Raw genomic sequence first — 52861 nt, 5'->3', positions numbered from 1 at the left:
GGGATGGCACGACCCAACCCATCCCGGAGACTTGCCCGCCCGGCGAGGGCGCCCTTAAAAAACGCGCGACCACCAAGCCCAACAAGACCACCGCCGCGAGAGCATCCGCCACGAACCCACCCAACGAACCACGTCGAGAACCCACCCCACCCAAAACGCGCGACTCGCCCGCCGAGACGTGGGACTCGCTCGTCGGACCGTGCGACTCGCCGTGCGGGAGGTGTCGACTCGCCGTGTCGGAAGTGTCGACTCGCCGTGCTGGAGGTGTCGACTCACCGTGCTGGAGGTGTCGACTCACCGTGCCGGAAGTGCCGACTCACCCGTCCACCCCGACTCGCTCACGGCGTGGCCCCGACTCACGCCCCGTCCTGCAGCGCTCGCGTGAGGGCCGTGCGGGAGGGGCTGGCCTAGAGTCGGCGTGTGGCGCGTGCACTCCGGCCGGTCATGACCCGTCGTCTGCTGGTCGACCTCGCCTTGGCCGCGGCGTTCGCGGTCGCCGTCGTGCTGCTCTCGATCAGCGCGGCCGGCTTCCAGGAGGGGCGGGCGCGGCCGCTGGACGCCGTGGCGGTGGTGCTCGTCGTGTTGGCGGCGCTGGTGTCGGTCGGCCTGCGGCGGGTGGCGCCGGTGTGGGGGCTCGCCCTCGTGCTGGTCGCGGTGAACGCCTACCTGCTCGCCGGGTACCCGTACGGGCCGGTGCAGCTGTGCATCATGGTCTCGATCTACCAGGTCGCGCGGTTGCGCCCGTCGCGGCTGTCCGTGCCGGTCTGCGCCGCCGCGGCCGTGCTGGCCTCGGGTGTCGTGCTGCTGCGGCTGTCCGGCGAGGACGTCCAGGCGCCCGTGCTCATCGCGTTGGCGTGGGCGAGCTGGGTCGTGGTGCCGTGGACGTTGGGCGCGCTCGCGCGGGTGGTTGCCGCGTCGCGGGAGCGGGCGCGTCGCGTGCTCGTCGACGGTGCGGCGGTGCAGGAGCGGATGCGCCTGGCGGGGGAGGTGCACGACATCGCGGGGCACGGGTTCGCGGTGGTCGCGATGCAGGCGGGGATCGCGCTGCAGGTGCTGGACGACGATCCCGAGCAGGTCCGCGCGTCGCTGGCGGCGATCCGCACCACGAGCACGGGATCGCTGAACCGGCTGCGCAGCATGCTCGAGTCGGTCGCCCCGCCCGGCGCCGACGATCCGGGCCTGGACGGGATCACCGCCCTCGTCGACGAGGTGCGGGCGGCGGGGCTCGACGTCGAGCTCGACCTCGGCCCGGTCGACCTCCCGGTGCGGCAGGTCGGTGTGGTCGCGCACCGGGTCGTGCAGGAGTCGCTCACGAACGTCCTGCTGCACGCCGGACCGACCCGCGCCGACGTCCATATCGACGTCGACGGCCCGGACCTGCGGGTGCAGGTGCGTGATCGGGGGCAGGGCTCGCCGACGCAGCCGCCGACGGACGGGCTGGGGCTCACCGGCATGCGGGAGCGGGTGGAGGCGTTGGGCGGGCGGCTGGCGGCCGGCCCGCGTGACGGAGGCGGGTTCGCGGTGGTCGCGCACCTCCCGCTCGGAGGTGCGCCGTGATCAAGGTTGTGCTGGCGGACGACCACGAGGTGGTCCGGATGGGGCTGCGCGTGCTGATCGACCGCGAGCCGGACATGGAGGTCGCCGGCGAGGCCGCCACCGGGCGTGCGGCGCTGGAGCTCGTCCGGCGGGAACGTCCCGACGTGCTGCTGCTGGACATCAGGATGCCCGGCATGGACGGCCTGGAGACGCTGCGCGCGATCACGGCCGATCCGGAGCTCGCCGGCACCCGCGTGATCATGGTGACGACGTTCGAGGTCGATCGGTACGTCTTCGAGGCGCTGCAGGCCGGCGCCGCCGGGTTCGTGCTGAAGGACGGCGCGCCCGACGAGCTGGCCAGGGCGATCCGCGCCGCGATCGACGGCGAGGCGTTGCTCTCCCCTTCGGTGACGAAACGCGTGATCGCCCTGTTCAGCGGTCCCGGTGCGCTCCCGGCGGCCGCGCTGGACCAGCTCACCGACCGGGAGCGGGAGATCGTGGCCTGGGTCGGCACGGGCCGGTCCAACGAGGAGATCGCGAAGGATCTCGTCGTCAGCCCGGCGACCGTGCGCACCCACGTCGGCCGCGCGATGGTGAAGCTGGACGTCCGGACCCGCGCACAGCTGGCGGTCGTCGCGATGCGGGCCGGGCTGACCGTCGAAACTTGACGGCCACGCTCACACGTCGAGGTGGTGTGACCGGTACGCGGACACTGTCGCCATCACACCGCCGATCGCGGCCGCGACAACCCCGATCACCTGCACGGCCGACCCGAGTGAAACAACCGGGCCGAGCGCCCCGAGCAGGTTCGCCGTGCCGCTGGAGAGCAGGAAGCCGACGATCACGAACAGCCCCAGCGCCGCCCCCACGGCCGGCGCCCACCGCCACGGCGCCAGCGCGACGAACAGCGCGCCGGCGGCCAGGATGAGCATTCCCGGCGGCGGGTAGAACGGGAACGCGACCATCCCGGACGCCCACAGCAACCCGATCCCGACCGCGCCGGCGACCAGGCCCGCGATGGTCGTCCGCCGCCACGCAACCGCACGTTGTGCACCCATTTCCCCGCTCCCGTCTTGAAAGCCGATCCGACGATCGAACTGACACAGAGCGTGGTCGAGCGCGGCGCCGGCCACATCCGAGCGGCGGCGTGGCCCGCGTACGCAGATCGTCGTACGCCCGCTCACGCACCGCCGGCTGAGCTAGGTCGTGTTTAGGAAGTCAGGGTCGATGCTCTTCGTGATCCAGATCGTCGCTGGCAAGGCGCCGCCACGAGCCGTCGTACCTGGCGTACCCGGTCGTGGCGGCAACGCCGCCAGCGGCGATCTGGGCGCGAAGAGCACGATCAGGACTTCCTAAACACGACCTAGCAGCACCAGCGCCGCGTCCAGCGCGTCCTCGGCCGCGGTCGGGCTGCGGTGGTGGTCGGCCAGCACGATCGAGCCTTCGAGGAGGGTGAGGAGCTGCCGGCCGACGCGCGGCGGGTCGGCGACGCCGGCCCCGCGCGCGATCTGCGTGCACAGTTCGAGGTAGTCGTGTGCCCGGGTGGCCATGACGGCGCGCGCGGGACCGTCGTGCTGCTGGGTGGCGGCGTTGACGATCGCGCAGCCGCGGAAGCCCGGCTGGGCGTACCAGCCGGCGAGCTCCCGGAACAGGGCCGTGAGCTGCGCGGCCGGCTGCGGGCCCGCGTCGTCGACCGCGCGGCGCAGCATGCGGGTGTTGCGCTCGATCCGCCGCTGCAGCACGGCGTCGACCAGGCCGTCCTTCGAGCCGAAGTGGCGGTAGAGCGTCTCCTTCGAGCCGCCGACCGCGGCGCACAGCTCGGCCACCCCGACGCCGCTGAGCCCGCGCTCGTAGAAGAGCGCGGCAGCGGCCTTGAGCATGGCCGAGCGCGTGCGTTCGGTATCGATCGGCGTTCCTCGGGGCACCGGCACTCCGGGATCGTAACGGTCGGTTCGATCTGCTGCTACGGTCACCGCCGTGGAGCCCGACTTCCCCGCAGGAACCCTGCCGCCCGCGAGCACGCCCGCCGTCGTGATCCCCAGTGCCGGCGTGCCGCTACCCGGGGTGCTGCACCTCCCGGCCGGATCCGGGCCGCACCCGGCGGTCGTCCTTCTGCACGGCTTTCCGGGCAACGAGCGCAACTTCGACCTCGCGCAACACCTTCGTCGAGCCGGCTTCGCAACCCTCGTGTTCCACTACCGCGGCTCGTGGGGTGCCGACGGCTCGTGGTCGTGGCAGCACGTGCTGGACGACAGCGCGGCGGCCGTCGCGTGGGTGCGCGAGCAGGCCGGCGACCACCGGCTCGACGCCACGCGCCTTGCGGTGGTCGGCCACAGCCTCGGCGGGTTCGCGGCGCTGACGACCGCGGCAGCTGATCCCGCGATCCCCGCCGTCGCCTCGATCACGGCGTTCGACGTCGGGTGGGCAGGTGTGGCGAGCGCGCAGGACGGCGGGCTGCGGGCCGTGTTCGAGGAGGCGTTCGACGGTCAGCTGCTCCCGTTGCGGGGGACGAGCGGGAAGGCGCTGGTGGACGAGATGGTGGCGGCCGGGCCGAAGTGGCGGCTGGCCGATCGCGCGACGGCGCTGGCGGACCGAGCGGTGCTGCTGGTCGGCGCGACCCTCGACGCCGACGCACCCGCCGAGCAGCACCACCACCCGCTGGTCGAGGCGTACGGCGCGATCGACCGGCTGGAGCACTGCGCGTTCCCGACCGACCACGCGCTCTCCGACCACCGCCTCGCCCTCGGTCAGGTGCTCGTCGAGTTCCTCGGCAAGCACCTCTGATCAGAGCTGGGCCTGCAGCCCGTCCAGCAGGTAGGCGAGGCCCAGCGTGAAGCTGCCGTCCCAGTCGTCGTCGTAGAGGTAGCCGTTGGCGGCCAGCGTCGGGTAGCGGTCGCGGTCGGCGCGCAGCTTCTCCTGGCCGACCCGGCGCTCGGCGTCGGAGATCTGCAGCGCGGCCTCCGAGGCGGCCGATCCCATGACGTGGTTGTAGAGCGCCCACGTCGCCGCGGCGTGCCCGGCGCCCGTGAACCCGGCCGCGGCCAGGCGCGCCTGCAGGAACTCCATCCAGGACAGGAAGTTCGGGCCGATCGTCGGTCGGCGACGGGCCGGGACGGCGGTCGCCCAGGGATGGCGCAGCATCGCGGCCCGCCACGCCGTGAGCACGGCCGTCACGTCGTCGCGCCAGGTTCCGGCGGCCGCGGGTGGCTGCCCGGTGAAGATCGCGTCGACGGCGAGGTCGAGCACGTCGTCCTTCGTGTCGACGTGCCAGTACAGCGACGGGGCGACGACGCCGAGCCGCTCGGCGAGCCTGCGCATCGTCAGCCGGTCGATCCCGTCCTCGTCGAGCAGCGCGACGGCGGCCTCGACGATGCGATCGATGGTGAGCGGCGGTTCACCTCGCCCACCGCGCTGCGCGCGCAGCCAGACGCTGCGCACCTGCTGATCGGCGCTGGAGTTCTTCGGCACTTCGCACCACTTCGCTCGTCCGGACCGGCGCCTCGAGTGTAGTACGGTGATCGATGCCTCTGACGCCGTTAGAGAGCATTGAACGACGTTAGGTGAAGCATGATCGAGGAACGACGCCGCTGGTGGGCGGTGCCGGTCGTGAGCGCCGCGCAGCTGCTGGTGGTGCTGGACGGGACGATCGTCAACATCGCGCTGCCCTCCATGCAGGTGGCGCTGGGCATGCCCGACGCCGACCGGCACTGGGTCGTCACCGCGTACGCGCTGGCGTTCGGCGGGCTGCTGCTGATCGGCGGCCGGGTCAGCAGCGCGCTGGGGCACCGGCGGGCTTTCATGATCGGCCTGGTGGGGTTCGCCGTCGCGTCCGCGGCCGCCGGCGCCGCGACGGGGACCGGCACGATGATCGCGACGAGGGCGTTGCAGGGCGTCTTCGCGGCGCTGCTGGCGCCGGCCGGGCTGGCGCTGCTGGCGACGACGTTCACCGAGCCGGGGGAGCGTGGCCGTGCGTTCGGCGTGTTCGCGGCCGTCGGTGCCGCGGGCTCGGCCGTCGGGCTCGTGCTCGGCGGGCTGCTCACGGAGTACGCGAGCTGGCGGTGGTGCCTCTACATCAACGTGCCCATCGCGTTGCTCGCGCTGGCAGCGACGCTGCTCGTGCCGCGATCGGGCGCCGCGCAGCCGACCGGCCGGCTCGACGTGGCCGGTGCACTGCTCAGCACGGGCGCGTTCACGGCGGTGGTTCTGGGGTTCAGCCGGGCGGAGGCCCTCGGCTGGGGTGCGCCGGCGGTGCTCGGGCTGCTCGCGCTCGGTGTCGTGCTGCTCGTCGTGTTCGTGGCGGTGGAGGTGCGCGCCGCGGATCCGGTGCTGCCGATGCGGATCGTGCTGCACCGCGCGAGGGCAGGCGCGTCGCTGGCGGTCGGGCTGATGTTCGTCGCAATGTTCGGCTTCTACCTGTTCGTGAGCTACTACCTGCAGGGTGTGCTGGGGTTCTCGCCGGTGCAGGCCGGGCTCACGCTGATCGTCAACGCGGTGGCCGCGCTGATCGGCGCGACGCTCGTGGCGGGCCGGCTGATGGGGAAGGTGCCACCGGGGGCGCTGATCGTCGCGGGCCTGTCCGTCGCGGCGGCGGGCGTGCTCGCGGTGGTGCGGCTGACCCCGGCGAGCACCGACGTGCTCGCGTTCCACCTGCTGCCCGCGCTGGTGCTGACGGGCATCGGTCTCGGCTGCGTGCTGCCGCCGACCGCCGCGCTGGCCACTTCGGCCGTGGCGCCGTCCGACATCGGGGCGGCATCGGCCACCTACAACGCCGCGCAGCAGCTGGGTGCGGCGCTCGGCACGTCGCTGTTCAACACCGTGGCCACGACCGTCGCCGCACACCATCTCGCAACGGCCGGACAACCGGCCGCCGCCATCCACGGCTACGGCGCCGCGCTGGGGGTTGCGCTCGGGGTCCTGGTCGCCGCCGCATGCCTTGCGGGGGTGCTGACGGGTGCGCGTGCTTCCCGACCGATTTGAGCAGACTCAACTCTGCGCTAGAGCTCGTCGTCGTCCAGCATCCGCAGGTCCGGCGGCACGAGGATGGCCGAGGACACCAGCTCCAGCAGGAGGTTGTGGTTCAGCGCGTTGCCGACCGGGTCGCCGACCTCGTCGCGGGTCAGGCCGGCCACCCCGGCCTGCGAGAGGCGTTTGCGGACGGCGACGCCGACGTGCTCGGCCCGCTTGGTCGTCCAGCCCTGCTCGGGGACGAGCTCGTTCAGCTCGTCGGCGACCTGCCGCCACGACAGCGGCTGCGGGTGGGCGTCCTGGCGCAGGTAACGCTGCCCGAGCACCACCATGATCAGCTTCTCCTCGGTGGAGAGGTGCCAGATCGGTTCGTGGCTGGTGCTGCCGGCGTAGCTGCTCCCGCCGGTGTCGGGCGGGCCGGCCACCCGCACCTCGACGATGTGCTCGCGGCCCGAGCGGCTGCGGATGAACATCGGCGTGTACCCGACGGGCAGCTCGACCGGCTCGTCACCGGCGAAGACCATCCTCGACGACGGGAGCCGGATCGGCAGCCGGCCGATGTTGCGCAGCGCCCAGCGCGGCCCGACCCGTTCCAGCACGCCGTGGCGCCTGCTCACCCGGTCGTCACCCGCGCCGACGCAGACGTCGACGTCCTCGACGACCGCCGGGCCGCCCTCGCGATCGCCGAGCGCGACGCCACCGCCGCGCAGGACGCGGTGAACACCCAGCAGGGGACCGTCGACCGGGCGAACAAGGCTTTCCTCGACGCCGCCGAGGTCAGGAGGCAGGCGGCCGCCGCTACCAACGCCGCTCCGAACGACCCCGTGAAGGAAGCCGAGTACAACATCCGCCACCAGGACTTCCTCAACCGCCTCCGCGACCTCGCCGACGCCGGCCGCCAGCTCGACGCCGTCAAGGCGACCCGCGACGGCGCCAACGGCGTCGTCGCGACCAAGACGGGCGAGGTGCAGCAGGGCGAGGCCGACGTCACCACCGCTCAGGACGCCGCAACGACGGCCGAGAACGCCGCGAAGAAGGCGGAGGACGAGTACGCCGAGCTGTCGAAGGCCTACGAGAACTCGAAGAAGAACCGGCGCTGAACGTGCGCCGCAACCACCGAACCGGGGCCCGATCCGTCGGGCCCCGGTCGGCCGCGTTTCACGCCAGCCGCTCCGCCAGCGTCGCCAGCCCCGGCCCGTCGAGCGCGGCGAGCCCGGCGCGCCGGCCGGCGGTGATCATGAGCAGGTCGATGTCCGGCCCGCGGACCTCCGCGCCCGCCCCGAGCGACCAGCCCGTGTCGGACGAGACGATCCGCAGGCCGGCCAGCCGCTTCGGCCCACCCAGGAACTTCCTGGTCGCCACGTACGCGAGGCAGGCGGCCACCACGTCAGCCGGGGAGTCGTAGCGCCTGCCGAGCGGGCGTGCGATGTCCTGGCCGTGGATGACGATGTCCATCAGCGGGTCCATCGGGGAGCTGCCGGGTGCGCGGCGTGACGAGTCGGCGCTCTCGCGCAGCTGGGCCACCAGCTCCGCGGTCGAGTGGGCGGCGGCCCGCTGTGCGGCGAGGTCGACCTCCACCCGGTCGAGGTCGCCGCGCGCCCGCAGCACTGCCCGCGCCACCTGGAGCACGCCCGTCCGGGTGGTGGTCGTGAGGTGTGCGACGACATCGCGCACCGTCCACGCAGGGCACAGCGACCGGGTCGCCCACTGCTCGTCGGAGAGGTCGGCGACGTGGTCGGCGAGGCTTCGGCGCTCGGCCGCGACCGCCGCGTCGACGGCCTCGCGCGGCAGCTCCGGCGACGATGACGGCGACGGTGACGGTGACGGTGACGGCATCTGCCTGCTCCCGGGTCGGACTCGGCTGGTCATGATCCCAGCACCTCGCGCAGGCGGGCCGCGAACCCGGCCGGGTCGCCGACGAACCCGGTGTGGTCGCCCGGGAACCGGACGGGATCGGTGCCGAGCGCCGTGGCCAGCGCCTGCGCGGTGCGGTCGCAGAGCTGCCCGGTCGAGTCCTCGCCGATCCCGATCACCAGCCGGGCCGGGGTCGAACCCAGTACGGCGAGGTCGGGCTGCCAGAACGTCGACGGGCGCATCTCGTGGGCGAACCAGAAGCGCTCGTCGGCGACCGACTGCGGGTCCCGCTCCCCGCCGAACATCTGCTCCATGACCTCGTCCGGCAGCACGATGTTCGCCTGCTCCAGCATCAGCCGCCAGGCGCCGAGCACGTCGCCGTCGAGGTACGTGGACGCCTGCTTCTCCGTCTCCGCGCGCAGCTGCTCGCGGTCGTCGAGGAGCTCGATCAGCGGCGGCTCGTGCGCGATCACGGTGCGCACCAGCTCGGGGCGGGCCTGCGCGAGCGCCAGCGCCGTGACGGCTCCGCCGCTGCTGCCCAGCACGATCGCCGGACCCTTGTCGAGGCTGCTGATCAGCCGTGCGAGGTCGTCGGCCCGCACCTCGGGGGTGGAGTCGAGGTCCGGCTCGTCGACGCTGCTGCGCTTGATGCCGCGCGGGTCCGTCGTGAGCACCGTGTGGTCGACGGCGAGCAGCTCGGCGAGCGGGGCGAACGCGTCGGCGTCCATCGGTGCCCCGACCAGCACCAGCAGCGGGCCGGAACCCCGGACCTCGTGGTGCAGCCGTGCGCCGGGGACGTCGAGGGTCGAAGTGGTCACGTTCATGGTCAACCTCCGGTTGTGGTGTTGCTCGTGGGACGGGTTGCGCGCAGCACGATCAGCGCCGCCGAATCGATGTGCTGGAGCTAAGACGGGTCTCGTGCCCGAAAATCATCGGCGCAGCTGTTCGCGCACCGGAAGCGGCCGAAAGTAACGGTGCTTACACCGATCGAGCGTCGGTGGCGCAGCGCGTCCGACACGGTGATGAGGGCGTGGTTGGAGATGGTCAACCTCCAGTTGTGGTGTTGCTCGTGGGACGGGTGGCGCGCAGCACGACCGGGGCCGCGATCGCGACCCCCAGTGCCAGCGCGGTGGGGAGCAGCAGCGCCGACGGCAGGCCCGCTGCCGTCGCCACCGAGCCGATGAGGGGCGGGCCGACGAGGCCACCGCCGTAGCTGATCATCGTGACCAGCGAGAGGGTGCGGGCCGAGCCGCTGAGCGCGCCGAGCTCGCTGATCACGATCGGCCAGACGAGCGCGGTGCCGGCGCCGGCCAGCGCCCAGCCGGCGAGGGCGCCGGAAAACCCGATCGGCAGCAGGCCCGCGAGCTGGACCAGCAGGAACCCGGCGGTGGTCACACAACCGGCGAGCCGGACGGTGGCCGCGGCGCCCAGCCGGGAGCGCAGCGCGTCCCCGGCGAACCGGACGGCCGTCATCGCGGCGAAGAAGACCGTGTAGCCGAACGATGCGCTCGCGGGCTCGACGCCGAGCACCCACGAGGCGTGCACCCCGGCCCAGTCGGTCGCGGCTCCTTCGGTGATGAACGCGGCGATGCCGACCACCCCGAGCGCGATCATCAGCCGCGGCCGGAGCGGCGGCCCATCGGCGGACGGGGGAGGTGGATCGGGCAGGGTGGGCAGCGGCGCCCGGCCCAGCGCGAGCGCGGCCATGGTCAGCCCGAGCGCCCCGAACCCCATCACCACCTGCACACCGGCTCCGGCGTGCAGCCCGGCGGCGACACCGGCCCCGCCGGCGACCGCACCCAACGTCCACGTGCCGTGCATCCGTGCCATCAGAGGCGTCCCGGCGGCGCGCTCGACGGCCACGGCCTGCACGCTCAGTGCCACGTTGAACGCCCCGAAGAGCACTCCGAGCACAACCGCGGCGATCGTCAGCAACTCGGCCGTCGGGGCCGTCCCGACAACCGCGAGCCCCAGCGAGGAGGCGGCCGCGGAGATGCACAGCAGGCGCGATGCGCCCCACCGTCCGGCCAGCCGGCCCGCGACCGGCATACCGGCCAGCGCGCCGACGGCCAGCGCGAGCAGCAGGCCGGCCAGCCGTCCGGGACCGAGGTCGAGCCGAGCGTCGGTGGCCGGCAGCGTGGCGCCCCAGAGCGCGTTCGCGACGCCGGCGAGCCCGTAGTACGCCGTGATCACACCACGTGCGCTCGCAGCTGCTCGGTTCATGCCGAGGACTTTCCACCAGCCGGCCGCTCAAGATCCAACACCTGTTGGACCATGATCTACACACCAGGTGTGTAGATCGGGGTACAAAGGCGTCGTGTCCGGTGACCTGGAGATACGCCTGCTGCGCTCCTTCGTGGTGGTGGCGGAGGAGCTGCATTTCAGCCGCGCTGCGCAACGGCTGTTCGTCGCGCAGCAGGCGCTCAGCCGCGACATCCAGCGGTTGGAGGAACGCGCCGGCACGCGCTTGTTCGACCGGACGTCGCGCCAGGTCGCGCTCACCCCGTCCGGCACGATGCTGCTGGCCCGGGCGCGGCAGCTGCTCCTGCTGCACGACACGACGTTGCGGGAGCTGCACGGCGAGCTACCGTCGCTCACCGTCGACGTCGTCGGCCCGGGGCTCACCCCGGCGCTCGTGCTGGCCGAGGCCCGCCGCCGGGCGCCGGAGCTGGAGTTCTTCGCCCGGTTCCACACCGGTGAGGAGCCGGCCACCCCGCTGCTGCTCGCCGAGCGGATCGACGTCACGTTCGGGCGGGACCCCGGCCTCGGCGGGCTGGACGTGCGGCAACGCGCGGTCCGCAACGAGCCGATCGGCGTGCTGCTCCCGGAGGGGCACGAGCTCGCCAGCCTCGAAGCCGTCCCGCTGGAGGCGCTGCGCCACGCCAGGGTGTGCATCCGTGCCGGCAACCACGCGACCTCCGGGTGGGAGCACGCCGTGCTGCAGCTGCTCGCACCGTTCGGTGTCGAGGCCGCGGGTTCGCACCCGCACGTGCCCGGCGTCGACGAGCTCGCCCAGCACCTCAGGGAGCGCAACGCCCCGATCCTCACGATGACCACCCAGCCGGACGTCCCCGGCGCGGTGCTGCGCCCGCTCGTGGAGCCCGTCGCGCTGTTCCCGTGGACGATGATCTGGCGCGCCACCACCCACCATCCCGGCATCGCCGTGCTCAACGCCGCCGTCGACGCGCTGGCCGCGGCCGGCGACTGGCTGCCCGACCCCGGCGACGCGTGGCTGCCGCACCCGGAGTCGTCGGCCCGTTGAGCTGTCCGCGGCGGCTTGTACAGTGCATTCGTGCTGGTGTGCCGGGTGTTGGGCGCCACCGCGATCGAGGTGGACGGCAGCGCGCGTGATCTGGGCGGTCCCGTGCCCCGCAGGCTCGTGACGGCCCTGCTGGTCGACCCGCGCCATCCCGTGCCCGACGACAGGCTCGCCGACGCAGCCTGGGCGGGCCGTCCGCCGGCGCGGGCCGGTGTCGCGGTGCAGGCGTACATGTCGCGGCTGCGCTCGGCGCTCGGCGTGGAGCACCGACACGTCGTGTGCCGGGCGCCCGGCGGCTACCTCCTCGACGTCCGCGACTCCGATGTCGACGCGTCCTCCTTCGCGGCCATGGTGGAGGACGGGCGCCGCGCGATGAGCGCCGGATCGGCGGTCGAGGCGTCGAAGCTCTTCGGCGAGGCCATCGGCCAGTGGCATGGCCGACCGTTCGCCGACCTCGGCGACGCCGAGCTCGTCGCGGCCCCCCGCAGCCGGCTGGTCGAGCTGCACGACGTCGCGGGCGAGGAGCTGGCGGCGGCCCGGCTGGCCTGCGGCGACGCGACGACGGCCGTGGCCGAGCTGGAGGAGCTGGTGCGATCGGCGCCGCTGCGCGAGCGGCGGTGGGTGCTGCTCGCGACCGCGCTCTACCGATCCGGACGCCAGGGCGACGCCCTGGCCGTGCTGCGGCGGGTGCGCGGGCTGCTCGCCGAGGAACTCGGCGCCGACCCGGGACACGAGCTGCAGCAGGTCGAGCGGCAGATCCTGGCCCACGACGCGGCGCTGCACGCGGCGCCGGTCCGTCCGGCGGCGGGCCCTCGACCGGTCCGGCGGCCGCTGACCTCCTTCGTGGGCCGCGAAGCGCAGGTCGCCGCCATCGGGACCGAGCTCGCGTCGGCGCCGCTGGTGACGTTGGTCGGGCCGGCCGGTGTGGGCAAGACCCGCACGCTCGTGGAGTTCCTCTCCAGCCGGTCGGCACTGGGCGCGGTGTGGTTCGCGCGGCTCGCCGACGTCGCCGACGCGCGCGACCTCCCGAGCGTCGTGGCGACTGCCGTCGGGATGGGCGCGACGACAGGCGACCGGACGGAGGCGATGCTGGCCGCGCTGTCCTCCGCGACCGGCGTGCTCGTGCTGGACAACTGCGAGCACGTGGTCGCTGCGACGGCCCGGCTCGTGCTCGACGTGATGGCGCGGTGCCCCGGCGTGCTGGTGTTGACGACCAGCCGGACGCCGTTGGGCGTCGAGGGCGAGGTCGTGGTGCCGATCGAGCCGCTCGCGGTCACCGAGCCCGACGGGACCGCCGGCCCGGCGGTGACGCTCGTCGTCGACCGCATCCGCTCGCGCCGACCCGGCTGGACCCCCGGCGACGGCGACCGGGAAGCCGTGCTGCGGATCTGCGCCGCACTGGACGGGCTGCCGCTGGCGATCGAGCTGGCCGCCGCTCGCACCGGCGTGCTCGGGCTCGAGGAGATAGCGGACCGGCTGGCCGACCGGTTCGCCGTGCTGGGGCGGACGTTGCAGGGCACCGTATCGCCGCACTCCACGCTGGAGGCGTCGATCGCGTGGAGCGTCGATCTGCTCGCACCACGCGACCGGGAGATGCTGGTGCGGTTGTGGCCGTTCGAAGGCGGGTTCACGCTCGACGCCGCGGAGGCCGTCGCGCAGGGAGAGCAGTCGGGTGTCGACGCGCTGGAGTCGATGTCGGCGTTGGTGACGCAGTCGGTGGTCGCGGCCGACACGACCGTCGTCCCGACCCGCTACCGGTTGCTGGAGAGCATCCGCGCGTTCTGCCGTTCGATCGACCCCGACCGGCACCGCTCGCGCGCGGCGCACGCCCGCTGGGTGCGCACGCTCGCGGCAGAGGCGCTCTGGGCGATCCGGCGGCAGGACGCGGGATGGCATCTGACGCGGCTGACGCGTGAGCTGCCGAACCTGCGTGCCGGCATAACCCACGACCTCGAACACGAGCCCGCGCAGGCCGTCCGCACGGTCGCGAACCTGTGGCTGTTCTGGGGTCGGTGCGTCCCCAACGCCGAGGCCGGGGAGATCGTCCGCGCCGCGCTGGGCGTGGCACGTGACGCGTGCGACCGGGCCCGGCTCGGTGCGGTGCTGAGCGTCCTCGAGCTCTCCGCCGGCGACGTCGCGGCGGCGACCGACCGGCACGCCGAAGCCCTGCGCGAGCTGGCTCTCATCGGGGACGACGCGGATACGGCCGCCTACAGCGAGGGGATGACCCACGTCGCGATCGGGGCGCTGCTGCTCGGCCGGGTCGACACTGCGTTGGAGCTGGCCGAGCGGGCGGCCGTCGTCGCCGCGGCGCACGGGCACGACTGGGTGGTCGGGCTGGCCTCGGTCTGGCACAAGGCGGCGTTGCTTGTACAAGCCCACATCGCCGGCGACGAGGACGCCGTCGCCACGGCCATCGCCGGTCCGTGGCCGGAGGTGACCGGCTGCATGGCAGCGACGCGGATGGCAACGATCGCCGTCGCGAGGCTGCGCCATCCGGCACTCTGCGCCGACCCCGCCGACGAGATGGCGTTGTTGCGGGAGGCCGCGGTCCACTACGAGCGCGAGGCCGATCTCCCGAGCGCGCTCGGCGCGCTGCACCTCGGCGCGCTGGCGCTGGCCCGGCTCGGGCAGGGCCGGGACGCACTGCGTTTGCTGTCCGCGACCCGCGAGCACGCCAGACGACGTGGGGTCCGCCCGGTCATCCTGCTCGACGCCGGAAGCACGTGGGTGGCCGACGCCGTCGCCGAGCTCGTCGACCCGCACGAGCGGCTGCGTTCGGACGACACCGTGGAATTGTCGTGGTCGGAGATGCTCGACCTGCTCGCGGAAACCCGTGGCGCCGAGCTCGGAATTGCGGCTTCATAGACATGTGCTGATCAAGTATCCGCGGACCCCGCACCTGGAGGGATCCCGTCGCCAGCCCGGCGACGAGGATCTCGACTCGGTGCCGTTCGCGGAGATCGAAGGTCGGCACCTCGTCGTCGAGGAGAAGCTCGACGGTGCCAACGCCGGCATCAGCTTCGACGAATCCGGTGCCCTGCTGTTGCAGAGCCGAGGCCATTTCCTGAGCGGTGGGCCGCGGGAGCGGCAGTTCGCGCAGCTCAAAGCCTGGGCGGCGGTGCATCAACAGGCGCTGTGGAGCAGTATCGGCACGCGCTTCGTGCTGTACGGCGAGTGGCTCTACGCCAAGCACACCGTCTTCTACGACGCTTTGCCGCACTACTTCTGCGAGTTCGACCTGCTCGACCGCAAGAGCGGCGAGTTCCTTTCGACGCCCGCCCGGCGCGAGATCCTCTCCGGTGTTCCGGTCGTATCGGTCCCTGTTCTGCACGAGGGCACCCTGCCGTCGGTGAAAGCGCTGACGGCGCTGGTCGGGCCATCGACCTGCCGGACGCCGCGTTGGCGTGACGTGCTGGTCGAGACGGCGCGAGAAAGCGGACAGGACCCCGCTGCCGTCGCTGGGGAAACCGACGCCGACAACAACATGGAGGGCCTCTACATCAAGGTCGAGGAGGCCGAGCGGACCGTCGCCCGGTTCAAATGGGTGCGCCCGACATTCCTGACGGCGGTGCTCGATTCCGGTAGCCATTGGCAGGACCGGCCGATCCTCCCGAACCGGCTCGCGGACCCGGCAGCGATGTATGGGGGGATCCATGCGGGTCTTTGACGAGCTGTGCCCGAAGCCTCCGACGTGGACGCTCGACTGGCCGGCCGTGCATGCGGCGTTCGACTGGGTGCGCGCAATGGACGGGGTGCCGCAGGACGCCGTCCACCACGCGGAAGGCGACGTCGCCATCCACACGCGCATGGCGTGCGAGGCGCTCACCCGGATCCGCGGATGGCGGGACCGCCCGGAGAGCGAGCGGACACTGCTGTTCGCCGCGGTGCTGCTGCACGATTCCGCCAAGCCGTTCCGGACGCAGGTCGACGGCGATCGCATCACCGCGCACGGCCATTCCCGCGCCGGCGATCTCATGGCCCGCAAGGTGCTCTGGGAGATGGGCGCGCCGCCGCGCTGGCGGGAGCACGTCGCCGCGCTGGTGCGCCACCACCAGGTGCCGTTCTGGGCGCTGGAGCGACCCGACCTGGAACGCATCGTGATCCGCGTGAGCCTGCTCGCGAGCAACGACGACCTGGCGACGCTCGCGACTGCCGACATCGAGGGCCGGATCTGCGGCGATCGCGGAGAGGTGCTGGAGAACATCGCGCTGTACCGGGAGTACGCCCGCGAGCTCGGCTGCCTCGACCGGCCGCTCGCCTTCGCCTCCGACCACGCCCGGTTCCAGTACTTCCGCACCCCCGGCCGCGACCCGGGCTACGCCGCATACGACGACACGCGTGTCGAGGTGACCGTCATGTCCGGGCTGCCGGGCACGGGGAAGGACCACTTCATCCGCACGCACCGCCCGGGCTGGCCGGTCGTCAGCCTCGACGCCATCCGCGAACAACTCGGCGTCGACCCGGCCGGCGACCAGCGCCGGGTCGCCGCGGCGGCCTTCGACGCGGCCCGCGGCCACCTGCGCCGCCGGGAACGGTTCGTCTGGAACGCCACGAACGTCTCGCGGCAGATGCGCGACCGTTGCATCGGCCTGGCCGCCGACTACCACGCGAAGATCACGCTGATCGGCCTCGAAGCCCCGCCCGCCGCCCTGCACGCGCGCAACAACGCCCGCGACCGGCCCGTTCCGGCCTCGGTGATCGCGCGTCTGGCGGCGAAGTGGGAGGCGCCCGACCCGACCGAGGCGCACACCGTCGAGCTGATCGACACCCGCTGAACCGCAAGCCACGAGCGATGCATGCCGATTGCATGGTGCTCGCGCGACCCTGCCGCAGCAGTCAACAGCGGCATGGACGGAGCGGGGCGGATGAGCACGGACTCGGGCAACACGCGTGTGGCACGGCGGCGCGGCGGGGTGATCGGCTCGTCCTGAGACCGCCCCACCTGCGGCTCGGCGCCGGCAAGGCAGAGTAGGGCCATGCCGCCGATCTTCCGGACGCACGGGCTGGTCCTCACCGAGCACACGTTCGAGGTGCCGCTGGACCACGCCGCCCCCGACGGGCCCACGATCAGCGTCTTCGCGAGAGAGGTGGCCGATCCGGACGGGCGCGACCGGCCGTTCCTCGTCTTCCTCCAGGGCGGGCCGGGGCAGGAGGCGCCCCGCCCGACCCGCAACCCGTCGTCGCCGGGGTGGCTGGAGCGGGCGCTGCGGGAGTTCCGGGTGCTGATGCTCGACCAGCGCGGCACCGGCCTGTCGACGCCGGTGGGCACGCTGCCGGGGATGACCCCGCAGCAGCAGGCCGAGTACCTCACGCACTTCCGGGCCGACTCGATCGTCGCCGACGCCGAGCTCATCCGCGCCGCCCTGGGCGTCGAGCGGTGGAGCCTGCTCGGCCAGTCGTTCGGCGGGTTCACCTCCCTCACGTACTTGAGCAAGGCGCCGCACGGGCTCCGTGAGGCGTTCTTCACCGGCGGGTTGTCCCCGATCAGCCGGCATCCCGACGAGATCTACGCGGCGACGTTCGAGCGTGTGCTCGAACGCAACCGGCGCTACTTCGAGCGCTACCCGGCCGATCTCCGGCGCGTGCGCGACCTCGTCGCCCGGCTCGACGCCGAGGACGTGCGGCTCCCGGGCGGCGACCGGCTGACGTCGCGGCGGTTGCGCCAACTCGGCAGCGTGCTCGGCCAGAGCGAGGGCGCCGAGCACCTGCACTACCTGCTGGAGCGGCCGTTCGACTCGCCCGCGTTCCTGCACGACGTCGAGGCGATGGCGCCCTTCAACGGCCGCAACCCGATCTACGTGGTGCTGCACGAATCGAGCTACGCCGACGGGCACGCCACCCGCTGGTCGGCCGAGCGGGTGTTGCCCGCGGAGTACGAGCAGCGTCCTGAGCTGCTCACCGGCGAGCACGTCTTCCCGTGGTTGCTCGACGATTTCCGCGAGCTCGCACCGCTGCGCGAGGCGGCGCAGCTGCTCGCCGAGCACGAGTGGCCGAGGCTCTACGACGACGACGTCCTCGCCCACAACGGGGTGCCGACCTCCGCCGCGGTCTACCTCGACGACATCTACGTCGAGCACCGGTTCTCGATGGAGACCGCGGCGCAGGTCCGCGGCCTCCGACCGTGGGTGACCAACGAGTACGAGCACAACGGACTGCGGGCCGACGGCGGGCGGATCCTCGACCGGCTCATCTCGATGGCGCGAGGGCGCGCCTGACCGTCCACCTGCGTTCACGCGCGGCACACCGCCCCGGTCGCCACCAGCAGGCGTTCGAGCAGCGCGGCGAGCGCTGCCCGCTGCTGCGGGTCGGCCAGTGTGTTGTCGGGAGCGAAGGCATCGTGCGCCCACCCGACCGCGAGCTCGTCGTCGATGACCTCGGCGCCGGTGGTCCGCAGCACCTTGCGCAGCTCGGCCTGCGCCCAGATGGCGCCGAACATGCCCGTGGACGCCCCGACCACGGCCACCGGTTTGTGGCGCAGCGCGTTCGCCGGGAACGGCCGCGACGCCCAGTCCAGGGCGTTCTTGAGCTGGCCCGGCACCGAGGAGTTGTACTCCGGGGTGGCGATCAGCACGGCGTCGGCCGCAGCGATCGCTGCGCGCATGGCCCGCACCGGCTCGGGAGCCGGCGCGTCCTCGTCGTACGGCGGGATCCGATCGATTCTGAACGACAGGTCGAGCGTCGCCGCGCCGGGCAGCTCGGCAGCCGCGGCCATCAGCAGCCGCCGGTTGAACGACCCGCGCCGGATGCTGCCGCTCACCCCGAGCACCCTCATGGTCATGACTCCCTGACCAGCTCGAGGTGGGCGCTGAGCTGCACGTCGTAGGCGAGGACGTCGCCGCCGCCGGGCATCGGGGCCTGCCAGCCCATGCCCCACTCGCGCCGGTCGACCTCCGCGGTGAGCTCGATCGCCGCGCGCTCGACCCCGTACGGGTCCTCGACCGGCGGCTGGTAGGTGCCGCGCGCGGTGACGGGGCGGGTGACGCCCTTGATGGTCAGCTCGGCCTGCACGGCGACGGAGCCGTCGTCGGCGATCCGCACGTCGCTCGACCGGACGGTCAGCTCGGGGTGGTGCTCGGCATCGAAGAAGTCGCTGCCGTTGACGACGTGCTCGCGGAACTCCTTCGGGCTGCGGATGGACAGCGACTCGACGAGAGCGCCGCCCTCGAGCCGGACCCCTGCGGCGTCGGCCACGACACGGGCGTGCACCTCGCCGAAGAACGCGCGGAAGACCGAGACCTTCATGTGGCGGACGGCGAAGGTGACCGACGAGTGCGCGGGGTCGGCCGTGAACGTGCCGACGAACGCCGGTGCTGTGGCGGTCATGGAAGTGGACTCCTTCGGTCAAGTGGAACTTTCTCCGCTTACATTAAGTGGAGAAAGTTCCACTTGCAAGTCCGGATCCTCGACTCCGGTACGGTCGCGACTCGAGCAGCACGGGAGGCGCGGTGGCAGGCAGCGGCGGGAGGTCGGACGACCGTCCCCTGCTCCCTGTTGCCGGCCAGCCCGTCGTCGAGCGGGCCGACGCGGCACGCAACCGGGTGGCGCTGCTCACGGCCGCGGCCGCGATCCTCGAACGGGACGGCGTCGACGCGCTGTCCATGGACCGCGTCGCCGCGGAGGCCCGGGTCGGGGTCGGCACCGTCTACCGCCGCTTCGGCGATCGCGGTGGGCTCGCGTTCGCACTGCTAGACGACGACGAGCGCCGTTTCCAGGAGGCGTTCCTCTCCGGCCGGCCGCCGCTCGGGCCCGGCGCGCCACCGCAGGCGAGGATCCGCGCGTTCGTCCACTCCTACATCGACCGCCTGGAGAGCCACGGCGAGCTGCACGCCGTCGCCGAGATCCGCACGGCGACGGCGCGGTTCGCCAGCGGCGCCTACCGCACCGCCCGCGCCCACATCGTCGCGCTCCTGCACCAGGTCGACCCGCGCGGCGACTGGGGTGATCACGGGTACCTCGCCGACGCCCTGCTCGCGCTGGTCGACGCGGGCCTCTTCCTCTACCAGCGCCGGGAGCTCGGCTACTCGCTCGAAAGGATCAAGGCGGGCGTCGACGTGGTGGTCGACGGGCTGCTCGGAGAACGCCGCCGGTGATCACATGACGACGTCTTCGAGGAGTCTCCCGTCGGCGTCGTAGGTCCGGGCGGCGATGTACGGCCGGCCGGAGAGCGCGCCGGTCGCACCCTTGGGCAGCAGTGCCGCGAACGTCCCGTCCTGCACCACCACCTCCAGCTGCGGGCCGTCGGGCAGCACACTGAGCTCGAGCCGCCGCCCAGCCGGGGGAAGGCTTCCTGCCACGGCGAACCGTCCGTCGAGAGACGGGGACCCGGGGAGGTCGTAGGGCCAACCGCTCTTGTCGTCGAAGACACGTGCGAGGTAGGCGCCGGGGTCGACCAATCGGGTCTGCAGGAGATCCTGCACGCAGGTGCTCCCGAGCTGCCCGTCGGTGAGGACGACAAGCGTCGCGGTCCCGGTGCTCACCGTTGCCGCCGCCGTCCAGGTCCGACCGTCAGCAGGAGGGTTGTGGGTATTCGCCGCCGCGACGCACCGGTCCCGGGCGGTCGGCGGCCCGGCGTCGGCGACCGGTGTCTCCAGGACGAAAGTCGGCTTGGAGGGCTCCGGCAGGAGGAACGGGAGCCGTCCGGATCCGTCGTCGAACGTCACCGTCCCGGCCGCCAGCGGAGCCGGGGAGGGGTTCGTCGACTCCTCCGGCACGGCGAGTCGGGGCCACGCTGGGCGCGAGTCGGGGCTACGCCGCGCGCGAGTCGGGGTTGCCGGGTGGGTGAGTCGCGCGTTTTGGAGCGGTGAGCCGCGCGAGTCGGTGCGGTGGGTCGCGTGTTGTGGGGTGGTTCGTTGGGTGTGCGTTCGTGGCGGATGGTCTCGGCGGTGGTCCTGGCGGGCTTGGTGGTCGCGTTCTTCAAGGGCGCCCTCGCCGGGCCTCATGATCGTCTGCGACGTGGCGAGAGCGGTGCTCCTCGCGGCGGTGCCGCTGAGCTGGCTGCTCGGCCCACAGGTCTGGTTGCTGTACGTGGTGATCGCGTTGACCTCTGCGTTCGGCATGATCTTCCGCGTCGGTTACGTCACTGCGGTGCCCAACCTGGTTGGGCAGGACCGGGTGGTCGTCGCGAACAGTCGGCTGGAGTCGACCAACGCGCTCGCGTTCATCATCGGCCCGATGTTCGCCGGGCTCCTTTCCGGCCAGCTCGGCGCCGCCACGGCGATCGCCGTGAACGCGGCAACCTTCGGGATCTCGGCGACAGCACTCGCGGTGGTCCGCTTCCCGTCCGGGCGAAGCGCCGTCGAAGGGGTCCACACCCTGCTCGCCGGATTCACGTTCCTCTGGCGGACGCCGGTGCTGCGCTGGCTGGCGATGCTGCTCACGGTGATCAGCTTCCTGACGCTCGGCATGACCGACGTGATCATCTACCAGGTGCGGGCCGGGTTGGGGCAGAGCGACCAGGTCGTCGGTGTGGTCGTGGGCATCGCGGGCGGCGGCACGATGCTGGCCGCCGCGCTCACTCCCGTGCTGCGCCGCCGACTCGGGTTCGGGCCGTGCTGGCTCGGCTCCTACGTCCTCTGTGGCCTCGCCGTCGGAGTCGTCGCACTCTCCAACGACACCGTCACGCTCGCCGTTGCCGTCTTCGGCTACTCGTTCGGCCTCGGACTGGCAGGGATCTCGTCGATGTCGCTGCGCCAGTCGGTGACCCCCGACCACCTGCTCGGACGGGTCACGTCGGCGTTCTGGACCGCGCACAGCGCGCTCGCACCGCTCGGTGCCGCAGCGATCACCGGGCTGGTCGCGGCACACGGGGCGCGCGGTCCGCTGCTGGCCGTCGGGGCGGTGTTCCTGCTCGTCGTGTTGATCGGACTGGGCACCCCGATCCGGTCGCGCCATCCCGAGCGCAACGGCCCGGGGGATCCCTGAGGCGCCCCCGGGCCGCGTCGGTCACCCGGCGTTCCAGAAGCCGCAGCGGTGGGTGCTGGCGAGGTCGACCGGTCCGAGAGTGCCTGCTGCTCGGGTGTCCGCTGCGCGGGTGGCCGGCCGGGCATCGTGCTGTCGAAGAAGTACGGGAGATCAGGCCGTCGTCGTCATCCCGGTTCCTGGAAGCGGATGAGGTACCCGTCCGGGTCCTGCACGAGGAACTGCACAACGCCGAGTTCGATGCCGTCGACGCGGTAGGTGCGGATCTCGGGTGCCATGAACAGCGGCCAGCACGCCCGCTCGAACGCATCGACCAGATCCGCCACCGACGCCACCGCGATCTGGAAGTTGATCCCCCGGCCGAGCGGGCGCTGCAGGTGCGCCGTCACCCAGTTCCGGCCTCGACCGGTCTCTTCCAGCATGACGTGCGCGGTGCCGAGTTCGAGGTAGGCGAAGCCCTCCTCCGGCCGGGAATAGCGGATGTCGAAACCGCACAGGTCGCGCCAGAACGCGAGGCTCGCGTCGAGCGACTCGACGAGCAGTTCCGGGACGAGGGCAGGGAGGCGGGTCGGCACCCGCAGATTCTCCCACCGTGCACCCGGGTCGCGTGGCAGGAATCGTGCGGTCTTTGACGAGATCTGGTCTCCCAGCTGTTCGCACTCGGTGTTGGAATCGGTCGTCGGCACGGGTGCCGACGATGATCCGGCAAAGGAGCCAGCGAATGCAAAAATGGTCACCGACCCGTGCGGCGGCGCGCACCGCAGTTGCGGCCGCATTCGGCGTGCTGCTGCTCGGCGCGACCGCCGCGCCGGCTCTCGCGGGCGAAGCGGGCGTCATCACGAAGCCTTTCGGCAAGGGTTTCCCGACGTACGCGGACTGCTCCGATTTCGGGCAGCGGGCGATGGCACGTGAGCACGCAGACGACTGGGAGTGCTACCGGCAGTCCAACGGTCGGTACGACGGGTACCTGTTCTGGTACACAGCCTGACGCAGCCCCGTTTCGCCCGGCTCGCTGAGGGCAGGAAAGCCACTTTCCTGCCCTCAGGGGGCCTGAACGTGGCTTTCCTGCCCTCGCCTCGGCTAGGCGATCCGGTATTCCTCGACGTTCAGCTCCGACACCTGCGGCCGGCCGGGATCGCCTCCGACGAGTTCCCGCAGGAGCGGGCCGAGCTGTTCGGTGAAGAAGCGGTCGGCGTCGGACTTCGACTCCCATACGGAGATCACGCGGAGTCCGCCGTCGACCTTTCCGGCGAAGCGGGCGATGAAGCCGGGGTGGTCGTCGCCGAGCCGCTTGTTGACCATTCGATGGAACTCGAGGTCGGCGGGGCTGTCCTGGATCAATGCGTAAGTCATTTCGGTTCCCTCCGGTGCGTTCTTGCGATGTCGGGGAACCGTAGGAGCGGGGCCGGGCGGGTACATCCGCCGCATTGCTCATCGCCCTACTCACGCCGCTGGGCGACCCAGGTCGCGATCTGCGTGCGGGAGGAGAAGCCGAGCTTCGTCAGGATGTGCTGGACGTGGTTCTGCGCCGTGCGTTCGGAGATGACGAGCGACTCGGCGATGCCCCGGTTGCTCAAGCCCCGCGCGACCAGTTCGGCGACCTGACGTTCGCGCGCGCTCAGGCCGGTGTCGCCCCGGCCGCCGAGCGGGTCGAGCAGGCGTTGCGCCCGCTCCAGGAACGGTGTCATGCCGAGCGCCCGCGCCGCTTCGACGGTCTCGGTCAGCGTGACCTTCGCAGCGTCGATATCGCCCGGAGCGGCCCGGGCCAGCAGCGCCGCGCCGAGCTCGCAGCGGGCCTCGACGGCGTGTGGGCGGGCCCCGGCCCGATCCGCGATCGTGACGGCCGCGGCGAGGTCGGCGACCGCGTCGTCGCGGCCGAGCAGCCGCGCCGCCATCCCGAGGTAGAGCTCGACGGGGCCGAGGTAGACGGCGGAGCCGCTGCGGCCGGTGACGTGCCTGCCGCGCTCCGCTTCCAGCAGATCACGCAGCGCGGCTACGTCGGAGCGCTGCTCGATGCCGACGGCGACGACCATCCGCATGGCGAGCCCGACGGTCGCGAGGAACCACGGCGGCTGCCAGCTCCGCACCGGGTCGAAGTGGTAGTACTCGTGGGCGGCAGCGTCCGACCGGCCGGAGTCGAGCAGCACGAGCGCGCGGGCCAACCGCCTGAAGTCGGCGAACGGTCCGAAAGCGCCCGTGAACGAGGTGATCTCCGCATCGAGGCCGGGCGGCGGGCCGACGTGGTGCCCGACGATGCTGCGCACCGCGAAGTACTGGTGCTGCGCGCCGGGATGTCCGATGTCCGTGAGCAGGTCGAACGCCGCGCGCGCGTGCTCCAGTGCCACGTCGAACCGGCCGAGTGCCTGCGCGACGGTGGCTTCGCTGCGGGCGAGCTGCCAGCGCGCGAGCGGCGTGCGCACCCGCTCGACGGCCCGCCCCAGCCGGGGGAGCACTTGCGCTGCGGCCGGGAGGTCGCCCGTTTCGAGCCGGGCTGCCAGGCGCCACAACTCGGCCCACATGGTCGGCTCGGCACGTGTTGCGGCGCGGGCGACGGCTTCGAGCCGGTCGGCGAGCCGGAGCCGTTCCGCGTTCCCGTCAGGGTGGCGCACGGCGAGGTGCCGAGCGCGCATCGCCGCGATGAGCGCCACCGGGTCCCCCGACCGCTCGGCCAGCGCCATCGCCTCCTGGCTCGTCGCCTCGACCGGATCGGTCTCCCCGAGGTACACGTGCGCCTCGGTGAGCTGGGCGAGCAGCCGCGCGCGGAGTGCGACATCGCCGTGGTCGAGACCGTCCAGCGCCTCGCGGCACAGGTCGCGCAGCACGACGTTGATCTGCGGCTCGCCGACGGATTCGAGCACGAGCGCGGCCTCGGCGAGCAGATCGGGCCGCGCCAGCTGCCGGGCGATCGCCGCGACGTCCTGGCAGGCCGCAGCGCTGGCGGGCAGGTCACCCGACTTGTGCAGCGCCACGGCGAGCCCGAGCAACAGGACCGCCGCCTCCGGCTCGGTGAGCTGCCCCGATCCGACGTCGAACGCGAGCCGGTAGAGCCGGGCCGCCTCCTCGAACGCCAGCCTGCGCATCGCCTCGGCAGCGGCCCGCGCGGCCCAGCCGGCGGCGACGGCTCCGTCGCCGACCGGCGCGACCTGCGCCCAGTGGTGGGCCAGCCGGGACAGGTGTGGTTCGAGCCAGCGGCTGTGGAAGCTCTCGATGCCCTGCGCGGCCGCGCGGTGCAGCCGCACCCGCTGGTCGGCGGCGAGCCCGGCCTCGATCCCGTCGCGCACGGCCTCGTGGGCGAACCGGTAGCGGCCCGGCAGGCTGGTCGCCTCGACCAGACCCAGCCCGGCCGCGGAGTCGAGCGCGGCGAGGCAGACGAGTGCGGGCTCGTCGACGACCTGCGCGAGCACGCCCACGTGGAAGTCGGGTCCGAGCACGGCCGCGGCGCGGAGCAGCTCGGCGAGGTCGGACGGCAGGTCGGCGAGCCGGTCCGCCACCGCGGATCGGGAGACGAGCGACGGTGCCGCACCACGCAGCGTCCGGCCCACCTCCGAAACCAGCAGCGGGTTGCCGCCGGTCGTGCGGTCTGCCCAGGCGACCTCGGCGGCTGTCACGTCGGTCCCGCCGGCGGCGGCGAGCAGGGCGCGGATCGCGGGCCGGTCGATCCCGCCGAGCCGGATGTGCTCGGCGCCGAGATCGGTTGCGACGTCGGCGCCGGGCAGGCCGTCCGGTTCGAGCTCGCGGCACGTCACGATCAGCAGCACCCGTCCACCCAGGCGCCGGAGGCCCTGCGCGACGTGGCGCAGCAGCAGGGCCGAGGTGCGGTCGGCGTGGTGCAGGTCCTCGACCACCAGAACCAGCCCACCAGCGGCAGCGGCCGCCATGACCAGGCGGGTCGTCGTGTCGAAGACGACGGCACGATCCTCCGGCAGCGGGTCGGCACCGGGCTGTGCGGTGAGCACCGCGAGGTCGGCACTCCAGCCGTCCTCGCCGACGATCGCGGTGCAGGCCAGCGCCACCTGCTCCCAACAGCTGTAGGGCATTCCCTCCGCGCATTGGCCCCAGACAGACGCGGCGCCGAGCGCGGTCGCCCGGTGCACCGCCGCGCGGGCGAGACGAGTTTTGCCGATCCCCGGCTCTCCGGAGAACACGACGGCACGGCTGCCGCCGCTGCCGAGCGCGGCGGACAGGTGCGCGGTGAGCAGGCCCAGCTCGTGATCGCGGCCGACCAGGTCCGACATCCGGCAGGATGCTACGACGACTTCATCACGAATCGATCAATCAATTCGGCCGGCGGGTTAATCTGGGCCATGGACGACTTGACGCCCAAATATTTCCTTTCCCTTCCATTGCATGTCGTCACCGAGGTCTATGGCGAGCAGGGGCTGCGCAAGCGGTTCCAGCTCGAGATCGCATCCTTCGCCGAGTCCGGCCGAGCGTTCCTCGAGCGGGCGTTCGGGTTGGCGGAGCGCCTGCACCGCGACGACCGGCGGACCCGCGAACCCGTCCTCAACCACCTGTTGCGCGTCACGCTGCGGATCTTGTGCCACTACCGCGTCCGCGACGTCGACGTGCTCGCGGCCGCGTTGCTGCACGACTCCGTCGAGGACCACCCGGAGGAGCTGGCGGGCGGCGCACCGCAAGATCCGACGTCGGCGGCGCTCGGCGTGCTGTCGCGCGATTTCGGGCCACGGGTCGCCGAGCTGGTAGGTGCAGTGACCAACCCCGAGTACGAGACCTCGCGGGACAAGGACGAGCAGTACCGCGAGCATGTGCGCGACAGTCTCGGCCAGCACCCCTACGCGCGGCTGATCAAGGTCTCGGACTTCACCGACAACGGCGTCGGGGTGCTTTACACGGTCGGGCCGAAGGTTCGCCGGGCGGCGCAGAAGTACAGCCCGATGGTCCCGGTGCTGCGCGAGCTGGTCCAGCGCGACGACACCCCGCTGCCCGCCGACGTCAAGGCGCACATCTCCAGCCAGTTCGACCTCGCCGAGGAGCGGTTCGCCGCGATCCTCGCACCGCACTGACGCACTGACGCACTGACGCACTGACGCACTGACGCACTGACGCACTGACGCACTGACGCACTGACGCACTGACCGCGGACCTTCACTCCGCCGCTGATTGCAGCGCCGATCCGATGCGGGCCAGCACGTCGATCTGCGCGGGGTCGTAGAGGTCGTTCGCCGTCGGCAGCTCGCGGCGCAGGATCAGCGCGAGCTCGACGCGGATGCGTTGCAGCCGCTTGATCGTCGCGGCGAGCTCGGCGTCGAGGCTCTGCAGCGCCTCGGCCGGGTGCTCCTGGGTGTCGCCCATCTCGGCGATCTGGGCGACCGAGAACCCGAGCTCCCGCAGCCGGGTGATGCGCAGCAGCCGCACGAGGTGCACCACCGCGTAGCTCTTGTAGCCGTTGGGACGACGTTCCGGCTCGGGGAGCAGCCCGACCTCGTGGTAGTGCCGCACCGCACGCAGGGTCGTGCCGGCGAGCTCGGCGAGCTCACGCGTGCTCCACGCCACGCCGCTCACCCCCTTCCGGATATCCAGTGCGTACTGTGCCGCGGCGGCACGGTCAAGCGATCTGGGTACCGCGAATGAGCAGTCCTGCTGATGTGACGGCTCCGGCGTCGCGGTTAGAACCGCAGCATGACAACTTTGGACTGGGGTCTCGGCAGCTTCGAGACGATCGCCCCGCAGCTCCACCCGGCCGCGCGGGAGGTGGTGGCCGTCGCCGGCGCGGTTGCGGGCGAACACGTCGTGGACGTCGGTTGCGGTACGGGGAGCGCGGCGCTGTTCGCGGCCCGGCCAGGGGTGCTCGTGACCGGGGTCGACCCGGCGGCGCGGCTGCTGGAGGTCGCGCGGGAGCAGGCGGTCGCCGCGGGCCGCGACGTCACGTTCGTCGCCGGTGAGGCGGCCCGGCTCCCGCTCGCCGACGGCCAGGCGGACGTGCTGATCTCGAACTTCGGGCTGATCTTCGCGCCCGATCCGGCGCTCGCGGCGGCCGAGATCACCAGGGTCGCCGCCGAGGCCGCCCGGATCGTCTACTCGGCTTGGCTGCCCGGCGGACCGTTCGGCGCGATCAACGATGCCGCCGCGGCTGCGGCCGCTCCGGTCTCCGGCGCGAACCCGATCGCCAACGCCTTCCCGTGGCACGACGCGGTGGCGGCCGCCGGTCTCTTCGGCCACCACGGGTTCGAGGTGGCCGTCCACAGCCGCCGGCTGACCTTCTCCGTTGCGTCGCCGCAGGTCTACTGGCAGGAGATGTTCCTCGAACACCCGCTCGGCCGGATGCTGGCACCGCTGATGGAGGCGAAGGGGCTGATGGGAGCGCTCGAGCACAACGTGATGGAGGTGCTGGAGCGCATCAACGAGGACCCCGATTCGTTCCGCTTCACCGCGCCGTACGTCATCGTCGAGGCGCGACGTTAGCCGTTCAGGCGGGTGCGCCAGGTCGCGATCTGCGTGCGGTTGTGGAAGCCGAGCGCGAGCAGGATGCTCTGCACGTGGTTCTCGGCGGTGCGTTCCGAGATGTGCAGTCTGGCGGCGATCTGCTTGTTCGTGAACCCGTCGGCGACCAGCGTGGCCACCTCCCGCTGACGCGGTGTGAGCGGGCTGTCGTTCCTGGCCCGGAGCGCTGTGACCAGCTCCTGTGCGCGGCGGGCGAGGCCGGGCATGCCCAGCTCGGTGGCAGCCGCCGCGCTGCGGACCGCGGCATCGAGCCCGGCGGCGCGATCGCCGGGACCTGCCCGGTCCGTCAGCAGCCCGGCCAGCTCGTAGCGGCCGTTCGCGACGTACGGGCGGTAGCCGGCGACCTCGTTCGCGGCGATCCCACGTGACAGCTCGCTGATCGCGTCGTCGACGTCGCCCACCGCGCCGGCGATGAGCCCCAGGAAGTGGTGCACGGAGCCCAGCGAGATGAGCAGGCCGGCACCCGTGGTGGCGTGCAGCTCGGCGTGTGGGTGGAGCTCCGCGTGGCATGCCCGTGCGCCGTCGGGGTCGCCGAGAGCGGCGGCGACCGCAGCCCGCACGCACATGACGAGCAACCGGTTGTACGGCTGCGGCGCGACGGAGATCGGTGGGATCGCTTCGTAGATCCGCTCGGCCTCGTCGAGGCGGTTGCGGGCGATGAGCCACGGCGCGAGGTGGATGAACAGGTATATGCGCCGCGGGTCCCCAGCGGGCAGCGACGGCATCTCGGGGAACGGGTCGTAGTCGTCGTCGGTGAGCCTGCTGAGCAGCGCCGACTGCGGGATCCACCCCGCGCCGCGCAGCTGGCCGTCCGGGGCCAGCTCGCGGGCCGCGGCGACGAGGGTGCGTGCGGTGTCGAACCGGCCGCGCGCGATGGCGAGCGCGGCCTGGCTCCTGACGACCTGCCAGCTCGTGCTGGGTTGGTGGAGCCCGCGCGCGACGAGCGCCGCACGGTTGATCTCGGTCTCGGCGGGGGACGTGTCGCCCGCCTGCATGTGCGCGTCGAAGCGCCAGAGATGCCCCCAGCACACGGCGTCGGTATCGGCGGTGCGCCGCCCGAGCGTGATCATGTCGCTGCCCAGCCGGTACCGGTCGGCGTGGCCGTCGGGCGTCGACCGGGCCATCTGCCTGGCCCGCAGCGCGATCCGCAGCGCATCGGTGTCGTCGAGCCGCTCGGCCATCGCGAGCGCCTCGGCGCTGAGCGACGTGTCGGTCCCGCTGGTCAACGTCGACGCGAGCGCCTTCTGGGCGAGCAGCTGCGCGCGCAGCGAGCTGTCGGCGTCGGGAAGCCCGGTGAGCGCCTGGTCGCACCAGACGTCCACCCGCGCCAGCCACCGTTCGTACGGGAGCTCGGGCAGCGCCAGCGCGGCCTTCCCGAGCAGCTCCGGGCGCCCTGAGCGGAGCGCGAGCTCACCGGCCACGAGGCACGTCGTGACGGCGCCCTCCGGGTCGTGGGACAGATAGCGTGCCCGTCCTGCCGTGATCAGCAGCAAACACCGTTCAGGCGCCGGGAGATCTGTTGCCACCGCCGCGGCGCTGTCGTACAGCTCTGCGGCATCCTCGAACGCGAGCGCGGCGAGCGCTTGCTCGGCGGCGTCGCGGGCCGCGGCGCCGGCGCGTGCGGCGTCGCCGAGCGGTGCCGCGGCCAGCCGGTGGCGGGCGATGTCGACCACCCGGTCCGGCCGCTCTGCCTCCCAGTACTCGGCGATCCGCAGGTGCGTCACCGCGCGGTCGGCCAGCGCGAGATCGTCCCGCAGGGTCTCCCGGAACAGGTCGTGGCGGAAGCCGGGGCCATCGTGCTCGACGGTCAGCACGTCGGCCTTCACCGCCTGGTCGACCGCGCCGAGCACAGCCTCGACGGACGTGCCGGCGACCGCCGCCACCGCGCGGGCGTCGACGGCGCCGTCGATCAACGCCGCGACCACGAGCACGTCGTGGCAGCTGCGGGGCAGCAGCGCGAGGTGCTGCCGGATGGCGTCGCGCACCACGGGTGCGAGCGCCTCGTCGGGTCGTCGACCTGCGGCGATACCCCGACCGACCTCGCGGACGAACAATGGGTTGCCCAGCGTCCGCTGCCGGACGGCCGCGACGACGTCCGGGTCGGGACGGTGCCCGAGCAGCGCGCCCAGCTGCGCGGCGATCTCCGCGCTGGAGAGCCCGTCGAGCGAGATGCGCATCCCGTGCCGGCCGACCAGCTCCGCGATCCGCGCTCCTGCAGTCCGCATGCCGAGCTCGGACGCCCGCGCGCCGGCGACGACAACAACGCGGTCCGGCAGCCGCTCGGTGATCAGGTGGACCAGCAGCGAGAGGGAGCCGTGGTCGGCCCAGTGCACGTCGTCCAGCACGAGCACCAGGCCGTCGGGAGCAGCGGCGTCGGCGAGGAAGCGTGCGAAGCGGTCGAACATGGCGAACCGCTCGGCCGCGGCTGGCAGCCCCGTCGAATCCTGGGCGGTGAGCACGTCGTCGGCCGAGTGCCGCAACGTGCGGACGACCTGGTGCCACAGCCAGTACGTCGGAGCGCCCTCCGCGGGGGACGCGTTGGCCCGGAGCACCGTCCAGCCGCGCGCCTGCGCGAGACGCGCGAACTGCGACAGCAACGCCGACTTACCGATCCCCGCGACGCCGTCGACCAGCGCGACCGGGATCGTGTCGGCGTCGGAACGGCGCAGCAGGTCCTCGAACGCCGCGAGCTCGCCGACCCGCCCGACGAACCGGGATCCCACCGCTCACCTCACCGTTCGAACCGCAGTGTCGTCCGAAAGCCCGATGTCGTCCGAAGCCCAGTGCCGTCTGAACTGCGGTACCGCTGAGCGCAACGAGCGCGAACCCGGCCAGGATGTCCAGCACGTAGTGGTGCCCGGTCACGAGCACCACGAACGCCGTGAGCAGCGGGAACAGCCACGCCGCCCACGCCGTCCGCGGAGCCTGCTGCCGCAGGGCCGTCCAGACGGCGTAGGCGCACCAGGTCGTCCAGGCGACGTGCATGCTCGGCATGGCCGCCAGCAGGTTCACCCCGGGTCGGGGGACGCGCGCCTCGGCACCACCGAGGATGTCGTGGGCCGCCATGTGGTCGACGATGCCGGCTTGCGCGAACCGTGGCGGGGCCTCCGGGAAGAGCCAGACGACCAGGACGTCGAGGAGCATCGCCACAGCCAGAACGGTGCGCAGGCGGCAGTAGTGCGTCGGCTGCGAGACGTAGAGCCAGATCAGGACGGCCGGCACGGCGAGCACACACAGCCGGTAGAAGTAGCCGGTCAGGAAGACGGCGACCGGCTGGTCGAGCATCGTGTGGTTGAGCGGGAGCTCGATCGCGATGTGGAGCGCTCGTTCCAGGTCCTGGACGAGCAGCGCGTTCGCCGTCGCGGCCGGTTCACCCCGGTCCACCGCCGCGCGGGTCAGGACGAAGGCCGCGTAGGCGAGCAGCAGGAGCGGCAGCTCCAGGTACCAGGTCGGTCTCCTGACCGGGCCGGCGACGATCACCCGAGGACGGTCAGGATGCGCGGGCCGTCGTCGGTGATGGCGATGGTGTGTTCGGAGTGGGCGGTGCGGGAGCCGTCGGCGGAGCGGATGGTCCAGCCGTCGGGGTCGTAGACGATCTTGTCGGTGCCGCGGGCGAACCACGGCTCCAGCGCCAGGGTGAGGCCGGGGCGCAGGCGCAGCCCGCGGCCGGCGCGGCCCTGGTTGGGGACGTGCGGGTCCTCGTGCATGGTGCGGCCGAGGCCGTGGCCGCCGAACTCGGTGTTGATCGGGTAGCCGGCGGCGGTGGCGACGGTGCCGATCGCGGCGCTGATGTCGCCGAGGCGGTTGCCGGCTCGGGCCGCGGCGATGCCGGCGGTCAGGGCGCGCTCGGTGGCGTCGATCAGGTGCCGGTCGTCCGGGTCCGCGGTTCCGATGATCACGCTGCGGGCCGAGTCGGCGACCCAGCCGTCGATCGACACCGCGATGTCCATCGACAGCAGATCGCCGTCGCGCAGGACGTAGTCGTGCGGCAGCCCGTGCAGCACGGCGTCGTTGACCGAGAGGCAGATGACGTTGCGGAACGGTCCGCGTCCGAACGAAGGGGCGTAGTCCCAGTAGCAGGACACCGCGCCGCGCTGTTCGATCAGCTTCCGGGCGCGCAGCTCGAGGTCGAGCAGGTTCACCCCCACCTGTGCCCGCTCGGCCAGGTCGCCGAGCAGCTCGGCGATGAAAGCGCCCGTGACGCGCATCGCGTCGATCTCCCGGGGCGTCTTGAGCTCCAGCACCGAAGTCCTCCAGTCGTGCCAGTAGGCGGTATAGAAATACCACCATAGCAAGCGTCCGGTATTTTCATACCGACTGGCCGTGCTCGGTGACCCACGTGGCGATTTGGGAGCGGGTGCGGAACCCGAGCGTCGTCATGATGTTGCGGACGTGGTTCTCGGCCGTCCGCACCGAGACGTGCAGCTTGTCGGCGATCTGCCGGTTCGTCAGGCCGGACGCGACGAGCTCGGCGACCTCCAGCTGGCGGGCGCTGAGCCGGCCGAGCTCGCCGGCGTCGTCGAGCCGCCCGGCCAGGTCGGCGGCCGCGGTCGTGACGGGCCGCATGCCGAGCCGTCGGGCCTCGGCGGTGCACTCGGCGAGGACGGTGGCGGCGCGGTCCCGGTCGCCCGCCCGGTTGCGGACGGCCAGCAGCTCGGCGAGGTGCAGACGCGACCCGCAGGCGTACGGGGTGAGCCCGGCGGCGTCGTTGGCCGTGCACGCGGCGGCGAAGTGGTCGATCGCCTGTGGAACGTCGCCGGTCGCGGCGGCGGTGCGGCCGAGGAAGTGGTGGACGGAGCCGCGGGTGATCGACACCCCCGCACCGCTGGCGACGTGCAGGTGCTTGTGCGGCAGCAGCTCGCGGTACGCGCGGCGGGCGCCGTCGACGTCCCCCAGCTCGGCGGCGACCGCACCGGCCGAGGCGGTCACCACCAGCGCGATGAACGGCGCGGCGGGCGACGCCGCTGCCGGCAGGCGGTCGTAGAGCTCCTCGGCGTCGGCGATCCTGCCGAAGGCGAGGTGCCACTCGGCCAGCCGGTGCCCGTACGGCTGCGTGCCGCCGGACCGGGCGTCCGGTTTCGGCAGGTACGGCCACGGGTCGAAGCCGGTGTCGCCGGTCAGCATCGCGATCTCCAGCAACGGGCCCATCACCGTCATGGTGTCGGCCATCGTGGGTTCGCCGGACGGGGCGTCGAGCGAGTCGAGCGCCATGCGGCGGGCGGCGGCGAACCGACCGCGAGCCGCGCGGACGACGCACTGCGCCCGCTGCAGGTGCCAGCGGTGCAGCGGCTGCCGCAGCTGTTCCAGCAGCGTGTCGAGCGCGACGAGGTCCTCCTTCGTCCCGTCGAGCCTGCCGGACTGGACGAGCGCCTCGAAACGCCAGACCCGCCCCCAGAACACGGCGTCGCGGTCGTTGTTGCGGCTGCCCAGCTCGATCATGCGGCGGCCGAGGACGATCCGCTCGCTGTTCCCGTCGGGCGTCGATCTCGCGAGCTGGCGAGCGCGCAATGCCGTGATCAGCGCGGCGTCGTCGGCGACCCGCTCGGCCATGGCGAGCGCCTGCTCGCTGTCGTGCGCCATGGACGCCGCGTCGGAGCTGAAGGCGCCAGCGATCGTGCGGCGCGCGAGCAGCCGGGCCCGCAGCGGCGTCTCGGCCGGCGGAAGGAGCCGCAGCGCCTGCGAACACCACTCCCGCACCTGCGGGCTCCAGGCCGGATCGGTGACCTCCGGCGCGACCAGCGCGGCGTCGGCGATCGCGGCGACGTCACCGATCCCGGTCGCGATCTCGACGACCTCGGCGCACAGCCGCATCGCCGCGGCGACGTCCTGCGCGAGGTAGTGCGCTCTGGCGGCGTCGAGCAGGATCGTGATCCGCGTCGGAGCGGGCACGTCGGCGGCGAGCGCGCGGTCGAGCACCGCGGCGGCGTCCTCGAAGGCGAGCCGGTGCAGCGCGAGCGCCGCAGCCTCGCGGGCAGCCGACGCGGCCGCGGTGTGGTCGCCCATCGGGAGCGCGGCCAGGCGGTGGTGGGCGATCTCGTTGGCCCGACGGATGCCGCGCGCGCTCCCGAGCTGTTCGGCGATCCGCAGGTGCAGGGTCGCGACGCGGCTCACCGGCATGTCGAGCGCGACGCACTCGCGGAAAAGGTCGTGCGCGAACCGGTAGCGACCGGCCGTCGACGGCTCGCCCAGCACGCCGCTGCGGCGGGCCTCGTCGAGCATTTCGAGCACGTTGGCGACGTCGAGCTCCGCGACGGCCGCGAGCAGCGCCGGGTCGACCTCCATGCCCACCACGGCCGCGGCAGCCACCAGCTCTCGGCACGGCATGGAGAGCGCGGCGAGGTGCTCGCCGACGGCATCGCGGACGGCCGTGGGAGCGGGGACGGCCGACGCGTCGCCGGTCCGCATCAGCAACCCGAGCTCGCGGACGAACAGCGGGTTGCCGCCGGTCCGGCGCAGCACGCCGCCGACGACGTCCGGCGCGGGCGCGGTTCCCAGCAGCGCTTCGAGCTGGCGCGAGATGTCGTCGAAGCCGAGACCGTCGAGATCGAGGTGGGCGCCGGGGTGGTGACGCGCGACCGCGGACACCAGCTCCCTGCCCTCCCGGCGTGCGTTGAGCTCGGCGGGCCGGAGGGAGCCGACGATCAGCACGCGTCCCGATCGGAGCTCGCGGGCGAGGTGGGTCAGCAGTGTGAGCGATCCCGCGTCGGCCCAGTGCAGGTCGTCGAGCACAACGAGGGTGGGACGGTCGGCCGTGGCCGCGTCGACGGCGTCGGCCACGGCCGTGAACGCGGCGAACCGGTCCTGGCTGCTGGCGCTGCCGCCGGTGCCCATCTCGTCCAGCTCGCCATCCCACGGGTGGGAGCGCCGGGCGTCGCTCGTCTCCGCGGCCAGCACGTCGAGCACCCGCCGCCACGGCCAGAACGCCGGCGCCCCGTCGCTCTGCGACGCGCTGCCGGTCACCAGCCGTAGCCCGGACTGCGCCGCGAAGGTCGACAGCAAGGTCGACTTGCCGATGCCCGCCTCGCCCGCGACAAGCGCGACGACCGGGGCACCGGACATCGCGGCTTCCGCGAGGCCGTGCAGCGCGGCGAGCTCGCGGTCGCGGCCGACCAGCGTGTCCGCCCCCATGGATTGAGTATCCCCGGTGAGTAGTCGACGTCATGTGCGCAGGTCGGCGCGTCCGTAAAACAGAACCCATGATCGTGGAACCAGACCCGTCGGCCGTGCTCGCGTGGGCGGATGCGCACGCCGAGAAGCTCGCCACAGCTGATCACCTCCCCGACGAGCTGGTCGAGCTGTCGCTGGCAGGCGGGCTGTACCGGATGTACCTGGTGCCGGAGCTCGGCGGGTTGGGGACGCCGCTCACCACGACCTCGACGGTGATCGAGCAGCTCTCCTACGTCGACGGGTCGCTGGGCTGGTGCACCACCGTCGCCAACGGCGCGGCGGGGCTGCTGGCCGGCCTGCCCGAGCCCGACGCGCGGCTCGTCGCCGCGGACCCGGAGCACCTGAGCATCGCGGGCGGGTTCGCGCCGGTCGGGCGGACCGTCCTCGACGGGACGGACCGCCTGCTGACCGGCCGGTGGGGCTTCGCCAGCGGCTGCACGTCGGCGACGTGGTTCCTAGGCGGCGCGATGCTCGACGAAGGGCCACGGGTGGGCTTCTTCCCGGTCGCGGACGGGCACGTCGTCGACGACTGGGACGTCATCGGCCTGCGCGCCACCGGCAGCCACACCGTCACGGCGACCGACGTCCGGATCCCGGCGACCAGCTGGACCGAGCTGTTCGACAGATCCCGGCCCAGCTGGTCGACCGACCCGACAGCGCGCATCCCGTTCGGCGCCAACGGCCTGCTCGCGATCGTCCCGCTCGGCATCGCCCGCCGGGCCCTCGACGAGCTCGCCGAACTCGCGCTGACCCGCAAGCCGTTCGGTCAGCAGCAGCGCCTCGCCGACGACCCGGCCTTCCAGCTCCCGTTCGGGATCGCCCTCGCCCGGCTGGAATCGGCGCACCGGTACTTGCTCGACATGCAGCACGCCGTCTGGACCGAGGCCGAGGACGGCGCCGTGGCCCCCGCGACCGAGGCGCGGGTGAACCTGGCCTCCGGCCACGCCGCCGACACCGCCGTCGAGGTCGTCCAGTTCGCGCACAAGGCGGCGGGGACCACCGCGATCCGCGGCGACACCGTCCTCACCCGGTGCCTGCACGACGCCATGGTCGCGACGAGGCACGTGGCGTTCGGGCAGCCGATGCGGGCCAGGGCCGCGCAGCCGCTGCTGAGCGGACGGGCCAGCTTGCCAGGCTAGGGTCAGGCCAGGACCGCGAACGCCGCGATTCCCAGGTACGTGGCGCCGACCGGCCAGCGCAACCAGCCGATGGCGCCACCCCGGCGGCGGATCCAGGCGCCCGCGCCGGCACCGGCCAGCGCGTAGCCGATGTCCATGACGAGCGCCAGCACGAAGAAGACCAGTCCGAGCACGAGCAGCTCCAGTCGTGCATCACCCGGCGCCGCGCCCGGCGTGACGAACTGCGGGAGGAACGCCACGAAGAACAGCGCCACCTTGGGGTTCAGCAGGTTCACCACCGTCCCGTCGCGCAACACCTTCCACCGGCTCGTCCGCTCCACGGTGTCGTTCATCGGGCCGGCCATCGCGCCGGTCATCGTTACGGTCAGCGGTCGCCCGAACGCCTTGACGGCCAGGTGGACCAGGTACGCGGCGCCGGCGTAGGTCAACACCTGGAACGCGAGCGGCGAGCGCGCGATCAGCTCGGCCACGCCGAACGCGGAGCCGGCCGCGTACACGAGCGTCGCGATCTCGATCCCGATCGCCGAGACGAGCCCGACCCCACGCCCGCCGGCGATGCTGCGGGTGAGGATGAACAGCCCGTTCGGACCGGGCACCGCGATCAGCGCGATGGACGCCACCACGAACAGTCCCAGAGTCGACGGATCAGGCATTGCGGTCTCCTCGCGCCGGCGTTGACCCCTTCTGGGGCTGGACCCAGACTGGTCCGGTCCACATGGCGGTTGCATATCCAATGAGGGGCGAGGTGGACCGAAAAGAGGCCACTGCGCCCATCGCGGAGCTCGTCGACGCGCTCGGCGACTGGCACCGCCGCGACGGCCCGCTCTACGGCTCGCTCGCCGACGCGCTGGCCTCCGCGATCCGCACGGGCACGCTGGTCCGCGGCGACCGGCTGCCGCCGGAGCGCAGGCTCGCCGCCGCGCTCGCGCTGAGCCGCTCGACCGTCATCGCCGCGTACGAGCGCCTGCGCAGGAGCGGGCTGGTCGTGAGCAAACGCGGCAGCGGAACCGTCGTCGCCGCCTTCGCGGCCGCCCGCACCACACCGCCCACCGGCAGCGCGGCCGGGTCGCTGCGCCAGCGGTTCGCCGACCAGCCCGGCGACATCATCTCGTTGCGGCAAGCAGCCGATGAGGGCCTGCCCGAGCTGACCGCCGCCGTGCTCGACCTGGCGTCCTCGACGCTGCCAGAGCTGCTCACCGACGCCGGCTACCACCCGCGCGGCCTGCCCGAGCTGCGGCAGGCGATCGCCGACCACTACACCGCGCAGGGCCTGCCCACCGGCCCCGAGCACGTCGTCGTCACCAGCGGCGCCACCCAGGCCATCGCGCTCATCGCCCAGCACCACCTGCGCCGCGGCAGCGTGGTCGCCGTCGAGTCGCCGGGCTGGCCCGGCAGCGTCGATCTCTTCCGCGCGATCGGCACCCGGCTGGTCGGCGTTCCGCTCGACGACGAGGGCATCCGCACCGACGCGCTCGGCACCGCGATCACCCAGCGCCACCCGGACCTGCTCTACGTGATGCCGACCTTCCACAACCCCACCGGGCTGCTGATGTCGCAGCGTCGCCGCCGGCAGCTCGCCGAGATCTCCGCCCGGCACGACCTGCCCGTCGTGGAGGACAGCGCGTACCTCGACGACCACCCGCCCATCGCCGCGTCCGCAACCCCGGACGCCCAGATCCTGACGGTCGGCGGGCTGGCCAAGACGGTCTGGGCGGGCCTGCGCATCGGCTGGGTGCGCGCACGACCCGAGACCGTCGACCAGCTGGTCCGCCTGAAGGCCTTGGCCGACCTCGGCAGCCCGGTGCTCGACCAGGCCGTCGCCGCGCGCCTGCTCCCGCACGCGGCCGAGCTGGCCGCCCGCCGCGCCGCCGCCCGTCGCGACCGGCTCGCCCACCTCACCCCGCTGCTCGCGACGCACCTCCCGAGCTGGCGATGGCAGGCGCCCGACGGCGGGTCGGCGCTCTGGATCCAGCTGCCCACCGACGACGCGCAGCCGTTCGCGGCGGCGGCGCTGCGCCACGGCGTCGAGCTCGTGTCCGGTACGTCCACGGACAACACGGGCAGGCACGACGCCTTCATCCGGCTGCCGTTCACGTTCCCCGACGAGGTGCTGGAAGAGATCGTCGAGCGCCTCACCGCCGCGTGGCGGGACGTGCGGCGCGAGGACTGACAGGCTGTTCGAAACCCCCAGGGATGCCGAAATGCCATGTTCGGCGTGCGTTCTTGCCGACCCGGCCCATTTGCTGGCGAAACCGCGGCCGGGTGGTCGATCCTGATGAGGGCGGTATCGGGGACACCGACCACCGGGGGAAGCACGTGTCGAAAGCGGCCGGCGAGCACGATCGGGTCTCCTACGCGGACATCTTCGCGGTGCCGGAGTTCCGGGCCCTGTTCATCAGCCGGGGGCTCTCCACGGTCGGTGACTACACCGCGCGCGCCGGCTTGGTCGTCGCGGTCTTCACCGAGACCGGTTCCGAGGCGCTCATGGGCGTCACATTCGCACTGACCGTGCTGCCGGACCTCATCGGCGGGCCGCTGCTCGCCGGGCTCGCCGACCGGCTGCCCCGACGCGCCGTCATGGTCGCGACCGACGTCGGGCGGGCGCTACTGGTGCTCGTCATGGCGATTCCCGGGATGCCGCTGATCGCATTGTGGGGATTGCTGTTCGCGATCCGGTTGATGGACTCACCGTTCGGCAGCTCCTACATGTCCACGATGTCGGTCGTGCTGCCGGGGAAACAGCTCGTCAAAGGCACCGCGGTCACGCAGCTCGTCAACCACGTCTCCTACACGGTGGGCTACGCCCTCGGCGGTGTGGTGGTTGCGCTCGTCGGGTTGTCGACCGTGCTGGTGCTCAACGCCGCGACGTTCACCATCTCGGCGCTCATCGTCCTGTTCGGTGTGGTCGGCCGGCCGGCGACGGCGTTGCCCGACTCGTCGTCGTGGGTCGGCTCCACCCGGACCGCGGTGCGCTACATCGTCGGACGGCCGCGGCTGCTGATCACGATGCTGTTCGCGATCGCCATTGCCGCCACGCTCGCGACGGAGACGCTCGCGGCGCCCTACGCCGTGCAGATCGGCTACGGCCCGGAGATCGCCGGGATGCTGATGGGCGCCGGCCCGGCCGGGATCGTGCTGGGCATCTGGATCCTGCCGATGCTGATCCCCGACCAGGGGCCGCGACACGTCGCCGCTCTGTCGATCCTCAGCTGCGCGCCGCTGATCCTGTTCTTCGTGATCCCGACGCCGGCCGCCGCGCTCGCGCTGATCATCGTCTCGGGAGCGTCGCTGTACTACTACATCCCGCTGCAGGCCGAATACACCCAGACCGTCCCCGACAGCATGCGCGGCCAGGCCGTCGGCCTCATGTTCACGATGATGCGGGTGACCCAAGGCCTCGCGATCCTGACGTTCGGCCTCGTCGCGACGAACGTGTTGTCGTCAACGGTCATCGCGGTTTCGGGGGCGATCGGAACCGCCATCGCGCTCGTGCTCTCGATGTGGTGGGTGCGCACGTGCCGCACCACCGCGGTGCCCCAGTAGCACAGCACCCCAACCGATCAGGCGGTGCTGCGGTCGTGATCGTCATGAGCGACGAGCAGCCGGACGTACGGGAGAAGCGGTCGGGTCGGCCACTGGTCGGCTGGGTGGTCGCGGCCGTGGGCGCCCTCGCTCTCGGCGTCGCGATGTGGAACCCGTTGAACGTCCAGCTCGGTCCCCATGGGGCGCTCTACCGCTGGATCGGGCTGCTCGTCGTTGCGGGCCTGGTGATCTGGGCGGCGTACCGGTCGTTCCGGCATCGGTTCGCGCGGGCGGCGGTCGCCGCCGTCGGCGTGTGCCTGGTCCCGTTCGCGATCATGATGACCTCGTTCGCGCTCATCTCCACCGACCTCGTTGACAGCGAGGAGGTCCTGGCCTCACAGGACGGGCTGCAACTCGTGCATGTCACCGCTACGGACTGGATCGACCCGTTCCACCGGGTGGAGCTGCGCCGCTCGATCGGACCGCTGCAGCAGGCCGTCGTCGTGTGGGAAGGAAACCCGGAAGGTGATGCGCCGCGCGCGGCGAGGTTCACCTTGGAGTCCGAGGTCGAGGTGGTCGTGGTGCGCTACCGCGCCGACTGTCCGTACCGGACGGGCTTCGATCCACTGACGCTCACGCCGCACGTCCGGCACGACGACTCGCTGCGCCGTGGCGGAGGCTGCTGACGCAATCCGGTAGGAATGGTCTCGTGACCCGCGTGCTCATCGCCGGCGCCAGCATCGCCGGACCGGCCCTCGCGTTCTGGCTCGACCGGTGCGGGTTCGCGACCACCGTCGTGGAGAAGGCGCCTGCGCAGCGGCCCGGCGGGCAAGCCGTCGACCTGCGCGGGGGTGGCCAGGGAGGTGGCCGCCCGGATGGGGCTCGACCAGCAGATCCGCGACGCGGCGATCCACACCGCCGGGTTCAGCACAGTCGACGCCGCCGGTGCGCCGCTCTCGTCCCAGCGCGCCGACGAGCACGGCGGCGACGGCCAGATCGCGGAGATCGAGATCCTGCGTGGCGACCTGGCCGACGTGTTGATCAGCGCGACCCGCGGCACCACCGAGTACGTGTTCGGCGAGTCGGTCACCGAGCTGACCGAGCGCGGGAACGTCATCGACGTCGGGTTCGCCAGTGGTGCCCGGCGCGAGTTCGACCTGGTCATCGGCGCCGACGGGCTGCACTCGGCGGTGCGGGCACTGCTGTTCGGCGAGGAGACGCAACACCTGCTGCACCTCGGCACCTACATCGCATTCTGGTCGGCGCCCAACCACCTCGGGCTCGAGGACTGGGCGCTCGACCACACCGGCGACGGCTGCTCGACCGGGATCCGGCCCGTGCACGGCAACAGCGAGACGATCGTCTATATCGGCTTCCAGTCCGACCGGCTCACCTACGACCACCGCGACGTCGTGCAGCAGAAGGCGATCATCCGCGACCGCGCCGCCGGGGTGGGCTGGGAGGCCCCGCGCCTGCTCGCCGAGATGGACGACGCGCCCGACTTCTACTTCGACTCCTGCAGCCAGGTGCTGCTCGACACCTGGTCCCGCGGCCGCACCGGCCTGCTGGGCGACGCCGCCTACTCCCCGTCGCCGCTGACCGGGCAAGGCACGAGCCTCGCCCTCGTCGGCGCGTACGTCCTGGCCGGGGAACTGGCGGCCGCCGGCCCAGACCTGCCCGGTGGCCTCGCCGCCTACGAGCAGCGGCTGCGCGAGTGGGTGCTGGCCACCCAACGGATGGGGCGCGAGGGGGCGGACAACGACACCCTCATCAAGGTGGCGAACGGGTTCCAGCTGCCGGACTACGGGATCTAGCGCGGGCGGCCCGCCGCCGGCGCGGCCGCGAGCCGGGTCCACACCGTGCGTGAGCCGGGTGAGTCGACACCTCCGGCACGGTGAGTCGCCACTTCCGGCACGGTGAGTCGGCGACTTCGGCACGGTGAGTCGACACCTCCGGCACGGTGAGTCGACGACTTCGGCACGGTGAGTCGACACCTCCAGCACGGTGAGTCGACGACTTCGACACGGTGAGTCCCACGTTCCAGCGGGCGAGTCGCGCGTTCGGAGCGGTGAGTCGCGCGGTTGGGCGGGTGGGTGTGGGTTCGCGACGTGGTTCGTTGGGTGGGTTCGTGGCCGGTGGTCTCGCGGGCGGTGGTCCCGAGTGTTGTCGGCGCACTCTCAGCCCCCACCTGTGAGTGGCGGGCACGCCGATTCGGGCGGTGCGAGAACCGTCTCTAGACGGCACCACCGGAAAGAGGACCACCCGCTATCCGCAGGCTGACCGTTTCGTGCGAATAGTCGATGGCATGCCGGAATTCATCCCACCCAGGTGGGTGGATTCGGATCAGACGCCACGCCGAAGCAGCCGCCAACCCCTCGCGTCCGTCCGCGCCCGCCACAACCGCGCGTAAGCGCCATCGGCGATCTTGAGGGTGTCGTGTGTGCCGATTTCGACCACCCGGCCGCCGTCCATGACGACGATCTGGTCGGCGTCGACGACGTTGTCCAGTCGGTGCGCGATGAGCAGCACGGTGCTGTGCTCGGCGAGCCGGCGCACGGATCGTTGCAGGTAGCGCTCGTTCTCCGGGTCGAGGGCGGCGGTGGCCTCGTCCAGCAGGACGATCGGTGCTCGCTTCAGCAGCGCCCGGGCGATCGAGACGCGCTGGCGCTCGCCGCCGGAGAGCGCCGCCCCGCCCTCGCCGACCCGCGTGTCCCAGCCGTGCGGCAGCCGCGCGACGATCTCGTCGACGCCCGCGAGCCGGGCCGCCTCGGCCAGCTGGACGTCGGTGGCCGCCGGCCTGCCGAGCCGGATGTTGGCGACCAGCGTGTCGTCGAACAGGTAGACGTCCTGGAAGACCATGGCGAGCTGGCCGGTCAGGTCCTCGGTGCACAGGCTGCGCACGTCGGCACCGCCGACCCGCACCGAACCGTGCTGGACGTCCCAGAACCGGCTGATCAACCGGATGACGGTCGTCTTGCCCGAACCCGACGGCCCGACCAGCGCGGTCACCGAACCGGCCGGCACCGTGAACGAGACGTCGTGCAGTACCGGCGCCGACGCCTCGTACCCGAAGGTGACGCCGTCGAGCTCGATGCGCCCGGGCCGGGTGATCGGCGCCGACACCTCCGGCTCCGGCATCCCCTCCTCGCGGAGCACGGCGGTGAGACGGCGGAGGTCGGCCGCGGCGATGCGGATAGCGCCGGCGTACTCGCTGACGTCGGCGAGCGGCCCGGCGAACCGGAACGTGAGCGCGATCAGCGCGACCGCCGCTGCCGGCGCAACCGCGCCCTCCAGCGCGAGCCACACCCCGACCAGCAGGAGCACGGTGACGGCGAGCTGCACCGCGAGGCCGCCGACCGTCAGGCCGGTCACGCCGAGGCCGAGCGTGCGGCGGCGGGTGCGCCGCTGCCCCTCGATCGCGTCCTCCAGCGGCCGGTAGCCGTGCACACCGCGGCCGAACGCGCGCAGCACCCGCTGGTTGCGGCCGAACTCGACCACCCGAGAGCCGGCCTCGACGTCCGCGGCGTGATCGGCGGCCTCCCCGCGAGCCAGGTTCCGGCCGGCGAACCGGAACGCGAACGCGAGCACGGGGATGCACAGCGCGCTGGCCAGGCCGAGGCGCCAGTCGTACCAGAACAGCGCGACCGTCACGGTCGCCGGCGCCGCTACGGCGATGACCAGCGGCGAGAGCAGGTGGGCGAAGATCCCGCCGATCATCATCGTGCCGTCGGTCGCCATGCGGGTCAGGCGGCCGGTGCGGTCGGAGTCGAACCAGCCGATCGGCAGGCCCACGAGGTGGTCGCCGAGCCGCTGGTGCATCGACGACATCGTCTCCAGAGCTGCGGACGAGCCGCGCATCGTCTGCACGTACCGCACGACCGCGGCCGCGACCGTCACCGCGGCCAGCGTGAGCAGGTGCGCGCCCAACGTGTCCCGCCGGCCCGACGCGAGCGCCTCGACCACCGGGACGAGCAGGGCCGCGGCGATGCCGCTCAGCACGCCGTACCCGACCGTCCAGGCGACGTACCGGGTCAGGATGTGCGCCCGCTCCGGTCCGAGCAACAGCCGCAGGTCGGTGATCATGCCGGTACCCCTTCGTGCGCCGCCCACATCCGCGAGTACTGCCCCCGTGCCGCCAGCAGCTCGGGGTGTGTGCCGGTCTCGACGACCCGGCCGCGGTCGAGCACGACGATCCGGTCGGCGCCGGTGATCGTCGAGAGCCGGTGTGCGATCACCAGCACGGTGCGGCCGCCGACGAGCTGCGCCAACGCGTCCTGGATCGCGGCTTCCGACTCCGCGTCGGCGAACGCCGTGGCCTCGTCGAGCACCAGTACCGGGGTGTCGGCGAGCAGTGCGCGAGCGATGCCGACCCGCTGCGCCTCACCGCCGGAGAAGTGGACGTCCTGCCCCACGACGGAGTCGTAGCCCTTCGGCAGCGCGGTGATCCGGTCGTGGATCTGCGCCGCGCGACACGCGTCCCGGACCTCGGCGTCCGTCGCTTCCGGACGACCGAGCGCAACGTTGTCGCGGACGCTGCCGCCCAGCAGCTGCACGTCCTGCAGCACGAACCCGACGTGCCGGTGAAGCTGAGCCGGTTCGACGTCCCGCACGTCGACACCGCCGATGCGGACCGCGCCGCCGGTGACGTCGTGGAACCGCAGCGCCAGCGTGGCCAGCGTCGACTTCCCCGAACCCGACGGCCCGACCAGCGCCGTGACCGTCCCAGGCTCGCACGTGAAGCTCACCCCGTGCAGGACGTCCTCCTGGTCGTAGGCGAACCGGACGGCGTCGTACACCACGCGATCGCCTGCTGCGCCAGTCGTGGGCCGTCGAGCCGCAGCCGGCAGCGGCAACGGCGCGACGTCGAGCAGCCGCTGGATCCGCAGCGCCGCGGCCGCGGCCGCCCGTCGGTTCATCTCGCCGAAGCCGAGCGGCTCGATGGCGATCGGGATCACGCACGCCAGCAGCACGCAGGCGAGCGCCTCACCCGGCGTCACCCAGCCCCGATCGACGAACCACGCGCCGCCCGCAACGGTGACGAGACCGATCACCGGCGCGGAGACCACCAACCCGGCCAGCGCCTCGATGCGGGTGTTCGGCCGCGCCCAGTCGGTGACGGCCTGCGTGTAGTCGGCGGCGGCCCGCCGGTAGGCGGCGTGCGCCTTGCGGGCCCGGCCGAACGCCTTCACGACCGCGATTTCCGAGACGAACTCGACCACGGCGCTGCCCAGCCGCGTGTTGCTCTCGTCGATCTTGCGCATGCTGGCGTTGGAGCCGCGCTCCATCCACGCGAACGCCGCGGCGTAGATCGGGATCGTCGCGATCGCGAGCAGGGCGAGCCGCCAGTCCAGCACCAGCAGGTACACGAGCGCGCCGAGCGGGGTCACGACGGCCGCGGTCGTCTCGACGGCCTGGTGGGCCACCAGCTGGTGCAAGGCGTCGACGTCACCCATGGCGGTCTTGCGCAACCGACCGGACGAGTTCCGCGTGAACCAGCCGAGCGGGACCCGTCCGAGGTGCTCGACGAGCTTGCGGCGCAGGTTCGCCTGCAGCTGCACGTCCGCGAGGTGCGTGATCGTCAGCGCCGCGCTCATGAACGCGCCGCGCAGCAGCAGCCCGAGCACGATCAGCGCCGCCACCACGGCGACGTGGCCCCGATCGATGGGGTCGAGAGCAGCGCGTCCGCCAGTTCGACGAGGCCGACGAACGGCGCCAGCCCGGCAACCGCGCCGAGCCCGCCGAGCACGCAGGCCAGTCGGGTGCGGCCGGCCACGGGGCGGCGGATCGCTGCGAGCGCCCGCGCCGCCTCCCGCGGATCAGAGGTCGTCTCCGTCATGGCGACGACTCTCGCGCGGATCAGCCGGCGGGTTCTTGGACGAATGTTCCCCGTTCCTGGCTGACCTCATGACGGTTGCGGTAGAGCGCGGCCGGCGTGTAGCCGGCGAGTTCCCGCAGGTCGCGTGTGAGGTGCGACTGGTCGGCGTACCCGAAGCGCACCGCGACGTCGACGACCGCCGTGCCCGCCACGATGGCGTCGATCGCCGGCGCGAGCCGCACGATCATCGCGGCCCGCTTGGGCGTCACACCCGTCTGTGCGGTGAACCGCGACCACAGCCGCTTGCGGCTCCAGCCCGCCTCGGTGGCGAGCTCGCCGATGCGGCGTTGCCCGCCGCTGGCCTCCAGCTCGCGCCAGGCGTAGGCCACCTCGGGGTCGACGGGCCGGTTCGCGTGGATCTTGTCGGCGAGCGCCGCGCGGATCAGGCCGAACCGCTCGTCCCACCGGTCCGTGCCGGCCAACGCCGCACGCAGCCGGCCGGCCTCGGCGCCCCACAGGTCCTCGAAGCCGACGACCGTGCCGGCCAGCTCCGCAACGGCCCCGGCGAGGACGGAGTGCGCGGTGAGCGGTGAGAGGTGGATGTCCACGCACACCAGGCCCTGCCCGCTCACCGGCACCGAACTCACCCCGACGCCGCTGACGATGCCGGTCGCCACGGGGTGCGTCCGGTTGATGCGCAGCTCACCGTCGAGCACCAGCACGAGCGTCAGCCGGGGCTGGGGGAGCACCCGCATCTCCAGGCCCTGGCCGAGGCGGTCGCGGTAGCCGACGACCTCCACACCCTCGTACGCGGGCCGGTCGGCGGGCCGGACGTGCTCCCAGCCGCCGACGTCGGCGGTGTGGAGGACCGGAGGGCGCACACCTCGAAAGTATCCGAAGACAGCCGCGACGGACGTCTAACTCCTAAATGAATCTTGACAGGTTAGAGGTCACTGAGCCAGGCTCCTAACCTGGTTGAAGTCGATGACGGGTTAGGAGCGGGGCAATGGGGCTTGCATGGCAGCAAGGACCGCTGGCGAGCAAGACCGTGGGACGGTTCCTGGTGGATCAGCCGATCCCGGAGCGGCTCCTGTTCGCCGAGCCGCTGCGCCGCCGCATGCGCGTGCGGCTGGGCGACGAGTGGATCGCCGACAGCGAGGACGTCGTGCTGCTGCACGAACCGGGCCGCTATCCGGTGGCGTACTTCCCGCTCGCCGACATCGGCGACGGCATGCTGGTGCCGGAGGAGCGCGCGACGACCCACGCAGAGCTCGGCGCAACCGCGTGGTTCGGCGTGCGCGACGTGAAGCGGGCGGCGTGGCAGCACACCGACCTGCCGGCCCACGCGGCGACCCTGCGCGACCGCGTCGCGTTCGCGTGGCGGGCGATGAACGCGTTCTACGAGGAGGACGAGCGGATCGTCGGCCACGCCGCCGACCAGTACCACCGCATCGACATCCGCCGGACCTCGCGCCACCTCGTCGTCCGCGACGGCGACCGGGTCGTCGCCGAGACCCGCCGTCCGCTCGCGCTGTACGAATCGGGCTTCGCGACGCGCTGGTACGTCCCGCGCGGGGACATCAACACCGCGGCGCTGACCCCGGTCGACGGGCAGACGTTCTGCCCGTACAAGGGTCTGGCCTCGTACTACGACGTCGGCGGGCGCAAGCGGGCCGCGTGGTCGTACGAGGAGGCGTGGCCGGAGGTCGAGCGCGTCTCGGGGTGGGTGTCCTTCGAACCCGATCTCGTCGAGGTGGACCTCGACGACCGCCGGCTCGCGCTCGAACCGGGCCAGGTCGTCTCCCCGCACGGCGTCGACCGTGGCCTCGACGTCGACGAGCTCAGGGGCCGGTAGCGGGGGCGGCGCCGATCGCGTCGAGCTCGGCGACGGCCTCGGCCGGCAGTTGGAGCCCGGCGGCGGCGACGTTCTCCTGCAGGTGCGCGACCGACGACGTGCCGGGGATCAGCAGGATGTTCGGCGAGCGCTGCAGCAGCCAGGCGAGCGCAACGCCGAGCGGCGTGGCGTCGAGCCGGTCGGCGACCGACCGGAGCTCGTCGGACTGCAGCGGCGAGAAGCCGCCGAGCGGGAAGTACGGGACGAACGCGATGCCCTGCTGTGCGGTCAGCTCGACGAGCGGGTCGTCGCTGCGACGGGCGAGGTTGTAGAGGTTCTGCATGCACACCACCGGCGCGATGGCCTGCGCCTCGGCGAGCTGCTCGGCGTTGACGGTGCTCAGCCCGAGATGCCGGATCAGGCCTTGCTGCTGCAGCTCCGCGAGCGCCTCGAACTGCTCGGCGAGCGGGCCCGGCTCCGGTGCGTCGAGGCCACCGACGCGGAGGTTGACCACGTCGAGCACGTCGAGCCCGAGGCGGCGGAGGTTGTCGTGCACCTGGTCGCGCAGCTCGGCGGGGGTGCGGGCGTGCGGCCAGCCGCCCTGCTCGTCGCGGCGCGCGCCGACCTTCGTGACGATGTGCAGGTCGTCGGGGTAGGGCGAGAGCGCCTCGCGGATGATCTCGTTCGTGACGTGCGGACCGTAGAAGTCGGCGGTGTCGATGTGCGTGATGCCCATGTCGACGGCGGCGCGCAGCACGGCGACCGCGGCGGCCCGGTCGCGCGGCGGGCCGAACACGCCCGGTCCGGCGAGCTGCATGGCGCCGTAGCCGACGCGGGTGACGTCCAGGTCGCCGAGCCGGTACGTCGCGCCGGGAAGATCGGTGGTCGAGGTCATGCCTCCACCCTGCGCCTCCTCGGGTGACTTGTGCAGCGTCCCGTCGCTCCTGGGAGTGCGGGGACCAGGATGGACGGATCGCGCGCTCGTAGAGTGGGGGAATGCCCGGATCCAACGCGCTCGGCGAGTACTTGCGTGCCCGCCGTGAGCTGGTTGATCCCGCCGACGCCGGCATCCGCGTCACCGGCGTCCGGCGCACCCCGGGGCTGCGCCGCGAGGAGGTTGCGACGCTGGCCGGCATCAGCGCCGACTACTACCTGCGGCTGGAGCAGGGCCGCGACCGCAACCCGTCGGCGCAGGTCCTGGACGCGCTGGCGCGGGTGCTGGGCCTCGACACCGCCGCCACCGCGTACCTCATGACCCTCTCCGCGGCCCGCGCCGCGCCGTCGCGGCGTCCGCGTCGCGAACCCGTGCCGGCGGGCATCCGGCAGCTGCTCGATGCGGTCGGGCTGCCGGCGTTCGTGGAGAGCCGGATGTTCGACGTGCTCGCCGTCAACCCGCTCGCCACGGCCCTCACCGCGTCGATCCGCGTGGGCGAGAACCGGCTGCGTTCGATCTTCCTCGACCCGGGCGCGCGCGACTTCTACCCCGACTGGGAGCGGGTCGTCGCCGGCATGGTCGGCGCCTTCCGGGCGTCGATCGGCGCTGCGGACGACCCGCGGACCGCGCAGCTCGTCGGCGAGCTCTCGCTGGCGAGCGAGGAGTTCCGACGGCTGTGGGCGCGGCACGACGTCAAGGCGCTCGCCGGTGCGCCGGTGCGGATGCGGCATCCCGTCGTCGGCGACCTGGAGCTGCAGTTGGAGAAGCTCGCCGTGGGTGGGACGAGCGGGCAGCTGCTCGTGATCTACCACGCCGTGCCGGGTGGGCGGGATGCCGAGGCTCTCGGGCTGTTGGGCTCGCTGGCGGTGAGCACCTAGTCCGGCGGTGAGTGCGGCGGCGCAGGTGCGTGCCAGCGTTCGTGGTGCGTCACATACTTGCCCTCATGGCCCTGATCGAGACCACCGGCATCCATCACGTCCGGCTCACCGTGACCGATCTAGGCAGGTCGCGGGCGTTCTACAGCGACGTGCTCGGGTTCCAGATCGCCGCCGAGTCGCCGGGCGACCCGAACGACCCCGCGGTGCGCGACGACCCCGCGCAGCTCTACGGCGGGGTCGTCTTCATCACCAACGGCATGCTGTTCGGGCTGCGGCCGGTCGCGTCGGGTGACGACCGGTTCGTCAGCGAGCGGGTGGGACTCGACCACCTCAGCTTCACCGTCGCGTCGCGCGACGCGCTCGTCGACGCGCAGCAGAAGCTGGAGGAGCACGGCGTGCCGCACGGCGAGGTGCGCGACCTCGAGGCGTTCGGCATCGCGATCCTCTCGTTCAGCGACCCCGACGGCGTGCACCTGGAGCTCACCGCGCCCCTGTAGCGGCTCCTGCGCAATGTTGACGCGGGCTCGTCAACATTGCCGTCAACGTCGTCAAGGTTGTGGTCATCCCGGCGGCAGGTAATCGTTGGTGAACGTCTTGTTGATGTCGATCGTGGCGGCCGCGATCTCCGGGTTGAACTGCTTGAGCACCCCGTAGACGGCCTGGGCGCCGGCGACGTCGATCCGCCCGTCGGGGGAGATCGCCGCCTTGGCGTTCTCGATCGCCGTGGCGTAGATCGCGGGGTCGCCCGCCGCGTACTGCGGTGGCATGGCCGCCGCGATCTCGGCGCCGGAGTGGCTGTGGACGTAGTCGAGCGCCCGCTTGATCGCCTTGGCCAGCTTGCGTGCGGTCTCCGGGTTGTCGCGCAGCCAGGCGGCGTCGGAGTAGAGCACCGCGGCCGGGTACGTGCTGACGTTCAGGTCGCGCTGGACGCCCTCGGCGGTGCGCGTGTCGGAGAGCACGCGCACGTTCTCCGCGCCGACCCGCTTCTGCAGCTGCGCGAACGCCGGGTCGAGCATGACGGCGGCGTCGACCTGGCCCGACTCCATCGCCGCGACCGCCGAGGTGTCGCCGCCGACGGCCTGCGGGGCTGCGTCCGTCGGGGCGAGCCCGGCGCGCACCAGCAGGTACTTCAGGTAGAAGTCGGTGGACGAACCGGGCGCAGTGACGCCGACCTTGGTCCCCTTGAGATCGGCCACGGAGTTGATCGGCTTGCTCGACTTCGGCGACACCGCGACCACCAGCGACGGGTAGCGCAGCATGTTCACGAACGCCACGACGTCGCGGTTCTTGGCCTGCATCTGGATGGTGTGGTCGTAGTAGCCGCTGACGACGTCGACGCTGCCGCCCTGCAGTGCCTGCAGCGCTTTCGAGCCGCCTTGGAGATCCTCGAGGTGGACGTTCAGCCCTTCCTCGCGGTAGTAGCCGAGCTGGGCGGCCAGCGTCGTAGGCAGGTAGACGAGCAGCGGCTGGCCGCCGACGGCGAGGCGCACCTCGCCGGACGCGTCCCCACCGCCCGCGCCGCCGCACGCGGCCAGTGCCAGCCCGGTCAGCGCGGCGAGCACCGCCGCCGTCAGCCGTCGTCGCATCGATGCCTCCATCGTTCAGTTCGCCCCGGTGTCGGCTGCGCCCGTCGGTCGCCAGCGCAGCAGGTAACGCTCGACGCGGTGCACGACCGTGTCGATGATCAGCACGACGACCGAGAGCACCACCATCCCGGCGAACACCGCCGTCGTGTCGAAGACCCCTTCGGCCTGCGAGATCAGGAACCCGACCCCGGCCGAGGAACCCAGGTACTCACCGACCACCGCGCCGACGATCGCGAAGCCGACGCTCACGTGCAGGCTGGAGAAGATCCAGCTCAAGGCGCTGGGCAGGAACACGTGCCGCAGCAGCTGGCTCTCCGTCGCGCCGAGCATCCGCGCGTTGTCCACCAGCACCCGGTTGACCTCGCGGACGCCCTGATAGGTGTTGAAGAAGACGATGAAGAACACCAGCGTGACGCCGAACGCCACCTTCGACCAGATCCCCAGCCCGAACCAGAGCAGGAAGATCGGCGCCAGCACGACGCGCGGCAGCGAGTTGAGCACCTTGATGTAGGGGTCGAGGATCTGCGCCAGCAGCTCCACCCTGGCCAGCAGGAACCCGAACCCGAGCCCGGCGGCCGTCCCGATCACGAGCGCGAGCAGCGCCTCGACCAGCGTGATCCGCAGGTGCTCCCAGATGCTGCCCTCGACGAACCACGTGATCACCTGCTGGGCGATCGCCGACGGCTGGCTGAAGAAGAACGTGTCGATCGCGCCCGTGTTCGCGCCGATCTCCCAGCCGGCGATCAGCACAACGGCGAGGAGGATCTGCGCCGTGCGGACGAGAACGGCGCGCTGCCGGCCCTTGTTGACGGGTTGGGCCTTGGCGACCGTCTCATCGGGTTCGGTCGAGGTGCTGCTTCGTCGATCGCTCATAGCCGGTCATCACCTCCTCGCGGAGGTCGGCCCAGATCCGCGCGTAGCTCTCGGTGAACGCGGGCTCGGTGCGGATGTTCAGCAGGTCCCGTGGCCGCGGCAGCTCGACGGGGTACCGGCCGACGATGTGGCTGCCGGGACCGGCCGAGAGCAGCACGACCTCGTCGGAGAGCGAGATCGCCTCGTCCAGGTCGTGGGTGACGAAGAGGACCGTCTTCCCGGAGCCGCTCCACAACGTGAGCAGCTCGTTCTCCATGATCTGGCGGGTCTGCACGTCGAGCGCGCCGAACGGCTCGTCCATCAGCAGGATGTCCGGGTCGACGATCCACGTCTGTGCCACGGCCGTGCGCCGGCGCATGCCGCCCGAGAGCTCGTGCGGGTACGACCGCTCGAACCCGGCGAGCCCGACCCTGCGCAGCAGCTCCGCCGCCCGTTCCTGCCGCTCGGCCGGTGGGGTGCCGCGCAGCCGCAGCCCCAGCTCGACGTTCTCGATCACCGTCTTCCACGGCAGCAGCGCGTCCTGCTGGAACAGGTAGCCCGCGCGCCGGTTGAGCCCGCGCAACGGCACGCCGTCGACGGTCACCGTGCCCGCCGTCGGCGTCAACAACCCCGCAACGGCATTCAGCAGCGTCGACTTCCCGCACCCCGTCGGCCCGACGACCGATACGAACCGCCCGGCCGGCACGTGCAGGTCGACGTCACGCACGGCCGGGTACTGCGACCCGTCCGACCCGCGGTACGAGATCGACACCCCGCTCAGCGAGACCTCGGCCACGTCACCTCCCCGATCATGGCGGCAGTCTCTCCCGGCGGTGGCAGGAACGCCAGTCGGCTTCCGTCACCGCGAGTCGGGGTGGCGCCGTCGGCGAGGCGGGGTGGGCGGGTGCGCGAGTTGGGGTGGGCGGGTGAGTAGACACGTTCGGCACGGTGAGTCGACACCGTCGGCACGGTGAGTCCCACGTTTCGGCGGGTGAGTCGCGCGTTTGGGTGGGTGGAGATGGGTTCTCGACGTGGTTCCGTTGGGTGGGTTCGTGGCGGATGGTCTCGTGGCGGTGGTCTTGTCGGGCTTGGTGGTCGCGCGTTTTTAAGGGCGCCCTCGCCGGGCGGGCAGATCTC

Annotated in this window: 49 protein-coding genes and 1 pseudogene; 23 read left to right on the top strand and 27 right to left on the bottom strand. The window is 72.3% G+C overall.

The window, feature by feature from the left end; translation table 11 throughout:
- Positions 1-420: 420 nt before the first annotated feature.
- Positions 421-1557 carry a sensor histidine kinase gene (locus LL648_RS38140; protein WP_232667800.1) on the top strand — a complete coding sequence of 379 codons (1137 nt, stop codon included), beginning with the start codon at positions 421-423 and terminating at the stop codon, positions 1555-1557.
- The gene (locus LL648_RS38135; RefSeq protein WP_232667798.1) at positions 1554-2204 is read left to right on the top strand and encodes a response regulator; all 651 of its coding nucleotides are present in this window, start codon (positions 1554-1556) and stop codon (positions 2202-2204) included. The genes LL648_RS38140 and LL648_RS38135 overlap by 4 nt, the downstream gene beginning before the upstream one ends.
- 9 nt (positions 2205-2213) lie before the next feature.
- Here the strand turns inward: LL648_RS38135 and LL648_RS38130 are convergent, their stop codons facing one another.
- Together LL648_RS38130 and LL648_RS38125 are read right to left on the bottom strand one after the other, a co-directional pair.
- Entirely contained in the window at positions 2214-2594 is a 381-nt protein-coding gene (locus LL648_RS38130) for a hypothetical protein (protein WP_232667796.1), read from the bottom strand.
- Positions 2595-2888: 294 nt separating this feature from the next.
- Complete coding sequence (locus LL648_RS38125) at positions 2889-3467, bottom strand: TetR/AcrR family transcriptional regulator (RefSeq protein ID WP_232667795.1); 579 nt, start codon at positions 3465-3467, stop codon at positions 2889-2891.
- Positions 3468-3513: 46 nt separating this feature from the next.
- Between LL648_RS38125 and LL648_RS38120 the strand changes: the two genes are divergently transcribed.
- Positions 3514-4320 carry an alpha/beta hydrolase family protein gene (locus LL648_RS38120; RefSeq protein ID WP_232667794.1) on the top strand — a complete coding sequence of 269 codons (807 nt, stop codon included), beginning with the start codon at positions 3514-3516 and terminating at the stop codon, positions 4318-4320.
- Here LL648_RS38120 and LL648_RS38115 read toward each other — a convergent pair whose 3' ends face one another.
- Positions 4321-5004, bottom strand: coding sequence for a TetR/AcrR family transcriptional regulator C-terminal domain-containing protein (locus tag LL648_RS38115; RefSeq protein ID WP_232667793.1), 684 nt, complete (start codon positions 5002-5004; stop codon positions 4321-4323). It abuts the gene before it with no gap.
- Positions 5005-5103: 99 nt separating this feature from the next.
- On the opposite strand from LL648_RS38115, the gene LL648_RS38110 reads away from it, so the two are divergent.
- Positions 5104-6513 (top strand): MFS transporter, encoded by a 1410-nt coding sequence (locus tag LL648_RS38110; protein ID WP_232667792.1) that lies wholly within the window; start codon positions 5104-5106, stop codon positions 6511-6513.
- A 17-nt stretch (positions 6514-6530) separates the two neighbouring features.
- Here LL648_RS38110 and LL648_RS38105 read toward each other — a convergent pair whose 3' ends face one another.
- Positions 6531-7118, bottom strand: coding sequence for an FHA domain-containing protein (locus LL648_RS38105; RefSeq protein ID WP_232667791.1), 588 nt, complete (start codon positions 7116-7118; stop codon positions 6531-6533).
- Here LL648_RS38105 and LL648_RS38100 point away from each other — a divergent pair.
- Positions 7104-7601, top strand: coding sequence for a hypothetical protein (locus tag LL648_RS38100; protein ID WP_232667789.1), 498 nt, complete (start codon positions 7104-7106; stop codon positions 7599-7601). The genes LL648_RS38105 and LL648_RS38100 overlap by 15 nt on opposite strands.
- A 58-nt stretch (positions 7602-7659) precedes the next feature.
- Here the strand turns inward: LL648_RS38100 and LL648_RS38095 are convergent, their stop codons facing one another.
- The 3 genes from LL648_RS38095 to LL648_RS38085 all read right to left on the bottom strand — a co-directional run bounded on the left by LL648_RS38095 (position 7660) and on the right by LL648_RS38085 (position 10578).
- Positions 7660-8337: a maleylpyruvate isomerase family mycothiol-dependent enzyme gene (locus tag LL648_RS38095; protein WP_232667788.1), complete on the bottom strand. Its 678-nt coding sequence runs from the start codon at positions 8335-8337 to the stop codon at positions 7660-7662.
- Between the two features lie 29 nt (positions 8338-8366).
- The gene (locus LL648_RS38090; protein ID WP_232667786.1) at positions 8367-9179 is read right to left on the bottom strand and encodes an alpha/beta fold hydrolase; all 813 of its coding nucleotides are present in this window, start codon (positions 9177-9179) and stop codon (positions 8367-8369) included.
- 220 nt (positions 9180-9399) lie between these two features.
- Entirely contained in the window at positions 9400-10578 is a 1179-nt protein-coding gene (locus tag LL648_RS38085) for a hypothetical protein (RefSeq protein ID WP_232667785.1), read from the bottom strand.
- 94 nt (positions 10579-10672) lie between these two features.
- On the opposite strand from LL648_RS38085, the gene LL648_RS38080 reads away from it, so the two are divergent.
- The 5 genes from LL648_RS38080 to LL648_RS38060 all read left to right on the top strand — a co-directional run bounded on the left by LL648_RS38080 (position 10673) and on the right by LL648_RS38060 (position 17832).
- Positions 10673-11617: a LysR family transcriptional regulator gene (locus LL648_RS38080; protein ID WP_232667783.1), complete on the top strand. Its 945-nt coding sequence runs from the start codon at positions 10673-10675 to the stop codon at positions 11615-11617.
- 30 nt (positions 11618-11647) lie between these two features.
- Positions 11648-14482 carry an ATP-binding protein gene (locus LL648_RS38075; protein ID WP_232667781.1) on the top strand — a complete coding sequence of 945 codons (2835 nt, stop codon included), beginning with the start codon at positions 11648-11650 and terminating at the stop codon, positions 14480-14482.
- A gap of 4 nt (positions 14483-14486) precedes the next feature.
- Positions 14487-15284 carry an RNA ligase family protein gene (locus LL648_RS38070; RefSeq protein ID WP_232667780.1) on the top strand — a complete coding sequence of 266 codons (798 nt, stop codon included), beginning with the start codon at positions 14487-14489 and terminating at the stop codon, positions 15282-15284.
- Positions 15271-16392, top strand: a complete 1122-nt coding sequence (locus LL648_RS38065; RefSeq protein ID WP_232667778.1) for an AAA family ATPase — start codon at positions 15271-15273, stop codon at positions 16390-16392. The genes LL648_RS38070 and LL648_RS38065 overlap by 14 nt, the downstream gene beginning before the upstream one ends.
- A 201-nt stretch (positions 16393-16593) precedes the next feature.
- Entirely contained in the window at positions 16594-17832 is a 1239-nt protein-coding gene (locus LL648_RS38060; RefSeq protein WP_232667776.1) for an alpha/beta fold hydrolase, read from the top strand.
- Between the two features lie 14 nt (positions 17833-17846).
- Here the strand turns inward: LL648_RS38060 and LL648_RS38055 are convergent, their stop codons facing one another.
- Positions 17847-18395, bottom strand: a complete 549-nt coding sequence (locus LL648_RS38055) for an NADPH-dependent FMN reductase (RefSeq protein WP_232667775.1) — start codon at positions 18393-18395, stop codon at positions 17847-17849.
- Positions 18392-18940 (bottom strand): YceI family protein, encoded by a 549-nt coding sequence (locus LL648_RS38050; RefSeq protein WP_232667774.1) that lies wholly within the window; start codon positions 18938-18940, stop codon positions 18392-18394. Before LL648_RS38050 ends, LL648_RS38055 begins: the two co-directional genes overlap by 4 nt.
- Before the next feature lie 122 nt (positions 18941-19062).
- Between LL648_RS38050 and LL648_RS38045 the strand changes: the two genes are divergently transcribed.
- On the top strand, positions 19063-19707 hold the full coding sequence (locus tag LL648_RS38045) for a TetR/AcrR family transcriptional regulator (RefSeq protein ID WP_232667773.1): 645 nt from the start codon (positions 19063-19065) through the stop codon (positions 19705-19707).
- Here LL648_RS38045 and LL648_RS38040 read toward each other — a convergent pair whose 3' ends face one another.
- A complete protein-coding gene (locus LL648_RS38040) occupies positions 19708-20328 on the bottom strand; it encodes a hypothetical protein (RefSeq protein WP_232667771.1) in 621 nt (206 codons plus the stop codon).
- Between the two features lie 241 nt (positions 20329-20569).
- Between LL648_RS38040 and LL648_RS38035 the strand changes: the two genes are divergently transcribed.
- On the top strand, positions 20570-21538 hold the full coding sequence (locus tag LL648_RS38035; protein WP_232667770.1) for an MFS transporter: 969 nt from the start codon (positions 20570-20572) through the stop codon (positions 21536-21538).
- Positions 21539-21702: 164 nt separating this feature from the next.
- On the opposite strand, the gene LL648_RS38030 is transcribed toward LL648_RS38035, so the two are convergent.
- Positions 21703-22110, bottom strand: a complete 408-nt coding sequence (locus LL648_RS38030; RefSeq protein ID WP_232667768.1) for a bleomycin resistance protein — start codon at positions 22108-22110, stop codon at positions 21703-21705.
- Positions 22111-22256: 146 nt separating this feature from the next.
- On the opposite strand from LL648_RS38030, the gene LL648_RS38025 reads away from it, so the two are divergent.
- On the top strand, positions 22257-22523 hold the full coding sequence (locus tag LL648_RS38025; RefSeq protein ID WP_232667767.1) for a hypothetical protein: 267 nt from the start codon (positions 22257-22259) through the stop codon (positions 22521-22523).
- A 92-nt stretch (positions 22524-22615) separates the two neighbouring features.
- Here the strand turns inward: LL648_RS38025 and LL648_RS38020 are convergent, their stop codons facing one another.
- Both LL648_RS38020 and LL648_RS38015 read right to left on the bottom strand, forming a co-directional pair.
- Positions 22616-22888 carry a hypothetical protein gene (locus LL648_RS38020; RefSeq protein ID WP_232667765.1) on the bottom strand — a complete coding sequence of 91 codons (273 nt, stop codon included), beginning with the start codon at positions 22886-22888 and terminating at the stop codon, positions 22616-22618.
- Positions 22889-22974: 86 nt separating this feature from the next.
- Positions 22975-25770: an ATP-binding protein gene (locus LL648_RS38015; RefSeq protein ID WP_232667763.1), complete on the bottom strand. Its 2796-nt coding sequence runs from the start codon at positions 25768-25770 to the stop codon at positions 22975-22977.
- Here LL648_RS38015 and LL648_RS38010 point away from each other — a divergent pair.
- Positions 25744-26559, top strand: coding sequence for an HD domain-containing protein (locus LL648_RS38010; protein ID WP_232667762.1), 816 nt, complete (start codon positions 25744-25746; stop codon positions 26557-26559). The two genes, LL648_RS38015 and LL648_RS38010, sit on opposite strands and share 27 nt — an antisense overlap.
- Before the next feature lie 160 nt (positions 26560-26719).
- On the opposite strand, the pseudogene LL648_RS38005 reads toward LL648_RS38010, so the two are convergent.
- A pseudogene (locus LL648_RS38005) lies at positions 26720-27049 on the bottom strand (MerR family transcriptional regulator); the annotation flags it as partial.
- A gap of 126 nt (positions 27050-27175) precedes the next feature.
- Between LL648_RS38005 and LL648_RS38000 the strand changes: the two are divergent.
- Positions 27176-27958, top strand: coding sequence for a class I SAM-dependent methyltransferase (locus LL648_RS38000; protein ID WP_232667760.1), 783 nt, complete (start codon positions 27176-27178; stop codon positions 27956-27958).
- On the opposite strand, the gene LL648_RS37995 is transcribed toward LL648_RS38000, so the two are convergent.
- The 4 genes from LL648_RS37995 to LL648_RS37980 form a co-directional block, all read right to left on the bottom strand.
- Positions 27955-30720, bottom strand: coding sequence for an ATP-binding protein (locus LL648_RS37995; RefSeq protein WP_232667759.1), 2766 nt, complete (start codon positions 30718-30720; stop codon positions 27955-27957). The two genes, LL648_RS38000 and LL648_RS37995, sit on opposite strands and share 4 nt — an antisense overlap.
- Entirely contained in the window at positions 30602-31477 is an 876-nt protein-coding gene (locus tag LL648_RS37990; protein WP_232667758.1) for a phosphatase PAP2 family protein, read from the bottom strand. The genes LL648_RS37995 and LL648_RS37990 overlap by 119 nt, the downstream gene beginning before the upstream one ends.
- Positions 31474-32241 carry a type I methionyl aminopeptidase gene (gene map, locus LL648_RS37985; protein WP_232667757.1) on the bottom strand — a complete coding sequence of 256 codons (768 nt, stop codon included), beginning with the start codon at positions 32239-32241 and terminating at the stop codon, positions 31474-31476. The genes LL648_RS37990 and map overlap by 4 nt, the downstream gene beginning before the upstream one ends.
- Positions 32242-32305: 64 nt before the next feature.
- Positions 32306-35125, bottom strand: coding sequence for an ATP-binding protein (locus LL648_RS37980; protein ID WP_232667756.1), 2820 nt, complete (start codon positions 35123-35125; stop codon positions 32306-32308).
- A 68-nt stretch (positions 35126-35193) separates the two neighbouring features.
- On the opposite strand from LL648_RS37980, the gene LL648_RS37975 reads away from it, so the two are divergent.
- Positions 35194-36303 (top strand): acyl-CoA dehydrogenase family protein, encoded by a 1110-nt coding sequence (locus LL648_RS37975; RefSeq protein WP_232667754.1) that lies wholly within the window; start codon positions 35194-35196, stop codon positions 36301-36303.
- A gap of 2 nt (positions 36304-36305) precedes the next feature.
- On the opposite strand, the gene LL648_RS37970 is transcribed toward LL648_RS37975, so the two are convergent.
- Complete coding sequence (locus LL648_RS37970; protein WP_232667752.1) at positions 36306-36956, bottom strand: LysE family translocator; 651 nt, start codon at positions 36954-36956, stop codon at positions 36306-36308.
- A 92-nt stretch (positions 36957-37048) separates the two neighbouring features.
- Here LL648_RS37970 and yczR point away from each other — a divergent pair, with 92 nt between their 5' ends.
- The 4 genes from yczR (at position 37049) to LL648_RS37950 (ending at position 41639) form a co-directional block, all read left to right on the top strand.
- A complete protein-coding gene (gene yczR / locus LL648_RS37965; protein ID WP_232667751.1) occupies positions 37049-38473 on the top strand; it encodes a MocR-like transcription factor YczR in 1425 nt (474 codons plus the stop codon).
- A gap of 92 nt (positions 38474-38565) precedes the next feature.
- Positions 38566-39846 carry an MFS transporter gene (locus tag LL648_RS37960; RefSeq protein ID WP_232667750.1) on the top strand — a complete coding sequence of 427 codons (1281 nt, stop codon included), beginning with the start codon at positions 38566-38568 and terminating at the stop codon, positions 39844-39846.
- Positions 39847-39890: 44 nt separating this feature from the next.
- A complete protein-coding gene (locus LL648_RS37955) occupies positions 39891-40511 on the top strand; it encodes a hypothetical protein (protein ID WP_232667749.1) in 621 nt (206 codons plus the stop codon).
- Positions 40512-40688: 177 nt separating this feature from the next.
- A complete protein-coding gene (locus LL648_RS37950) occupies positions 40689-41639 on the top strand; it encodes an FAD-dependent monooxygenase (protein WP_232667748.1) in 951 nt (316 codons plus the stop codon).
- Positions 41640-42168: 529 nt separating this feature from the next.
- Here LL648_RS37950 and LL648_RS37945 read toward each other — a convergent pair.
- The 4 genes from LL648_RS37945 to LL648_RS37930 are packed head-to-tail and all read right to left on the bottom strand — an operon-like array spanning position 42169 to position 46521.
- Positions 42169-43908 (bottom strand): ABC transporter ATP-binding protein, encoded by a 1740-nt coding sequence (locus LL648_RS37945; RefSeq protein ID WP_232667747.1) that lies wholly within the window; start codon positions 43906-43908, stop codon positions 42169-42171.
- Positions 43905-45464: an ABC transporter ATP-binding protein gene (locus LL648_RS37940; protein ID WP_232667746.1), complete on the bottom strand. Its 1560-nt coding sequence runs from the start codon at positions 45462-45464 to the stop codon at positions 43905-43907. The genes LL648_RS37945 and LL648_RS37940 overlap by 4 nt, the downstream gene beginning before the upstream one ends.
- Positions 45452-45661, bottom strand: a complete 210-nt coding sequence (locus tag LL648_RS37935) for a hypothetical protein (protein WP_232667745.1) — start codon at positions 45659-45661, stop codon at positions 45452-45454. Before LL648_RS37935 ends, LL648_RS37940 begins: the two co-directional genes overlap by 13 nt.
- A gap of 20 nt (positions 45662-45681) precedes the next feature.
- Positions 45682-46521 carry a helix-turn-helix domain-containing protein gene (locus tag LL648_RS37930; RefSeq protein WP_232667744.1) on the bottom strand — a complete coding sequence of 280 codons (840 nt, stop codon included), beginning with the start codon at positions 46519-46521 and terminating at the stop codon, positions 45682-45684.
- Between the two features lie 125 nt (positions 46522-46646).
- Here LL648_RS37930 and LL648_RS37925 point away from each other — a divergent pair, with 125 nt between their 5' ends.
- Complete coding sequence (locus LL648_RS37925) at positions 46647-47495, top strand: DUF427 domain-containing protein (RefSeq protein ID WP_232667743.1); 849 nt, start codon at positions 46647-46649, stop codon at positions 47493-47495.
- On the opposite strand, the gene LL648_RS37920 is transcribed toward LL648_RS37925, so the two are convergent.
- Positions 47482-48369, bottom strand: a complete 888-nt coding sequence (locus tag LL648_RS37920; protein WP_232667741.1) for an oxidoreductase — start codon at positions 48367-48369, stop codon at positions 47482-47484. The genes LL648_RS37925 and LL648_RS37920 overlap by 14 nt on opposite strands.
- A gap of 101 nt (positions 48370-48470) precedes the next feature.
- On the opposite strand from LL648_RS37920, the gene LL648_RS37915 reads away from it, so the two are divergent.
- Both LL648_RS37915 and LL648_RS37910 read left to right on the top strand, forming a co-directional pair.
- Positions 48471-49286 (top strand): helix-turn-helix domain-containing protein, encoded by an 816-nt coding sequence (locus LL648_RS37915; RefSeq protein ID WP_232667740.1) that lies wholly within the window; start codon positions 48471-48473, stop codon positions 49284-49286.
- 65 nt (positions 49287-49351) lie between these two features.
- Positions 49352-49783, top strand: a complete 432-nt coding sequence (locus LL648_RS37910; RefSeq protein ID WP_232667738.1) for a VOC family protein — start codon at positions 49352-49354, stop codon at positions 49781-49783.
- A gap of 63 nt (positions 49784-49846) precedes the next feature.
- Here LL648_RS37910 and LL648_RS37905 read toward each other — a convergent pair whose 3' ends face one another.
- The 3 genes from LL648_RS37905 to LL648_RS37895 are packed head-to-tail and all read right to left on the bottom strand — an operon-like array spanning position 49847 to position 52520.
- Positions 49847-50872: an ABC transporter substrate-binding protein gene (locus LL648_RS37905; RefSeq protein ID WP_232667737.1), complete on the bottom strand. Its 1026-nt coding sequence runs from the start codon at positions 50870-50872 to the stop codon at positions 49847-49849.
- A gap of 15 nt (positions 50873-50887) precedes the next feature.
- Positions 50888-51745, bottom strand: coding sequence for an ABC transporter permease (locus tag LL648_RS37900; RefSeq protein WP_232667736.1), 858 nt, complete (start codon positions 51743-51745; stop codon positions 50888-50890).
- Positions 51705-52520, bottom strand: coding sequence for an ABC transporter ATP-binding protein (locus tag LL648_RS37895; protein ID WP_232667734.1), 816 nt, complete (start codon positions 52518-52520; stop codon positions 51705-51707). Before LL648_RS37895 ends, LL648_RS37900 begins: the two co-directional genes overlap by 41 nt.
- Positions 52521-52861: the final 341 nt, after the last annotated feature.

Source organism: Pseudonocardia sp. TRM90224 (genome assembly GCF_021245725.1).
Taxonomy (GTDB): domain Bacteria; phylum Actinomycetota; class Actinomycetes; order Mycobacteriales; family Pseudonocardiaceae; genus Pseudonocardia.
Note: the sequence above shows the minus strand (reverse complement) of the source record. Positions and strands in the feature narration are given on the sequence as shown.

Excerpts from the sequence above, each read along its gene's own strand:
- LL648_RS37910 (WP_232667738.1), top strand. The coding sequence starts at position 49,352 with ATGGCCCTGATCGAGACCACCGGCATCCATCACGTCCGGCTCACCGTG.
- LL648_RS38085 (WP_232667785.1), bottom strand. The coding sequence starts at position 10,578 with ATGAACCGAGCAGCTGCGAGCGCACGTGGTGTGATCACGGCGTACTAC.
- LL648_RS38015 (WP_232667763.1), bottom strand. The coding sequence starts at position 25,770 with ATGTCGGACCTGGTCGGCCGCGATCACGAGCTGGGCCTGCTCACCGCG.
- LL648_RS37955 (WP_232667749.1), top strand. The coding sequence starts at position 39,891 with ATGAGCGACGAGCAGCCGGACGTACGGGAGAAGCGGTCGGGTCGGCCA.
- LL648_RS37935 (WP_232667745.1), bottom strand. The coding sequence starts at position 45,661 with ATGACGGAGACGACCTCTGATCCGCGGGAGGCGGCGCGGGCGCTCGCA.
- LL648_RS38060 (WP_232667776.1), top strand. The coding sequence starts at position 16,594 with ATGCCGCCGATCTTCCGGACGCACGGGCTGGTCCTCACCGAGCACACG.
- LL648_RS37905 (WP_232667737.1), bottom strand. The coding sequence starts at position 50,872 with ATGCGACGACGGCTGACGGCGGCGGTGCTCGCCGCGCTGACCGGGCTG.
- LL648_RS38095 (WP_232667788.1), bottom strand. The coding sequence starts at position 8,337 with ATGCCGTCACCGTCACCGTCACCGTCGCCGTCATCGTCGCCGGAGCTG.
- LL648_RS37900 (WP_232667736.1), bottom strand. The coding sequence starts at position 51,745 with ATGAGCGATCGACGAAGCAGCACCTCGACCGAACCCGATGAGACGGTC.
- LL648_RS38055 (WP_232667775.1), bottom strand. The coding sequence starts at position 18,395 with ATGACCATGAGGGTGCTCGGGGTGAGCGGCAGCATCCGGCGCGGGTCG.
- LL648_RS37970 (WP_232667752.1), bottom strand. The coding sequence starts at position 36,956 with ATGCCTGATCCGTCGACTCTGGGACTGTTCGTGGTGGCGTCCATCGCG.
- LL648_RS37945 (WP_232667747.1), bottom strand. The coding sequence starts at position 43,908 with ATGATCACCGACCTGCGGCTGTTGCTCGGACCGGAGCGGGCGCACATC.
- LL648_RS38050 (WP_232667774.1), bottom strand. The coding sequence starts at position 18,940 with ATGACCGCCACAGCACCGGCGTTCGTCGGCACGTTCACGGCCGACCCC.
- LL648_RS38025 (WP_232667767.1), top strand. The coding sequence starts at position 22,257 with ATGCAAAAATGGTCACCGACCCGTGCGGCGGCGCGCACCGCAGTTGCG.
- LL648_RS37975 (WP_232667754.1), top strand. The coding sequence starts at position 35,194 with ATGATCGTGGAACCAGACCCGTCGGCCGTGCTCGCGTGGGCGGATGCG.
- LL648_RS38020 (WP_232667765.1), bottom strand. The coding sequence starts at position 22,888 with ATGACTTACGCATTGATCCAGGACAGCCCCGCCGACCTCGAGTTCCAT.
- LL648_RS37915 (WP_232667740.1), top strand. The coding sequence starts at position 48,471 with ATGCCCGGATCCAACGCGCTCGGCGAGTACTTGCGTGCCCGCCGTGAG.
- LL648_RS38130 (WP_232667796.1), bottom strand. The coding sequence starts at position 2,594 with ATGGGTGCACAACGTGCGGTTGCGTGGCGGCGGACGACCATCGCGGGC.
- LL648_RS37925 (WP_232667743.1), top strand. The coding sequence starts at position 46,647 with ATGGGGCTTGCATGGCAGCAAGGACCGCTGGCGAGCAAGACCGTGGGA.
- LL648_RS38090 (WP_232667786.1), bottom strand. The coding sequence starts at position 9,179 with ATGAACGTGACCACTTCGACCCTCGACGTCCCCGGCGCACGGCTGCAC.
- LL648_RS38000 (WP_232667760.1), top strand. The coding sequence starts at position 27,176 with ATGACAACTTTGGACTGGGGTCTCGGCAGCTTCGAGACGATCGCCCCG.
- LL648_RS38065 (WP_232667778.1), top strand. The coding sequence starts at position 15,271 with ATGCGGGTCTTTGACGAGCTGTGCCCGAAGCCTCCGACGTGGACGCTC.
- LL648_RS37980 (WP_232667756.1), bottom strand. The coding sequence starts at position 35,125 with ATGGGGGCGGACACGCTGGTCGGCCGCGACCGCGAGCTCGCCGCGCTG.
- LL648_RS37920 (WP_232667741.1), bottom strand. The coding sequence starts at position 48,369 with ATGACCTCGACCACCGATCTTCCCGGCGCGACGTACCGGCTCGGCGAC.
- LL648_RS38110 (WP_232667792.1), top strand. The coding sequence starts at position 5,104 with ATGATCGAGGAACGACGCCGCTGGTGGGCGGTGCCGGTCGTGAGCGCC.